Consider the following 55,353-nt stretch of genomic DNA (forward strand, 5'->3'; position numbering starts at 1 on the left):
TACCATTTTGCAGAGGAGCGGGACGTCGTCCACGGGGTGGGACCTTTGCGGTGCGAGACACGCGGAAGAGAAAAGAGCGGCCCCCGGAACCGATTGTTTCCGGGCGCCGCTCTGTGCGGTGCCGGTACGAAAAGCCGTTGCGCGCCGGTCCGGCGGCGCCCGACAGTGGCCGCATGGCCCTTTCCGTCCGCCCCGCCACGCTCGACGACGCCCCCGCGATACGCGATCTGCTCAATGCGATCGACGTCCTGGAGATCGGCGGGCCCGAGACCGATCTGCCCGCGGTGGAGGCCGATCTCGGCCGCCCCGGGGTGGACCTCGAAGCCGACTCCTGGCTGGCCCACGAGAACAGCGAGCTCGTCGCGTACGGGCTGCTGTGGGACGACTCCGGCGGCGAGCGCATCGACATGGACCACTACGTGCTGCCCGGCCGACCGGTCGCGGCGGTACGGCTGTTCGAGCTGATGGAGGCCCGCGCGGTGCGGCGGGCCGGGGCCAACGGCGCCGCGCGCGCCATCGTCCATATGCATCTCAACTCCGCGCCCACGCTGGACACCGCGCTCATCGACGGGCGCGGCTGGCAGCGGGTACGGCGCTATCAGGTGATGGTTCGTAAGGTGTCCGGGGAAAGCTGTCCCGTGCCCGTGCCGCCCCCGGGGGTGACCCTGCGGGACTGCGCCGCCGAGGCCGACCGCCGGCGGGCGCACGAGCTGTGGGAGCGGACCTTCGCCGAACACTTCGACCACCGGCCCCGTACGTACGAGCAGTGGCTCGACGACCTGGACGCCGGCCGGCTCGACTGGTCGCTGGTCCTGATCGCCGCCGTCGAGGGGCTGGGTCCTGTCCGGTCGATCTTCGTGGATCAGCCCGCGGCGTCCGGTGCGGTACATCGCAAGGCGGAGGATCGTCCTCGTACTGGACGTACTTGGACGACTCCGACAACGCGGCGAGGTGCCGTGCCGGGCGTCGCGGGCCCGCGAAGATCGACCGGACAGGGCCTAGGCGACGCGGCCGTGCTCGTCGCCCGTGACGACCGCGAGTCGATGGGCTGGATCCGCAATGTCGGCGTGGTCAAGGAGGCCCGCGGCCGCGGTCTCGGCGGGTATCTGCTGCGCCACGCCTTCAGCGCCTTCGCCGGGCGGGGCCGGGACACCGTCGGCCTCGGCGTCGACACGCGGAACGCGACCGGCGCGCTGAAGCTCTACGAGGCCAACGGCATGCGGCCGCACTTCGCGGTGGACACCTGGGAGGTCACGCTCCCGGTGTGACGCGCCGTACGTCACGGGGGACGACGGCAGCGGGTACGGGGGAGGAAGGCAGCGGGTACGGGGGAGGAAGGCCCGTGCCGACCACGGTCGGTACGGGCCTTCGCCGTCCCCGGGAACCGGTCTCATGGGATGGCTCGGGTCAATGGGCCGGGGACCGGTTCGGTCGGCAGGGCTGTGCTGACGGGGTGTTCAGGCCCCTGCCACGGGGTCTTCGGAGCCACTGCCCGCGGCGCGGGACACCACGGTCCCCGTCTCCTCCGGGTAGTGGCAGGCGGTCAGATGGCCGTCACGGCTGCCGTCTGCCCGTGCCAGCGGCGGAGTCTCGCTCGCGCACAGGTCCGTCGCCTTCCAGCAGCGGGTGCGGAAGCGGCAGCCGGAGGGCGGATGGACCGGCGAGGGCACATCGCCGACGAGACGGATCCGCTCTCGCGCCGGGACGTCCTCCGCGGTGGCCTCGGGCACGGCGGAGAGCAGTGCCCTGGTGTAGGGGTGGCGCGGGTTGCCGTACAGCTCGTCCCGGTCGGCGATCTCCACGATCCTGCCGAGGTACATGACCGCGACCCGCTGCGAGAAGTGGCGTACGACGGCGAGGTCGTGCGCGATGAAGACGAAGGCGATACCGAGGTCGCGCTGGAGCCGCTGGAGCAGGTTGACCACCTGCGCCTGGATGGAGACGTCCAGCGCCGAGACCGGCTCGTCCGCCACGATCAGCTTCGGCTCCAGGGCCAGCGCCCTGGCCACTCCGATGCGCTGGCGCTGACCGCCGGAGAACTCGTGCGGGAAGCGGTTGTAGTGCTCGGGGTTGAGACCCACGGTCTCCAGGAGCTCCCGTACCCGCTTCTCGCGGCCGCCCGGCGGGCTGACGTCGTTGATCTCCATCGGACCGGCGATGATCTTGCCGACCGTCTGCCGGGGGTTCAGCGAGGCGTACGGGTCCTGGAAGATCATCTGGATCTCGGAGCGTACCGGCGCCAGCTGTCTGCGCGAGGCGTGGGTGATGTCCTGCCCGCGGTAGGTGATCCGGCCGGCCGTCGGCTCCAGCAGCCGGGTGATGAGCCGGCCCGTCGTCGACTTGCCGCAGCCGGACTCGCCGACCAGGCCCAGGCTCTCGCCCTCGGTGACCGAGAAGTCCAGCCCGTCCACGGCCTGCACCGCGCCGATCTTCCGTCTGACCGGGAAGCCGCCCAGGATCGGGAAGTGCTTGGTGAGTCCGGAGACGTCCAGGAGGGGGGTCGTACTGCTCATGGTGGTGAAGTCCCGTCTCTTGTACGTCACTGGGGCCGGGAAGCGGCGAAGTCGGCGGCGAACTCGGCGCGCTGCCCGGCGGTGAGATGGCAGGCCGCTCCGCGCCCGTCGACCAGCTCCAGCGGCGGCCGCAGGGTCGGGCAGCGGGCGCCCTCCACCTGCTCGGTGAAGGCGCAGCGCGGATGGAAGCAGCAGCCCGTCGGCGGGTTGAGCAGGCTCGGCGGGGTGCCGGGAATGGGGGACAGCGGCACATCGACGGGGGAGCTGAGGCGGGGCATGGAGCCCAGCAGCCCCCAGGTGTACGGGTGCTGGGGCGCCCGCAGCACCTCCTTCTTGGTGCCGCGCTCCACGCACCGTCCGCCGTACATCACCAGCACGTCGTCCGCGATGTCGGCGATCACGCCCAGATCGTGGGTGATGAAGATGATCGAGGTCCCGGTCTCCTGCTGGAGGTCCTTGAGCAAGTCCATGATCTGGGCCTGCACGGTGACGTCCAGCGCGGTCGTCGGCTCGTCCGCGATCAGCAGCTCGGGGTCGCAGACGAGCGCCATCGCGATCATCGCCCGCTGCCGCATACCGCCGGAGAACTGGTGCGGATAGTCGTCGACCCGCAGATCCGGCTGGGGGATGCCGACCCGCTTCAGCATCTCGACCGCCCGCTCACGGGCGGCCTTCCTGGAGGCGCCGGTGTGCTTGCGGTACGTCTCCGAGATCTGCCGTCCGATGGTGTGGTACGGCGAGAGGGAGGCCAGCGCGTCCTGGAAGATCATGGACATCGTGTTGCCGCGCAGCCGCTCCAGCTCCCGTTCGCTCGCGGTGAGCAGATCGCGGCCTTCGAGGACGATCTCGCCGTCGATCGCGGTGTGTTCGCGGTCGTGCAGCCCCAGGATCGCCAGATTGGTGACGGACTTTCCGGAGCCGGACTCGCCGACGATGCCGAGCGTCCTGCCCTGCTCCACGTCGAAGGACAGCCCGTCGACGGCCTTGACGGTGCCATCCTCGGTGGAGAAGTGGACGCGCAGATCGCGTACGGAGAGGAAGGGGGTGCTCATGGGGTCTCTCCTAGGCGAGGCGCACGCGCGGGTCGATGAGGGCGTACACGGCGTCGACGACGATGTTGAAGACGACGATGGCGCCGGCCGCGACCAGCACCACACCGAGCAGCAGCGGCAGGTCGTTGTCCTGTACGGCCTTGACGGAGAGCGCGCCGATCCCGTGCAGATTGAAGGTCTTCTCGGTGATGATCGCGCCGCCGAGGAGATAGCCGACGTCGAGACCGAAGATCGTGACGATCGGGCCCATCGCGCCCCGCCAGGCGAACCGGAAGAAGACCGTTCTGCGGGACAGGCCCTTGGCGCGCGCGGTGCGCACGTAGTCCTCGTTGAGGGTCTCGACCAGCTGGGAGCGGGCCATCCGCGTGTAGTTGGCCGTGAAGATCAGCGCGAGGATGAACCACGGCAGCAGCAGTCCCTGGAACCAGGCCGCCGGGTCCTCGGTGATCGGGACGTCCTTGGGCCTGCTGAGGATGTGCCACTGGTCCGACAGGTAGTACATGGCGACCACGCCGACGATGTAGATCTGCAGCGAGGATCCGATCAGGGACGCGGAGGACGCCACCTTGTCCAGCGCCTTGCCCTGCTTGACCGCGGCGAGCATGCCGGCGCCCACCCCGAGGATCACGAACACGACGGCGCTGCCGATGGAGAGGGAGAGCGTGGTCGGGAAGCGGTCGAGGATGGTGCCGAGGACCGGCTCGCGGTTGTGGAACGAGTAGCCGAGGCACGGCGCGGGGCAGTGCCCGAACGAGCTGTAGTCGCGGCCGACGAACACCGCCTGGAGCCAGTGCCAGTACTGCACGGGCAGCGGGTCGGAGATCCCCAGGTTGTGCCGTACCAGCGCGAGTGTCTCGGGCGTGCAGACCTTGCCGCAGGCGACCCGTGCGGGATCGCGTGGCGCGACGTAGAAGAGGACGAAGGTGATGGCGCTGATGATCAGCAGGATCACCAGCGCGCCGAGGGTCCGGCGGACGAGGAAGCGGAGCATGGCGATGGGTTTCCCTGGCAGACGCCGATGAGGGGGGCGGGCGGGGCGCCGGGCCGGCGCCCCGCCCCGGACATGGGCGTCAGGCCTTGGCGTACAGCCGGTAGAGGACCACCGAGGAGAACAGCGGGTCGAAGAGCGCCCCGCCGACCTTCGAGCCGTACAGGTAGAAGCGGCGCTGGTACGTCTCGGGGATGATCGGCGCCTCCTCCGTCATGATCCGCTTGTCGAGCTCGGCCCAGGCCTTGCCGGCCGCCGCCGGGTCCGCGACCACGGCGTTCTTCTTGATCGCCTCGTCGACCCAGGAGACCTTCAGCTGGGAGATGTTGTTGGCGCCGTTGGCGACGGTGGCGCCGTCCAGGAGCGGCTGGATCAGGGTGTAGCCGGTCGGCCAGTCCGGGGACCAGCCGAACCACATCACGTCGAACTTGTTGTCGATCTGCTGGACCTGGTCGTAGTAGCTGGTGGAGTCGAGCTGCTTGATGACCGGGTCGAAGCCGGCCTTCTTCAGGGCGCTCTCGATGACGACCTTGGTCTTGTCGTACGTGTCGCTCTGCGGGAAGGCGTAGACGATCTTCTGGCCTACCTTGCCGGCCTCCGTCAGCAGCTTCTTCGCGGCCTCCGGGTCACCCTGGGGCTTCTTCAGCTTGTTGTAGATGTCGAACTTCTCGCGGCCCAGGATGTCGGGGCTGAGGATGGTGGTCGCGAAGTCGCCCGCCGAGGGCCCGCCGTAGATCTTGCGGATCTGCTCCAGCGGCCAGGCGTGGATGAGCGCCTGGCGCACCTTGAGGTCGGTGATGCGCCGGGTGTTGATCGCGTAGTAGTAGATGCCGCTCAGCAGCCCGTTGACGCTGCGCTTCTTCAGCTCGGGGTCGGTGAGCACCTGCTGGATGCGCTCGGCCGGCACACCGCTGTACGCCATGACGGCGTACTGGTCGTCGCCGGAGTCGGCGATCAGACGGTCCGAGGCGGCGAGCGACTCGGGGCCGAACTCGAAGACGAAGCTGTCCGGGTACGCCGTACGGATCGCGTCGGTCTTCTCGTCCCAGTGCGGGTTGCGCACCAGCGTCATCGACTTGTCGACGGCGTGCTGCTTGATCCGGTACGGGCCCGCGGAGACCGGGTCCTTGTCGTACTTCTCCTTGGTGTCGAGCTTGACCGGCACGGCGCCGTAGGAGCTCATCGCCAGCGTGAAGTTGAGGTCCGGGCGGGCCAGCTTCAGTGTGAAGGTGATGGTCTTCGCGGCGGTGTCGGTGACGACGGAGTCGAGGTGCTTGCCGCTGAACGGGCCCTTGTAGCCGGCCCGGAAGTCCTGGGAGCCGGTCAGGGCGGTCTGGGCGTAGCCCGCGCCTTCCGTGGTGAAGGACGCGAAGCCGCGCTCGATGCCGTGGCGCACGTCGTCCACGGTCAGCTCGCTGCCGTCCTCCCACTTCAGACCGTCCTTCAGGGTGAAGGTCCAGGTCTTGCCGCCGTCGGCCATGGTGCCCGCGTCGGTGGCGAGGTCGCCCACCAGCTTCATGGAGCCGTCCGCCGCGATCTTGTAACCGGTGAGGCAGCGGATGTACAGATTGCCGACGGCCGAGTTCCAGGTGAAGTAGATGCGCTGCGGGTCGAGGTGGGAGAAATCGTCCGGGGCGATGCCGCGGATCGTGCCGCCCTTGCGGGAGCCCTCGACCGCGGGGGCCGGCCCTGCCGAGTCCTCCTTGGTGCCGACGGTGACGGAGCCCGTGTACGTGTCCGCGCCCCCGTGCCCGCCTCCCTTGCTGCCGCCGCCGCCCGAGCCTCCGCTGCTGCACGCGGAGAGGGCCATGGAACCGCCGGCCGCGACCGACGTGGCGATGATGAAGTTTCTGCGGGAAAGGGACATGGCATCCTGCCCTGGTCGATGAGGAGAGATGGTCGCTCCGGCGGGCCCCGTCGCCCGGTCCGGAGAGGAACGTGGGGTTCAGCGCTTGGTCTTCGGGTCCAGCGCGTCGCGGACCGAGTCGCCGAGCAGGTTGAAAGCGATCACGAACACCACCATCGACAGGCCCGGGAAGAGCATGAAGGTGATGTCGTTCTGGTAGACGCTGGAGCCGCGCTGGATCATCACGCCCCAGTCCGGGGTCGGTGAGCTGAGCCCCACGCCGAGGAAGGCGAGACCCGCCTCGGCCGTGACGTACAGGGGGAGCGCGAGCGTCGCCTGGATGAGGATCGGCGTCCACAGGTTGGGCAGCAGCTCCTTGAAGATGATCCGCGCCGGGGAGGCGCCGGTCACCTTGGCCGCCTCCACGAACTCCCGCTCGCGCAGGGCGAGTACCTCGCCGCGCAGCAGCCGTGCGATGGGCGCCCAGCCGAAGGCGGTCATGACCGAGATGAGGCTGACGACGGTCAGCCAGACCGGGGTGTTCTCCTCCGGCGACACCAGGATCGAGATCATCACCGGCCAGAAGGCGATGAAGAACAGCGTCGAGGGAAACGCCAGCAGGATGTCGATGACCCGGCCGATGAGGTAGTCGGTCTTCCCGCCGAGGTAGCCGGCGGTCACGCCGATGACAATGCCGAGCACCGTCACCAGCAGGGTGGTCGCCGTGGCGATCAGCAGCGAATTCCGGATGCCGTAGAGCAGAAACGTGAAGACGTCCCGGCCCAGGCCAGGCTCGATGCCGAACCAGAAGTCGCCGCTGATACCGCCGTTGGGCGCGACGGGAAAGCCGAATTCATTGAGCAGGCTCGTGTCGTCCTGGCCGTAGGTGTCGTACGGATTCTTCCCGTACAGCGCGGCTATCAGCGGCGCGCAAATGGCCACCACGAAGAAGAAGACGACGACATAGCCCGATATGACGCCGGTCCTGTCGCGCTTGAAACGGCGCCGGGCGAGCTGCCCGGGAGAGCGGCCCGCGGCGCCCTTGGGCGTCGGGGACGCCGGGCTCTCGGCGCTGTTCTCGGCCACTACTTCGAGCGGGACGGTGGCCGGAGGAGTGGGGGAGGTCATGGTGCTCCTGGCCGGAAAGGTCGAAGGACGCCGCGGTCGTGCCCACGGGCTATGCGGACCTTGTCAACGCGATTGATGCAGGGTCAATGAATCGCAGGCGGCCTTGAAGCCCTCTTTTGTAGCTTGACCGGTGCATGACCAGTTCATGGGCCAAGCATGTTTTCCCTTTGGCTCAATCGAAAGGATGTTCACGACGTAGCCGGAAGATCTGGGCATTGAGTTCGATATGTGGCCACCGGTTCTTCGGAATGCGTACATCCGGGGGGTGCGCCGCTCGCACGGGCGGGGTAAATGAGCGTGTCGTGCGCTATCGATCAATATGTGATCTTACAAAGGACACGTACTCCGAGGAGGTACTTCCATGCGCGGAGCCACGCATGCCCGGTGGGCCGCATGCGCGGTGGCCGCCGCCCTCGCCGCGACGGCCTGCGGTGGGGGGACCGGCGCCGTCGGCGGCGTCAACGGCGTGGTGCGCTCCTCCTGGGGTGACCCGCAGAACCCGCTGGAACCCGCGAACACCAACGAGGTCCAGGGCGGCAAGGTCCTCGACATGATCTTCCGGGGGCTGAAGCGGTACGACCCGAGGACCGGCAAGGCAGAGAACGCCCTCGCGGAGAAGATCGACACCACGGACTCGACGCACTACACCGTCACCGTCAGGAACGGCTGGACCTTCAGCAACGGCGAGCCGGTCACGGCAAGGTCCTTCGTGGACGCCTGGAACTACGGCGCGAACCTCAGGAACAACCAGAAGAACGCGTACTTCTTCCAGTACATCGACGGGTACGACGCGGTCCACCCGGCCTCGGGGCAGCCCACCGCGCAGACCCTGTCCGGCCTGAAGGTCACCGGCGCCCGGACGTTCACCGTCACGCTGTCGCAGCGCTTCTCCACCTGGCCGGACACCCTGGGGTACGCCGCGTTCGCGCCGTTGCCCAGGACCTTCTTCGACCACCACGCGGGCTGGCTGTCCAAGCCCGTCGGCAACGGCCCGTACACGGTCCAGAATTACACCAGGGGCGCCCAGATGTCCCTGCGCACCAGGAAGGGCTACCCGGGCGATGACAAGGCGCTGAACGGTGGCGTGGACCTCGTGGTCTACACGGACAACAACACCGCCTACACCGACCTGGTCGCGGGCAATCTCGATCTCGTCGACGATGTCCCGGCCGCGCAGCTCAAGAATGTGAAGGCCGACCTGAGCGGCCGGTACATCAACACCCCGGCCGGCATCATCCAGACCCTCGCCTTCCCCTACTACGACCCGGCGTGGACCACCCCGGCCGCCGCCAAGGTCCGCACCGGCCTCTCCATGGCGATCAACCGCAAGCAGATCACCGAGACGATCTTCCGGAAGACCCGCACCCCGGCGACCGACTGGACCTCTCCGGTGCTCGGCGCGGACGGCGGCTACAAGGCCGGACTCTGCGGCGGTGCCTGCGACTTCGACGCGGCGACGGCGAAGAAGATGATCTCGGACGCCGGCGGCATCCCCGGCGGCGCGCTCACGATCACGTACAACGCCGACACCGGATCCCACAAGGAGTGGGTCGACGCGGTCTGTAACAGCATCAACAACGTGCTGGGCAACGACACGTCCTGTGCCGGCAAGCCCGTCGGCACCTTCGCTGACTTCCGCAACCAGATCGGGGGCAAGAAGCTGACCGGGCCGTTCCGGGCGGGCTGGCAGATGGACTACCCGCTGATCCAGAACTTCCTCCAGCCGCTCTACTACACCGACGCCTCGTCCAACGACGGCAAGTGGAGCAACGCCCAGTTCGACCAGCTGGTCGACGAGGCCAACGCCGAGACGGACCCGAAGACGGCGATCGGGACGTTCCAGCGGGCCGAACGGGTCGTACGGGACCAGATGGCCGCCATCCCGCTCTGGTACCAGAACGGCAGCGCCGGCTACTCGGACCGGGTCAACCAGGTCGCGCTGAACTCCTTCAGCGTGCCGGTCTACCACCGGATCAAGGTCAGCTGACCCCGGCCGGACCGTGCCTGTCCCGCATCCGACGAACACGACCCCCGGAGCGCCTCATGGGACGTTATGTGATCCGCCGTCTGCTGCAGATGATCCCCGTCTTCGTCGGCGCCACGCTGCTGATCTTCCTGATGGTCAATGTGATGGGCGACCCCGTCGCGGGGCTCTGCGGCGAACGGCAGTGCGATCCGGCGACCGAGGCCCGGCTGCGCCATGACTTCGGCCTCGATATGCCGCTCTGGCAGCAGTACCTCACGTACATGGGGCATGTCTTCACCGGCGATTTCGGCACCGCCTTCAACGGCCAGAAGGTCATCGACCTGATGGCCACGGCCTTCCCGGTCACTATCCGGCTGACGATCGTGGCCGTCGTCTTCGAGGTCATCATCGGCATCACCCTCGGCGTGATCACCGGGCTGCGCCGCGGCCGCCCGGTCGACACCTCCGTACTGCTGCTGACGCTGGTGGTCATCGCCGTCCCGACCTTCGTCACCGGACTGCTGGCGCAGCTGGTGCTCGGCGTGCGGTGGAAGATCATCGGTCCGTCGGTCTCCGCCGCCGCGCCGATCGGTGAGCTGATCGTGCCCGGACTGGTCCTCGCCTCGGTCTCCCTGGCGTACGTCACCCGGCTGACCCGCACCTCGATCGCCGAGAACCGCCGCTCCGACTACGTCCGCACCGCCGTCGCCAAGGGCCTGCCGGGACGGCGGGTCATCACCCGGCATCTGCTGCGCAACTCACTGATCCCGGTGGTCACCTTCATCGGTACGGACATCGGCGCCCTGATGGGCGGCGCCATCGTCACCGAGCGGATCTTCAATATCCACGGCGTCGGATTCCAGCTCTACCAGGGCATCCTGCGCCAGAACACCCAGACCGTCGTCGGCTTCGTGACCGTGCTCGTCATCGTCTTCCTGGTCGCCAATCTCCTGGTCGACCTGTTGTACGCCGTTCTCGACCCGAGGATCCGGTATGCCTGAGCCGCAGCTTTCCCGGCCCGACGACGGAGCCGTCGCGGCGACCGGAGCCGGTGGCGGGATGGACCTCGCCACCAGCGAGGGATTCACCCTGGAGCGGGGTCCAGCAGGGCCCGACGGCGGCGGGCCCACCGGCAGGCCGCGCAGCCTCTGGTCGGACGCCTGGCGCGATCTGCGCCGCGACCCCGTCTTCCTCGTCTCGGGGCTCGTCATCGTCTTCCTGGTGGTCATCTCCCTCTGGCCGTCACTGATCGCCACCGGGAATCCGCTGTCCTGCGATCTCGCCAAGGCCCAGGAGGGCTCCCGGCCCGGCCACCCCTTCGGCTTCAACGGGCAGGGCTGCGACGTCTACACCCGTACCGTGTACGGCGCCAGGACCTCGGTCGTCGTCGGGGTCTGCGCCTCGCTCGGTGTCGCCGTCACCGGCTCGGTGCTCGGCGGTCTCGCCGGCTTCTTCGGCGGCTCCTGGGACGCGGTCCTCTCCCGGATCACCGACATCTTCTTCGGGATCCCGGTGGTCCTCGGCGGCCTGGTACTGCTGTCCGTGGTGACCAGCTCCACCGTCTGGCCGGTGATCGGCTTCATGGTGCTGCTGGGCTGGCCGCAGATCTCCCGGATCGCCCGCGGCTCCGTCATCACCATCAAACAGAACGACTTCGTCCAGGCGGCGCGGGCGCTCGGCGCCTCCAACACGCGGATGATGCTGCGGCACATCCTGCCCAACGCCGTCGCGCCGGTGATCGTCGTCGCGACCATCGCGCTCGGTACGTTCATCGCGCTGGAGGCGACCCTCTCCTACCTCGGTGTGGGGCTCAAGCCGCCGACCGTGTCCTGGGGAATCGACATCTCGGACGCCTCCCCGTACATCCGCAACTCCCCGCACATGCTGCTCTGGCCGGCCGGCGCGCTGGCGGTCACCGTGCTCGCGTTCATCATGCTCGGCGACGCGGTGCGCGACGCCCTCGACCCCAAGCTGCGCTGAGGAGCCCCGTTCCATGCTGCTCGAAGTCCGCGATCTGCGGGTGGAGTTCCACACCCGCGACGGCATCGCCCACGCCGTCAACGGCGTCTCCTTCGCGGTGGAGGCGGGCGAGACGCTGGCCGTGCTGGGGGAGTCGGGCTCCGGCAAGTCCGTCACCGCACAGGCGGTCATGGGAATCCTGGACATGCCGCCCGGCCGGATCACCGGCGGTGAAGTGCTCTTCCAGGGCCGGGATCTGCTGAAACTCACGGAGCGCGAGCGGCGCAAGCTCCGCGGCGCCGAGATGGCGATGATCTTCCAGGACGCGCTGTCCTCGCTCAACCCCGTGCTCACCGTGGGCGACCAGCTCGGCGAGATGTTCATCGTGCACCGGGGAATGTCCCGCAGACAGGCACGGGCGAAGGCCGTCGAGCTGATGGACCGGGTCAGGATCCCGGCGGCGAAGGAGCGGGCCGGCGACTATCCGCACCAGTTCTCCGGCGGGATGCGTCAGCGCATCATGATCGCGATGGCCCTGGCGCTGGAACCCTCGCTGATCATCGCCGACGAGCCGACGACCGCCCTGGACGTGACCGTCCAGGCCCAGGTGATGGATCTGCTCGCGGAGCTCCGGCGCGAACTGGACATGGGGCTGATCCTGATCACCCATGACCTGGGGGTCGTCGCCGATGTCGCCGACCGGATCGCGGTGATGTACGCGGGCCGGATCGTGGAGACCGCGCCGGTGTACGAGATCTACAAGGCGCCGGCGCATCCCTACACCCGCGGTCTGCTGGACTCGATCCCGCGCCTGGACCAGAAGGGCCGGCAGCTCTACGCCATCAAGGGACTGCCGCCGAACCTCCTGGACATCCCGCCCGGCTGCGCCTTCAACCCCCGCTGCCCGAGGGCCAGGGACGTGTGCCGGACGGACGTGCCGCCGCTCTTCGAGGTGACCGGGGACCGGCGGAGCGCCTGCTACTTCTGGAAGGAGACGCTCGATGGCCACAACCACGGCGGCTGAACCGATTCTGGAGGTACGGGACCTCGTCAAGCACTATCCGCTGACCCGGGGCATCCTGTTCAAGAAGCAGATCGGGGCGGTGCGGGCGGTCGACGGGGTCTCCTTCGACCTGGCGCCCGGCGAGACCCTCGGCATCGTGGGGGAGTCGGGCTGCGGCAAGTCGACCGTGGCGAGGATGCTGGTGCATCTGGAGCGGCCGACGGCCGGCCGGATCCGGTACCGGGGCCAGGACATCACCCAGCTGTCCGGACGCGCGCTGAAGGCGGTCCGCAGGAACATCCAGATGGTGTTCCAGGACCCGTACACCTCACTGAACCCCCGGATGACCGTCGGCGACATCATCGGGGAGCCGTACGAGATCCACCCCGAGGTGGCGCCCAAGGGCGACCGGCGCCGCAAGGTCCAGGACCTGCTGGATGTGGTCGGGCTCAACCCGGAGTACGTCAACCGGTATCCGCACCAGTTCTCCGGCGGCCAGCGCCAGCGGATCGGCATCGCCCGCGGTCTCGCCCTCCGGCCGGAGATCATCGTCGCCGACGAGCCGGTCTCGGCGCTCGATGTCTCCGTACAGGCCCAGGTCATCAACCTGATGGAGAAGCTCCAGGACGAGTTCAACCTCTCCTACATCTTCATCGCGCACGACCTGTCGATCGTCCGGCACATCTCCGACCGGGTCGGGGTGATGTATCTGGGGCGGCTGGCCGAGATCGGCTCGGACGCGGAGATCTACGAGCACCCCACGCATCCGTACACCCAGGCGCTGCTCTCCGCCGTGCCGCCGCCCGACCCCACGGCGCGCGAGCGCCGCGACCGGATCATCCTGGTGGGTGATGTCCCGTCGCCGGCGAATCCCCCGTCCGGCTGCCGCTTCCGCACCCGCTGCTGGAAGGCGCGGGAGCGCTGCGCGCTGGAGGTGCCGGAGCTGGCGGTCCCGGCGGTCTTCCGGGATCTGCCGGGGCCTGCCGCGCACCCCTCGGCCTGTCACTTCGCCCAAGAGGACAAACCCACGTAAATAGCAATAATTTCGTTAACGCGCGCGCAACTTGGCGGACCCCGCACCGATATACGGACGCGTCAGGCTGTACAGCGTACGGCCGTGCGGGTGCCGTAGACCGGCCGGGACTCCAGAGTCCTGGCCGGTCGCCTGCTGTGCGCCCGCCCCGCCCGACCGCTCAGGACATCCCCAGCGACCGCTTGAGGAAGTCGACTTGGAGCAGCAGCAGGTTCTCCGCGATCTGCTCCTGCGGTGTCATATGGGTCACCCCGGTGAGCGGCAGCACCTCGTGCGGCCGGCCTGCCGAGAGCAGCGCCGAGGAGAGCCGTAGCGTGTGTGCCACCACCACATTGTCGTCGGCGAGCCCATGGATGATCATCAAGGGCCGCGCGGGATTCTCCGGCGCCGAGAGCCCGTCGTCCGTCACGAGTGAGTTGGCGGCATACACCTCGGGCGCCTCCTCCGGCGTGCCGAGGTAGCGCTCCATGTAGTGGGTGTCGTACAGCCGCAGATCGGTGACCGGGGCGCCCGCGACCGCGGCGTGGAAGACATCGGGGCGGCGCAGTACGGCGAGCGCGGCGAGATACCCGCCGTACGACCAGCCGCGGATGGCCACCCGCCCGGTGTCGAGCGGGAACCGCCCCGCGAGGTCCCGCAGCGCCTCGATCTGGTCGTCCAGGGTGAGCAGAAGATTCCCCTTGACCGACTTCTCCCAGGCGGGTGACCGGCCCGGGGTGCCCCGGCCGTCGGCGACGATCACCGCGAACCCCTGGTCGGCGAACCACTGGGAGGTGAGATGCGCGTTCTGGGCGGCCACCACGCGCTGGCCGTGCGGGCCGGCGTACGGATCCAGCAGAACAGGAAGCGGACCATCCGCCTCCTGATAGCCGGTGGGGAGCAGCACGGCGCACGGAATTCGCTGTGCGCCCCCCTCAGTGAGCCGGGCGTGCGCCGTGAGCACCGGCTGCTCGGCGTACGAGGCGATCGTGGCGATCTGCTTGCCGTCCTTGAACACCTGCACGGACGATCCGGCGACGGCCGGCCGGGCCGAGACCAGCACCGTCACCCCGCCCGCACGCACGGCGGAGTGCACCCCCGCGCCCGCCGAGAACCGCTCGATCCCCAGCTCGTTGACCCGGTACACATGGATCTCGCCGGTCTCGGGACCGGCGGCCTCCGTACCGGCCGACGCCGAGACCAGGACGTCGTGCTCAGCGATGTCCAGCACCGCCCGCAGATGCAACTGCGCCCCCGTCAGCGCCCGGTCGCCGACCACCAGAACCCGTGCGCCCCCCTCGTCGGCGATCCTGACGAGCCTGCCGTCGGGCGCCCAGGCGGGCACCGCGGGGAACAGCTCCAGCCAGGCCGGATCCTCGTCCCGGTGCACGGTCCGGGTCGCGCCGCTGTCCGTGTCCACCGCCAGATACAGCTGGCCGCGCTGATCGCGGGTCTGTACGAGCAGCAGGGGCGCGCCCGCCGCCGACCAGTGGACCCGGGCCAGATACGGATAGGCGGCCCGGTCCCAGGTCACCTCCGTACGCGATCCGTCCAGACCGACGAGGAAGAGCCGCACCTCGGCGTTGGGGGTGCCCGCCGCCGGGTAGGCGACCTGGGCCGGCTCCCGGTCCGGGTGCGCGGGATCGGAGATCCACCACCGCCGCACCGGCGTCGTGTCCACCCGCGCCACCAGCAGCCGGTCGGACTCGGGGGACCACCAGTAGCCGCGTGAGCGGCTCATCTCCTCGGCCGCGATGAACTCCGCGAGACCGTAGGTGACATCGGCGCTCCCGGCCTCCTCCGGCCCCGCCAGCTCGCGGTCGCCCTCCCCGTCCGCCCCGATCACGCGAAGCGCTCCCTGGGCCGCGTAGGCGACGTGACGGCCGTCCGGCGAGGGCCGCGGGTCGACCACCGGTCCCTGGGCGGGCAGTTCGCGCGCCGTCCCGGCCCGCAGCTCGGCCGCGTACAGCCGCCCCGACAGCGCGAACGCGGCCAGTTCGACCGCGCCGTCCACCGCGTAGCCGACGATGCCTCCGGACCCCTCACGGCTACGCTCGCGGCGTGCGCGCTCCTCGGCGGAGAGCCGCTCGGTGGCGCCGCCCAGCAGCACGTCCGGGTCCGCGGCGATCCGCTCACGCCCCTCGTCCGACGACGGGCCTTCGAGATCGAGCACCCAGAGCCGGTTCGCGCGGTCCGTCCCCGAGCCGGAACGCAGGAAGACCACCCGCGCGCCGTCGGGCGACACCGTGAACGCCCGTGGGGCGCCGAGCGTGAACCGCTGAGTCCTGGCGTGCTGGCGGGGGAAGGAGAGCTGCTGCCTCGAGGTCATGCGACCGAACTTTAAGGGGTGGGTCGCCCTTCCGGGCCGATCCACGAGCCGTCCGTCAGCGTCCGTGCGCCCCCATGTGCTGCCGTGCACCGATCGATGCGTACGTACGGATAGTTATGATCCGTAGCGTTAGGTGGGTATGAACCTGCCGGGCACATGCATGCCGCGTTTTCCCTACGGAATATCTATGGAGGTGAACCGCCGTGGCACTCTCGATTTCGGCGGTGGTGCTGCTGGCGATCGTCGTCTTCCTGCTGGTCCGGAAATCCGGGCTGAAAGCCGGACACGCGGTGGTCTGCATGCTGCTCGGGTTCTACATGGCCAGTTCCTCCATCGCCCCCACCATCAGTGAACTGACCACGAACGTGGCAGGGATGATCGGCGGGATCAAGTTCTAGGTCCACCGGCCGGTCACCGGCCGGGGAGGACCACACGCCGCCTCGTAGGCTGTCCTCATGACCGATCTAGCCGCCCGCCGTCTGCTGCTGGTGCACGCGCACCCCGACGACGAGTCGATCAATAATGGCGCCACCATGGCCAGGTACGCCGCCGAGGGCGCGCAGGTCACCCTGGTGACCTGCACCCTCGGTGAAGAGGGCGAGGTCATCCTGCCCGACCTCGCCCATCTGGCGGCCGGTCGGGATGACACCCTCGGCGCCCACCGGATCGGTGAACTCACGGCCGCCATGCGGGAGCTGGGGGTCACCGACCACCGCTTCCTCGGCGGTCCTGGGCGGTTCCGGGACTCCGGGATGATGGGCCTGGAGCAGAACCACCGCGAGAACGCCTTCTGGAACGCGGACGTCGACGCGGCCGCCGGGTACCTCGTCGAGGTGATCCGTGAGCTGCGCCCGCAGGTGCTGGTGACGTACGACCCGCACGGCGGCTACGGTCACCCCGACCACATCCAGGCCCACCGCGTCGCCATGCGCGCCGCCGATCTGGCCGCCGACGCCGCTGTCCGGCCGGAGCTGGGTCCGCCGCACACCATCGGGAAGATCTACTGGAACCGCGTGCCGCGCTCGGTCGCCGAGGAGGGCTTCGCCCGGCTGCGCGCGGCCGGTGCCGACTTCCCCGGCGTCGCCGCGATCGATGACATTCCGGGCGTGGTCGACGACGCGGAGATCACCGCGGCGATCGACGGCGGCCCGTACGCGACGCGGAAGGCGGCCGCGATGCGCGCGCACGCCACCCAAATCGCCGTGGACGGGCCTTTCTTCGCCCTCTCCAACGATCTGGGTCAGCCGATCTTCGCCGCCGAGTACTACCAGTTGGTGCGCGGCGCCTCCGGAGCGCCCGCCGGCGAACGTGAGAACGATCTCTTCGCGGGGGTGGGCGCGTGAGCGGTCAGCTCCGGCCCGGTGGCGGGCTTTCCGGCCCGCCCAGACCCGGACGTATCGCCGCATATCTCACTCTGCTCGTCCTCGGGGCCCTGGTCGGCATCGCGGGCTCCCTCGTCCAAGGCGGCTGGTTTCCCGGCGGTTTGGCGCTCGCGCTGCTCGCCACGGCCGGACTCTTCTTCGGCGGGCTGTATGTCACCGGCACCCAGTTGGGCGTCGGGGCGCCCGCGGCCGGCTGGCTGATCGCGGCCGTCCTGCTGAGCATCGGCCGCCCGGAGGGCGACGGGATCTTCGCCGCGGGCTTCGGGCCGCTCGTCTACCTGCTGGGCGGCATGGTGGTGGCTGTGATGTGTGCCACCATGACGCGGTTGCCGCAACCGGGCACGAAGTCCGGCCGACTTGAGAAGTGACGCGTCCGGCTGCTGCTGAATTGACCCTGTCCGTACGGCCCGCGGAGCGTCGCTTCCCCTGGCCGTCGGGTGTCTGTCGGCGGAGGCCAGTATGGTGGTGCGCGCTCCGGGCCTTCCCCTCGCCTCCGGCATGGGGAACCTGAACAGTTGCGTACCAGTAAGAACGGGCGGCGGAGCCAACCGGGAGAACTTGCTTTGAGTCGTGAAACTGACAGTTCGTCCTCCGGGCCCCAGGGGCGCGGCGGAGCCGCCTACCCCTCGGGGACACCGCCGTACGGATCCCGCCAGTATCCGTCGCTGCATCCCCAGCAGGACGCTCCGGAGGAGACGGACACCGCGCCGTCCCCGCAGCCGGACGAGCCCAGAACCGAGACCACGCTGACCACGCGCATCCGGATCAACATTCCGGGCTCGCGGCCGATCCCGCCTGTCGTGATGCGTACGCCCATGGGCGACAGCGACACCACCGACGGCCGGGGCATCCAGGCGGCCGAGCGCACGGGCGCCGTCCCCAGGCCCGACGCCGCCCAGGACACCGCCGACGCCCGGCGGGACCAGGCCGCCGAGGAGAATCCGGCCGGTCAGGCCGGGGACAAGTCCACCAGCGACTGGTTCGCGCCCCGCAAGTCGGGGCCGGCGGGCATGGGCGCGGGCGCGGCCGCCGTCTCGGGCGGTTCCACGCCGCCTCCGGGCGACCCGGGGACCGACCGGGGCCCCGGTCAGCCGTACTACTCCGAAGGACCGCGGCCGAACCCGCCGACCGGCGGCGGCTCGCTCAGCGAGCTCGCGGCCGGGGCCGGTCACACGGGATCCGGGGGCAACGGCTTCGTGCCGGGCGGCCCGACCACCCCGCCGCTCGGCATCCGTCCCCCCGGTTCCGGTGCCGGGCCCCACGGCCCGACCACCGGACCCGCCACCGGCAGCTCATCGCTGGGCACCCCGCCCTCGTCGCTCGGCAGCCCGCCGGGCGCGGGCCAGGGCGGTTCTCCGCGGATGTCCGACGACACCGCCGAGCTGACCCCGCAGCAGCACGTACCCGATCCCGGCCCCGGCGGCCATGTCTCCGGAGACACGCTGACCAGCGGAATCCCGGTGGTCCCACCGGAGCACCGCTCGCCCTTCCCCGGCGCGGGCCCGCAGGGCGGAGGGCCGCACCCGGACGGGAGCCCCCGGTTCGACGGACCCGGCTCGCACGGCCAGGACCAGGGCTTCTCGAAGCCGGACTTCCCCGGCCCGGTCGGCTCCGCCCACGGCACCGCGCCGTCGGCGCCGGCCCCCGCGCGCGCCACGGCTCCGTCGCGTCCCGCCAAGAAGGGCCGCTCCAAGCTGGTCCTCCTCTGCGTCGCCGCGTTCGTGGTGGCCGGCGGTCTCTACGGCGCCGGCCTGCTCATGAACCGCTCCGATGTGCCCAAGGGCACCACGGTCCTGGGCGTCGACATCGGCGGCACCCGTGACGAGGCGGTCATCAAGCTCGACGCCGTCCTCGGCAAGCGCGCCGCCGCGCCGCTGCTGCTCAGCGTCGGTGGCAAGACGGAGAAGCTGGCCCCGGACAAGGCGGGACTCAGCCTGGACAGCCAGGCGACCGTCCGCGCCGCGGCCGGCAGCGACTACAACCCCGTCTCGGTGATCGGCTCGCTCTTCGGCGGCGCCCGGATCGCCGAGCCGGTGATCCCCGTCGACGACGAGAAGCTGAGCTCCGCGCTGACCGATCTGGCGGGCGTCTCGGGCTCGGCCACCGAGGGCACGATCAGGTTCGAGCCGAACCAGGCCGTCGCCGTCCCGGGCAAGTCGGGCACGTCGCTGGACGTCAGTCACTCGATCATCTCGGTACGGGACGCCTACCGCGCCCAGGTCCAGACGGGGAAGACGAACAGCGTGGAGCTGCCCGTCGCCACCCGCGAGCCGACGATCAGCCAGACGGAACTGGACCGGGCGATGAACGACTTCGCCAAGCCCGCGATGTCCGGCCTGATCACGATCAAGGCGGGGGACAAGCAGATCCAGTTCGGCCCCGCGAAGTCGCTGCCGAAGATCCTCTCCATGAAGGCGGTCGACGGAAAGCTCATCGACGTCTACGACAGGAACGCCATCGACCAGCTGCTCGAAGGCGTCTTCGACGGCATCACGATCACCAAGGGCGACGGCAAGCAGTACCCGGTCTCCTCCGCCGACGTGGCGCAGGCGATGCGCACGGCGCTGCTCGGCAAGACCCCCGCCGAGCGCACCCAGGTGATCGAACTCAACCCCAGCTAAGAGACGCGTCTCGGAGCCCCCGCCCCCACCGGGCGGGGGCTCTGTCATGTCCCGGGGCATGTCCCGGGGCCGGCTGTGGGCCCGAGGGCCCGTGTGCGACGGGAGCCGCTCAGTTCAGCCTGGCCCGTGCCGCACGGGCCTTCCGGCGGATCGCCTCCGCCGTCGACGGTTCGACCGCCTCGACCACCCGTGCGTACTCCTCCATCTCCGCCGCCCCGTGCAGGAACTCCCCGCGCTGGACGAGCAGCTGGGCGCGGTCGTAGCGCAGCCTGGCCGGATGGGCGGGCAGCAGCAGGGACAGCTCGACCGCCCACAGCGCGACATCGGTGCGTTCCGGGCGGGCGGCGGCCCAGGCGCGGATGTTGTTCAGGACGCGCAGGACGATGTCGAGGGGGTCGGCCGGCGCGAACATGGCGGGCTCCGGCGGCCCGCCCGTCGCGCCGGTGACGAGCAGCTCCGCCTCCGGGGCCGTCAGCAGCCGGCCGCCGTCGAACGGGTCGGCGAGGATCCGTTCGGCTGGATCCCCGAAGCCGACCACGAAGTGGCCGGGCAGGGCCACCCCGTACACCGGCGCTCCCGCCCGCCGGGCGACCTCGATCCAGACCACCGAGAGCAGAATGGGCAGCCCGCGTCTGCGCCGCAGCACCTCGGGGAGCAGCGAGGACTCCAGCCGTTGGTAGTCGGCGGCGTGGCCGCGGAAGCCGTGGCGCGTCCCCAGCAGTTGGCCGAGCGCGGCCGCCCAGGCACGCGCTCCCATGATGCCGAAGGGCAGCAGCCCGGCCAGCCGGTCCAGCTCGGCCTGGGCGGCGTCGAGACCGGCCTCGCCCAGGGAGGGGTCGGCCTCCGCGCCGATGAGCAGACAGAGCGTCGCCAGGTCGGGCCGCTCCGCACGGGCTTCCTCGGCGAAGCGCCGGTGCCGGTCGCTGGATTCCGGGAACATACGCGCCTCGTACCCGCTCAGGAGGATCGGAAGTGGTGATAGCGGTGATGGACGGCGAAGCCCATGCCCTCGTACAGCGCGCGCGCCGCGTCGTTGTCCGACTCGACCTGGAGCCAGGCGGCGGACGCGCCCTCCTCCAGCGCGCGGCGGGCGAGGGCGGTCATCACGGCCGTGGCCAGGCCCTGGCGCCGGTGGGCGGGGTCGACCTCCACCGCCATGAACCCCGCCCAGCGTCCGTCGACCACACAGCGGCCGATCGCCGCCGGGACACCCGTCTCCCCGGGCACCGAGGCGAACCACACCGAAGGGCCGCTGCTCAGTACGTGGAGCACATGGGGCCCGGGCACACCGGACCGCTGGTAACGCTGGAGCCATGGGGGGTCACAGCTCCGGTCGAGCCGCACCCGGGAGACGGCGCTCTCGCCGGGGCCTTCCTGGTCCCCGAGCCGCGCGAGCGCGCCGACGCGCAGCTCCGCGGTCACCTCCGGCCACCAGTCGCGCTTCTCCAGCTCCGCGCACAGCTGCTCCTGGGTGCCCTCGGCCCCGGTCGCGGTCTGGATGTACGGGGGCAGGCCCCGCTCCCCGTACCACTGCCGCACCCGGGCCAGCGCCTCGTCGAGCGGCACTCCGGGATCGCCGAGGGGCAGGACGGAATTGGCCCGCCGGGTGAATCCGGACGAGGCCCTGAGCCGCCACTGCCCGAGCGGCTCGCTCTCCACCGGCTGCCAGGCGCGGGCGCAGACCCGCGTCAGCTCCTCGAATGTCGCCGCGGGGCCCCGCCGTCTGGCCGGCGCGGCCGGCACCACCTTGCCCGCGACCACCGCCGCCTCGGGGATGCGGACGCTCTCACCGGTGCGTCGTGTGATCAGCAGCACACCGTTGTCCCAGGATGTGAGAACACCCACCGTGTCGGTGAACTTCTCGACGTCGGGACCGCCCCCCGTCAACTGTCTGACTGATACACGTTTGCCCACGTCAGCCCGTGTCATTCGGATCTCGAACCGTCCGCCGGCAGTGAATTCCACAGCTCTGTACGCCCCTCCTGTTCGGATCGTGCCCAAGAACGGAGATACTAGGTGCGGGCATCGACGACGCCGCGCTCCCGCGCGCCCGTGGACGGAGCCGCAGATCGGCCCGCCGCGCCCTATCGAGGAGGAACGACAGCGTGACCTACGTCATCGCGCAGCCTTGTGTCGACGTCAAGGACAAGGCGTGCATCGAGGAGTGCCCGGTCGACTGCATCTACGAGGGCTCCCGGTCCTTGTACATCCACCCGGACGAATGCGTCGACTGTGGGGCTTGTGAGCCGGTATGCCCGGTTGAGGCCATCTTCTACGAGGACGACACCCCGGAGGAGTGGAAGGACTACTACAAGGCGAATGTCGAGTTCTTCGACGAGCTCGGTTCGCCCGGTGGTGCTTCCAAGCTCGGCCTGATCGAGCGTGACCATCCCTTCATCGCCGCGCTGCCGCCCCAGAACGGCTGACAGTGCGCCCCCGGTCCCGTACGGCTTCCCCGCCGTGCGGGACCGTGGTGTTTCATCCGCACGAGAAAGAGTGAGCACCGTGTCCGCAGTCTCTTCGCGCCTTCCCGACTTCCCCTGGGACAAGCTGGAGCCGTACAAGGCGACGGCCGCGGCCCATCCGGACGGGATCGTCGACCTGTCCGTGGGCACTCCGGTCGACCCGGTCCCCGCCCTGATCCAGCGAGCCCTGGTCGCGGCCGCGGACTCGCCCGGCTATCCGACGGTGTGGGGGACGGCCGCGCTGCGCGACGCGCTGACCGGCTGGACCGAGCGGCGGCTCGGCGCGCGTGGGGTGACGCACGCGAACGTGCTGCCGGTGGTCGGCTCGAAGGAGCTGGTGGCGTGGCTGCCGACGCAGCTCGGCCTCGGCGCCGGCGACCGGGTCGCGCATCCGCGGCTCGCGTACCCGACGTACGAGGTGGGCGCGCGGCTCTGCGGCGCCGAGCCGGTCCCGTACGACGACCCAACCGAGCTGGACCCCGCCGGTCTGAAGCTTCTCTGGCTCAATTCGCCCTCCAACCCCACCGGACAGGTGCTGGACCGGGACGAGCTGACGCGGATCGTCGCCTGGGCGCGTGAGCACGGCGTGCTGGTCTTCAGCGACGAGTGCTACCTGGAGCTGGGCTGGGAGGCCGAGCCCGTCTCCGTACTGCACCCGGACATCTGCGGGGGTACGTACGAGGGGATCGTCGCCGTCCACTCGCTCTCCAAGCGCTCCAACCTGGCCGGGTACCGCGCGGCCTTCCTGGCGGGTGACGCGGCCGTCCTGGAGGAGCTGCGGCACATCCGCAGGCACAGCGGGATGATGACGCCGGCACCGGTGCAGGCGGCGACGGTCGCGGCGCTCGGTGACGACGCGCACGTACAGGAGCAGCGGGAGCGGTACGCGGCCCGCCGCGCGGCGCTGCGGGGCGCGCTGGAGGCGCACGGCTTCCGCATCGAGCACAGCGAGGCGAGCCTGTATCTGTGGTCGACACGCGACGAGCCGTGCTGGGACACGGTGGCGCACCTCGCGGAGCTGGGCATTCTGGTCGCGCCGGGCGATGTCTACGGTCCGGCGGGCGAGCGGCATGTGCGGGTGGCGCTGACGGCCACCGATGAGCGGATCGGGGCGGCGGTCAAGCGGCTGCGCTGACGCCGGTTCCGTACGGCGCTTCACAGGAAGGGGCCCGGGGGCATGTGCGCCCCGGGCCCCTTCCGTGTGCGTCCTTCCGCGTGCTTCGTGGGTCGGCTGGTGGGTCAGCCGAGCGGCAGGCCCTTGCCCGGCAGCTGGCCGGTCGGCAGACCGCCACCGAGCGCGTCGGCCGGCGCGGCGGCCTTCTTGGCGCCCTTCGTCGCGGTCGAGGCCGTCTTGCTCAGCACCTCACCGGCGCTGCCCGCGGTGTCGCCGGCCATCTTCTGCGCGACGGGCGTCGTGGTCCTGCCGGCCGTGCCGACGGTGTCGCTCACGGCGGCGCCGTCGAGCGCGGTGACCGCGCTCAGGTCGGTGGCCTGCGGAAGCGCCGCCGCGTGCGCGAAGCCGGCCGCACCGACCACGGGGGCTGCGCCCGCCGCGACGATCAGCGCGGCACGGGCGATCCGACGGGTCAGGGGGAGGGACATGGTGCTCCTTTGACGGGAGAGAAACAGTGCTTGTCCGTCGATCGGACGCAGTGACAACCCCTCGAAGGGCGGTGAAGGATGCGGTGGGCCAGGGTAAAGACTTTGCAACGCGTCGCATTATCAACTACGGCTAAAAGCGGACAAACACTGCCGTTCGGGAAGTCCCGGTGAACCGTCACTTCGCCTGATGCGCAGGGGATTCGGCGCCTCGGACCGCCATGTCGAATCATCGGAAGAAATGCTGTTCCGGACGGGCGGAACTCCCCCGTCCGGGCGATGTGTCGTACTACTGCGCGGTGCGCATGCGGACTTCTCCCGCACCCTGTCCCGTGGTTCCGCCGCCGGCCTTCCGCCAGCCCCTGTGCGCTTCCTTCGCGCTCCACACCCGGCCCGCGTAGGAGACCTCGTCGATTCGCAGCGCGTCCGCCTGGGCCACCGCCCAGTGCGCCAGCTCCCAGCCGCGCCGCGCCCCCGGACCGCCGCCGTCCGCGCCCGTCATGGCCGCCACCGGTACGGACACCTCGGCGGCCGCGCGTGGCGCCCCCGCGCCGTCGGCCGCCGCGTCCGCGGGCAGCACCTCGGAGCCGAAGGCCCGTACCAGCGCGGCCCGTACCTTCGCCGGGTCACCCGGAACGCCGCCGCCGTTCGGCGCCGAACAGGTGAGTGAGGCGCCGGACCGGCCGGTGAGCGCCGCGGCCAGCAGCGTGGCGTCCGGCTCGTGCTTCGCGTACGCCTGCGGGAAACCGCTGCGCTGGACGCGCTGCGCCGCCACCGTGAGCGGCAGCCGTGAATAGCCGGGGACCTTGGCGAGATGGTCGTAGAACTGGCCCGCCGAGTAGACCGGGTCCTGGATCTGGGCCGCGGTGCCCCACCCCTTCGAGGGACGCTGCTGGAAGAGACCGAGCGAATCCCGGTCGCCATGGTCCAGATTGCGCAGCGTGGACTCCTGGAGGGCGGTCGCCAGCGCGATCGTGACCGCACGCTCGGGCAGCCCGCGGGTGGTGCCGACCGCGGAGATCGTCGCCGCGTTCGCGGCCTGCTCAGGGCTCATCTCGTACGTCGGGCTGTCGCCGCCCCGCCCGTCCGCGGCCTTGACCACACAGCGGGGAGCGCCTCGGCCGCCGGTCTCGTACTGCATGAGGACATACGCGCCCAGGGCCAGCAGCACGACGAAGGCGGCCGCGATACGCAGGAGGCGGCCGTGACGGGAGGGAGAGGCGGTCTCGGACACGAGGCCACCGTACTGGAGACGGACGGCACCGGCGCGAGAGTGCGGACGGCGCGACGCACCAGGACGGCGCCTAGAGTCGGATCATGTCTGAGACCCTGCTCGACCTCACCCTTGATGGCCCGGCGCTCACTGCCCGTCTGGTCGACTTCCCGTCGGTCAGCGGCGAGGAGAAGCCGCTCGCCGACGCGATCGAGCAGGCGCTGCGCACCCTGCCGCATCTCACCGTCGACCGGTACGGCAACAATGTCGTGGCCCGTACGCACCTGGGGCGCGGTGAGCGGATCATCCTGGCCGGGCATATCGACACCGTCCCGATCGCCGACAACGTGCCCTCCCGGCTGGACTCCGACGGGGTGCTGTGGGGCTGTGGCACGAGTGACATGAAGTCCGGGGTCGCCGTACAGCTGCGGATCGCCGCGACAGTCCCGGAGCCCAACCGCGACCTCACCTTCGTCTTCTACGACAACGAAGAAGTCGCCGCACATCTCAACGGACTGGGCCATCTGGCCGAAGCCCGTCCGGACTGGCTGGAGGGTGACTTCGCCGTCCTGCTGGAGCCGTCCGACGCCCAGGTCGAGGGCGGCTGTCAGGGCACCCTGCGGGTCTTCCTCCAGCTGGCGGGGGAGCGGGCACACTCCGCGCGCAGTTGGATGGGTTCCAACGCCATTCACGCCGCCGCGCCGATCCTGAACCGCCTCGCCGCGTACGAGCCGCGGCGGCCGGTCATCGACGGTCTGGAGTACCGGGAGGGCCTCAACGCCGTACGGATCGAGGGCGGCGTCGCCAACAACGTCATCCCCGACGCGTGCACGGTCGTCGTCAACTACCGCTACGCGCCGGACCGCAGCGAGGAGGAGGCCCTCGCCCATATCCACGAGGTCTTCGCCGACTGCGGGGTCGCGGAGTTCGTCGTGGACGACCACTCGGGGGCGGCCCTGCCGGGCCTCTCGCACCCCGCCGCGGCCGCGTTCATGGCCGCCGTGGGCGGTACGGCGCAGCCCAAGTTCGGCTGGACGGATGTCTCACGGTTCGGCGGGCTGGGGGTGCCCGCGGTCAATTACGGCCCCGGTGACGCGCTGCTCGCCCACAAGCGCGACGAGCACGTGGCCGTCGAGCGGATCACCCACTGCGAGAACCGGCTTCGCCAGTGGCTCACCAAGTGAGGGCCTGACGGACTGCCGCAATTTCGCCTTTTGTCACGTCCGTGGACCTACCCTTGCCGAGAATGAGGCACAGCAGCGGAGGGAGCAGGTCATGGGCATGCCTGACGGGGCGCAGAGGCCGGAGGAACAGAGGATCGGACCGGTGATCCGCCGCCGGGAGCAGGTGCAGCCCGGTACGACCGATCAGCGGCTGCTGGACACCGAGGGTGACTCGGAATGGGTGCACACCGACCCCTGGCGGGTGATGCGCATCCAGTCGGAGTTCGTGGAGGGCTTCGGCGCCCTCGCCGAACTTCCCAGCGCCATCAGCGTCTTCGGTTCCGCCCGTACGCCGGTCGGTTCCCCGGAGTACGAGGCCGCGACCCGTATCGGCGGGGCGCTCGTCGACGCGGGATTCGCGGTGATCACGGGCGGCGGTCCCGGCGCGATGGAGGCCGCGAACAAGGGGGCGCGGGAGGCGGAGGGCGTCTCCGTGGGCCTCGGGATCGAGCTGCCCTTCGAACAGGGGCTCAACCCGCATGTCGACATCGGCGTGAACTTCCGCTACTTCTTCGTCCGCAAGACGATGTTCGTGAAGTACGCGCAGGGCTTCGTGGTCCTGCCGGGCGGCCTCGGCACGCTCGACGAACTGTTCGAGGCGCTCACGCTGGTCCAGACCCGCAAGGTCACCCGCTTCCCGATCGTCCTGTTCGGCACGGCGTACTGGGGCGGCCTCGTCGACTGGCTGCGCGACACGGTCGTGGCGCAGGGCAAGGCGTCCGAGAAGGACCTGCTGCTCTTCCATGTCACGGACGATGTGGACGAGGCGGTCGCGCTGGTCACGAAGGAGACGGGCAAGTAGCGGCCGGGGCGGCCGCTCCGGCGACGGAGCGGCCGTCAGGCCAGGCCCCGGCGGGCCACCGCCGGGGGGCGGTGGCCCGCGAGGCTGGCGACCATGTCCAGCACCTGCTTCGTCTCCGCGACCTCATGGACGCGGTAGACCCGGGCCCCGAGCCACGCCGACACCGCGGTCGTCGCGAGCGTGCCGATCACCCGCTCCTTGACCGGCTTGTCGAGCGTCTCGCCGACGAAGTCCTTGTTGGACAGGGAGACCAGCACCGGCCAGCCGGTCTCCGCCATCTCGCCCAGCCTGCGGGTCGCCTCCAGCGAGTGCCGGGTGTTCTTCCCGAAGTCATGACCGGGGTCGATCATGATCCCGTCCCTGCGGACGCCCAGCTCAAGCGCGCGCTCGGCCAGTCCGAGCGTCACCCGCAGGATGTCCTCCATCACGTCGTCGTACGCGATCCGGTGCGGCCGCGTCCTCGGCTCGGCCCCGCCGGCGTGCGTACACACCAGTCCCGCGCCGTACCGCGCGGCGACCTCGGCGAGCCGGGGATCCACCCCGCCCCACGCGTCGTTGAGCAGATCGGCGCCCGCTGCGCAGACCGCCTCGCCCACGTCGTGCCGCCAGGTGTCCACGCTGATCACCACGTCCGCATGGCGACGGCGCACCTCGGCCACGAAGCCGACCGTACGGCGGGCCTCCTCCTCGGCCGTGACCTCGTCGCCGGGGCCCGCCTTCACCCCGCCGATGTCGATGATGGCGGCCCCCTCGGACACCGCGCGCTCGACGCGGTCGAGGGCCGGTTCGTCGTGGAAGGTCGCGCCCTGGTCGTAGAAGGAATCCGGAGTGCGGTTGACGATCGCCATGATCACCGGCTCGTGCGCGGCGAATTCCTGACGGCCCAGCCGCAACGTCCCGCTGCGCATCCCCTGTGTCCTCCTCGCGATGGCTCGCCTGCGACCTTAACCGTCTTCCCCAACCGTCTTCACCGCCGGCGAGCGTCCGCACGGCCGGCAGCTCATGGCACGATCGGCACCGGACGTTTTCCTGCCCGGGGAGAAGCTCGTGTTCTTGTTCTTGCTCATCGCGATGGTCGTGGTCGTCGCCGCGGTCACGCTCGCGGTCGTCGGCGGCGGCGACAACGCGGTCCTGCCGGAGACCGCTCCGGAACAGCTGGTGGACCCCCTGCCCGTGAACCGCCCGGTCGGCCGCGCCGATGTCGAGGCGCTCCGGCTGCCGGTCGGCGCGCGCGGCTACCGGATGGCGGATGTCGACGATGTGCTCGGCCGGCTCGGCGTGGAGCTGGCGGAGCGGGACGCGCGGATCGCGGAGCTGGAGGCGGCGCTGGCCGGCGCCCAGGCGACGGCGATGTCCTCCCGCGACCTCTTCAAGAAGCCGGGAGAGGAGACGGGCCGGTGACCGACGGGACCGCTGTGGCGGGTCCTGACGGGCGGCTGCGCTGCCCCTGGGGCCTGTCGACCGAGGACTATCTCGCCTACCACGACTCCGAATGGGGCCGCCCGGTCCGGGGCGACGACGCCCTCTTCGAACGGCTGTGCCTGGAGGCCTTCCAGTCCGGTCTGTCGTGGATCACGATCCTGCGCCGGCGGGAGGGCTTCCGCGCTGCCTTCGCCTCGTTCAAGATCGCGTCCGTGGCGGAGTTCACCGACACGGACCGGGAGCGGCTGCTCGCCGACCCGGGCATCATCCGCAACCGCGCCAAGATCGACGCCACGCTCGCCAACGCGCGCGTCCTCGCCGACTGGTCCGCCGGCGACCTGGACACCCTGATCTGGTCGTACGCCCCCGACGCGGCGAAGCGCCCGGCGCCCAGGACCACCAAGGACATCCCGGCGGTCACGGACGAGTCCACGGCGCTGTCCAAGGCCCTCAAAGCGCGTGGCATCCGCTTCGTGGGCCCCACCACGGCCTACGCCCTCATGCAGGCCTGCGGCCTGGTCAACGACCATCTGGCCGACTGCGCCTCGCGCGACGTCTGAGGACGGCCCACGGAGGCCGCGCCAGGGGGCAGGGGGCCGAACCCCCGGCCCCCTGCTCCTGGTGAAACCCTCAGCGGCCCACGTACCTCGGCTTCTCCTTCGCCAGGAACGCCCGCACCGCGATCGTGTGATCCTCCGACCCGCCGGCCCTGGACTGGAGTTCGTCCTCCTTCTCCAGCGTCTGCGCGAGCGAGTGCTCCGCGCCGTACGCCAGGGACTCCTTGAGCGCCGCGTACGCCAGCGTCGGGCCCTCGGCCAGGGACCGGGCCACGGCGAGGGCCTCGGCCGGCAGGTCGGCCGTGGGGACGAGGCGGTTCGCCAGCCCCAGTTCGTACGCCTCCGGCGCGGCCACCGAGCGCGGGAACAGCAGCAGATCCGTGGCGCGGCCGCGCCCGACCAGCCGGGGCAGCGTCCACGAGACCCCGGAGTCCGCGGTCAGCGCCACCCCCGCGAAGGACGTGTTGAACGCGGCCGTCTCCGCCACGATGCGGTAGTCCGCGGCGAGGGCGAAGCCGAATCCCGCGCCCGCCGCGACCCCGTTGACCCCCGCCACGACCGGCTTCGGCATCTGCGTGATCGCCCGGAGAATGGGGTTGTAGTGCTCGCGCACCGTGCTCATCGTGTCGCCGGCGCCCGACTCCCGGTCCGCTTCGAGCAGGGCCGTGTGCTCCTTGAGGTCCTGTCCCACGCAGAAGGCGCGGTCGCCCGCCGCGGTCAGCAGCACGGCCCGCACGGCGGAGTCGGCCGCCGCGTCCGTGAGCGCGTCCCGGAGCGCGACCTTGGCCTCGGTATTCATCGCGTTCATGGCCTCGGGCCGATTGATCGTGATCGTTGCGAGTCCGTCACTCACCTCGTACAGCACGGTGTCGGCCATGATCGGTCCCTTCGCGGCTCGGGCAGTCTGTCCGGCCCCAGCATGGCGGAGATCCCCGGCGCCGGGCATGTGACCTGCGTCTAAGAAAGTAGGGCCCTCGCGGAGCGTACGGCGGCGAAGTATCGCAGGCGGATCGCCGAATTGAGTGGTTTTGCGAGAGCGCGTTGCGCAAGCGATGCCGGCCGATGTTGGTCATCGGGTCCAGCCATGCGGGATAATGGGCTTGAAGCAACGTGTTCGATGCCGGTGACACAGCGCCTGTCATGGGGCCGCCGGCTGCGATGAGCTGGTTTCAGGAAGGGGAACGAGCATGGCGGCCATGAAGCCGCGGACGGGCGACGGCCCGCTCGAGGTGACCAAGGAGGGGCGGGGCATCGTCATGCGCGTTCCGCTCGAAGGCGGCGGTCGGCTTGTCGTCGAGTTGACTCCGGACGAGGCGGACGCACTCGGCGACGCGCTGAAGAAGGTCGTCGGCTGAGCGGAACGCTCACAGTCTTCGGGGTCGAGGGTCACCCCCGGATCGACACCGACGCTGCCCCGGTACGGACCAGTCCGTACCGGGGCAGCGTTCTGTTTTCAGGGGGGCCGGGGCCGGGTACGGCTCAGCCGCGCCGGACCGCGCAGAGCAGTCCGTCGCCCACCGGCAGCAGGGACGCCAGCAGCTCCTGGCTCTCCCGTACGGTCCGCAGCAGCTCCCGCAGCCGGAGGACCTCCGCGGGCTGGGCCGAGGAATCCACCGTCCTGCCGTCCGCGAACACGCCTTCGAAGCAGACGAGACCGCCGGGCCGGAGCAGACGCAACGATTCAGCGAGGTAGTCGAGGCACTCCAGCCGATCCCCGTCGCAGAAGACGAGGTCGTACCCGCCGTCCGCCAGCCGGGGCAGCACATCCAGGGCGCGGCCGGGGATGAAGCGCGCGCGGTTCCCGGTGAAGCCGGCGGCCCGGAAGGCCTGCCGGGCGAACTGCTGGCGCTCCGGTTCGGTGTCGACCGTGGTCAGGACGCCGTCCGTGCGCATGCCCTGCAGCAGATACGTCCCCGAGACGCCGGTGCCTGTTCCGATCTCCGCGACCGCTTTCGCACCCAGCGTGGCGGCGAGCAGACGCAGCGCGGCACCGGTGCCTGGTGACACCGGGCGAAGACCTGTCTCCCGGGCCCGGTCACGGGCCCAGCGCTGTGCTTCGTCCTCGGCGACAAAGGCGTCGGCGAACGCCCAGCTCGTCTGCCGGTTGGCGGTAATGACCCTCTCCTTGTCCCCGTTGGCGGCGCAACGGTGACTGTATCCGCTGCACCCGGGAACCCGCAGATGGGACCAGGCGTTATCCCGGCACGGGGAACACAGGGATCACGACCTGGGACCGGCCCCAAACTCGCGTAAAGATTCTTATCCGGAGCTAACGGGCGGAGTGGCTATGGTAAGGGCTCCACTGGACACCACCAGAGCCGATAGGGGAGGTGCGGCTGCGCCTGCGGACCGGGGAGGAGTGCTCAGGCGCTGTCTCAGGTCCTTTGGTGAGCCGAAATCCGTGACCAACACTGCTGACCGTTCTCGCTCCATCGACTCCGCAGTTACGGCGACCTTCGCATCGGATGCGGAATCGCAGGCGTGGACGCCTCCCACCTGGGAGGAGATCGTCAGCACGCACAGCGGACGTGTCTACCGCCTCGCCTACCGGCTGACGGGCAACCAGCACGACGCCGAGGACCTGACCCAAGAGGTCTTCGTCCGGGTCTTCCGCTCGCTGTCGACCTACACCCCCGGCACCTTCGAGGGCTGGCTGCACCGCATCACCACCAACCTCTTCCTCGACATGGTCCGGCGCAAGCAGCGGATCCGGTTCGACGCGCTCGGCGACGACGCGGCGGAGCGGCTGCCCAGCCGTGAGCCGTCGCCGCAGCAGGTCTTCCACGACACGCACTTCGACGCGGACGTCCAGCAGGCGCTGGACACCCTTGCCCCCGAGTTCCGGGCCGCCGTGGTGCTCTGCGACATCGAGGGACTCTCCTACGAGGAGATCGCGGCCACGCTCGGTGTCAAGCTCGGCACCGTACGCAGCCGGATCCACCGCGGCCGCTCTCATCTGCGCAAGGCCCTGCAGCACCGTTCGCCCGAGGCCCGGGCCGAGCAGCGCGCCTTCGTGAGCGTGGCCGGGGAGGGCGGACCGGCGTGAGTGGCTCAAGCCCGACCCCCGCCGAGCAGCATCTGGGGGACCGACTCGCCGCCTTGGTCGACGGGGAGCTGGACCATGACGCGCGCGAGCGTGTGCTGGCCCATCTGGCGACCTGCGCCAAGTGCAAGGCGGAGGCCGACGCCCAGCGCCGGCTGAAGAGCGTTTTCGCGAAATCCTGTCCGCCACCGCCCTCCGCGGGGCTCCTCGCCAGACTGCAGGGGCTGCCCGGGGGACCACCCGGCGACGACGACAACGGCCGAGGGCTGTTCGACGCGGGACACTTCGGTGACGGCGTCTTCGGAGTGCGCACGGACGGCTTCGGCTACGTGCCGGCCATCGCCCATGGCGGGGTGCTTCCCGGTGGTTCCGGCTTCCGGATCCATGAGGTCGGCCGCCAGGAGGCCGAGCGCTCGCCCTGGCGCGGCAAGCGGTTCGCCTTCGCGGCCGCCAGCGCGGTGTCGTTCGCCGCGATGGCCCTGGGCGGCACGATGCCGCTCGGTACGGCGGCCGATGCCCTGCCCCGCGGCGCGGGCAGCAATGTCACCCCCATGCGGGCCCCGGCCGGCACCTCGGCCCAGGCTTCCGCCGGTACGGAATCCACCCGCCGCCACGGCGGGGCGAGCGGAATCCTGCCGCAGTCCGTCGACCGCCCGGCCGCCGCCGCTCCTCCCGGCCTGCTCCAGGCGCAGACGCTCACCGAGTGCCCGTTCGCGCCCGGCGCGCTCAGCGGCTCGTCGCTGGCGCCGTTCATCCGGCCCACGGGCACGGCGCTCCAGATCGACGCGGTGTCCGGGACCGGTCCCACGGCCACCCCCGACCCCACTCAGCTCGCGGCTCCCACACTGCCCGCCGCGCCGCTTTCGTACCGTCGCTGACCAGGTCCCTGCGCGGACATTCGTAAACCTGGTTGAATCCCTTGCAGGGGTGCCCCCGGCGGGGCGCGGAACAGCAGTTGCGGGGAGAGCATGGACGACGGGAAGCCCAGCGGGTCCAAGGCGAAGTGGTGGAGCCGTCCCACGACGGGACGCGCGGTGCCGCAGGAGTCCGAGGTACCGCCGTCCCGCAGCGGCGAGGCGACGGCGGAGCTCTCCCCCGTCGTTGACGGCCCGTCAGGCTTCCCCGGTCCGCCTCCGCTGCCCGCTGATCCGGCGCCGCTGCCCGCCGACGAGGTTTCCGTACCGCAGGGGCGGCCGCGGCCGCTGCACGAGCCCGACGCCTACAGCACCCCGCCCTACGGCGGTCCTGGCCCCTGGGCGCCCGCGCCTCCCGTACAGCGCCCGACCCCGACCCCGGCGCACGGCACCCTCCTGCCGCCGCAGTACGCCGGGCCGCACGGGCCGAGCGGCGGCCATGTCCCGCCTCCCGGCTATCCAGCCCCGCCGCAGGCCCAGGCGGACCCCCAGCCCCTTCCGCAGCCCCTCGCCCAGCCCCCGCACCAGTCGCTGCCGCCGACGCCGCCCCAGCCCCTTCCGCAGCCCTCGCAGTGGCTCCAGTACGACCCGTGGAACGCCCCGGGCCGGCAGCCCCTGACCCAGTACGGGGAGCCGCGGCGCACGCGGCGGCGGGCCGGTCTCGCCGCGGCCGTGGTGCTGGCGCTCGCCACCGGCGTGCTGGGTGGCGCGGTCGGCGCGTACGTGGAACGCAACGGCGGCCTCACCACCGTGGAACTTCCGCAGGCCGGCCAGGACGCCGGCGGCCGCGCGCCCGACAGCGTCGCGGGCATCGCCGCCAGCGCCCTGCCCAGCGTGGTCACCCTGCATGTCAGCGGCGGTGGCGAGCAGGGCACCGGCACCGGGTTCGTCCTGGACCGCCAGGGCCACATCCTGACGAACAACCATGTCGTCCAGCCGGCGGGCTCCTCCGGCGAGATATCCGTCACGTTCAGCGGCGGCCAGACCGCCCGGGCGAAGCTCGTGGGCAAGGACAGCGGCTACGACCTGGCCGTCGTCAAGGTCACCGGAGTCTCCGGGCTCAAGCCGCTGCCGCTGGGAAACTCCGACAACGTCCGGGTCGGCGACCCCGTCGTGGCCATCGGCGCCCCCTTCGACCTGTCCAACACGGTGACCTCCGGGATCATCAGCGCCAAGGAGCGCCCCATCACCGCCGGCGGCGAGAAGGGCGACGGCAGCGATGTCAGCTACGTGGACGCGCTGCAGACCGACGCCCCCATCAACCCCGGCAATTCGGGCGGCCCGCTGGTGGACGCCAGGGCCCGGGTCATCGGCATCAACAGCGCGATCCGCGCCGCGGACAGCGGCGGCGGTGTCGACGGCGGACAGGCGGGGTCCATCGGGCTCGGCTTCGCGATCCCCATCAACCAGGGCAAGCGGGTCGCCGAGGAGCTGATCAACACCGGCAAGGCCACCCATCCCGTGATCGGGGTCAGCCTCGACATGGAGTACGCGGGCGACGGCGCCCGGGTCGGCGAGAAGGCGGCCGACGGCGGCCCCGCGGTGACCGCCGGCGGCCCCGGAGCCACGGCCGGTATAAAGCCGGGGGACGTGATCACCGAGGTGAACGGACAGCGGGTGCACGGCGGGGAGGAACTGATCGTCAAGATCCGTGCCCACCGGCCGGGCGACCGGCTGGAGCTGACCGTGGTCCGCTCGGGCAAAGAGCGGGCCATGACGGTGACGCTGGGCTCCGCGGACGGCACCTGACGTCCACCGGAAGGTACCCCCAGGACAGTTACGCCAGGTACCGTGGAGCGGCCCGGGCCTCGGCCCGTCTCGGGCCAGGATGACGTCGTCCGGTCCGCGGGCACGGAGAACGCAACCGGAGAACACAAGGAGCAGCAGGTGTTCAATGACATTGGCGCACTCGAGCTGGTCACGCTCGTGGTCCTCGCCATACTTGTCTTCGGCCCGGAAAAGCTGCCCAAGGTCATCCAGGATGTCTCCCGCTTCGTCCGGAAGATCCGCGAGTTCTCCGAGAGCGCCAAGGAAGACATCCGCTCCGAGCTGGGCCCTGAGTTCAAGGACTTCGAGTTCGAGGACCTCAACCCCAAGGCGTTCATCCGCAAGCAGTTGGCGGACAACGACGATCTGGGGCTGAAGGAGATCCGCAGCAGCTTCGATCTCCGCAAGGAGATGTCCGACGTCGCGGACGCGGTGAACGGCCATGAGAGTGGCTCCGCCGTGTCGGACACACCGGTGGCTCCCGTCAGTTCCGTGAAGGGCTCCTCCGGTACTCCCGACCTGCTCAAGAAGGGCGAGAAGCCCGATCAGGGTGCCCGCCCGCCCTTCGACGCAGACGCCACCTGAACACGATCAATCCCTACGAGTCGGGACTGGGTGGCTATCCTCCATCTGTCCGGCAGTGAGGCGCCCGTCGGGGGCGGGCCGCTCCGGACGCTCGAGATCGAGGAGGCGCCGGCCAGATGGAGACAACGAGTCCGGTAGGGACACGCAGCGCTGACAGCTCATCCGGCGACGAGGGTGCGCGGGTGGCCCGGCGCAGCGTCGAAGGCTATCTGCGGGCGCCGTTCCCCTGGTACGGACTGGATGAGGCGTTCACCGGGCCGCGCTGGCTGATGAAGGTCGGCGCCACGGCCGACGGCGCGGTGCAGCACGGCGCGACGGGCCACGGCGACGAGCCGTCGATAAGACCGGACGCGTCAGGCGCGGACAGAGAACGCTTCGCGGTGGTCGTGACCGTGGCCACCAGCCCCGTACGCCGCAGCGGTGACGGCACGGGGCACCTGGACGCCACCACGGCCTCCTCGGCGGCCTGGCTGGCCGGGTCGGGGCTGCTGACCTCCACCTGGCCCGCGCAGCTGGACCACACCCTGCGCGACGAATGGCTGGGCCAGCAGATCGAGACCGCGTTCGAGCTGGCCGACGATCTGCACGGGTCCGCCTGGTCGGCGCTCTCGCTCCCGGTCGACGGGGTGCCGACGCCCTTCCACTACCGCGAGTCCGAGTTCGGCTGGGTGCTGGCCGGCTCGCCGAAGGGCAGGGTGCACCTCGGGGCGTACGGCCGCGGGATGAGCGCCTACGGCCTCGGGTTCTCGGTGATCGACGACATCGCCTCGTACGCCTCGTAGCAGCGCGTACGCCGGCGCACGGCGCATCTCGCGCGGGTCAGGGGCGACCGCGGCAGCGGCCGCCCCTTCATGGACCTCGGATCCATGGACCTCGGAACGGACCTCAGAACTTGTTGCGCGGGGTGATCCCCAGCGACATGCCCGACAGACCGCGCTGCCGGCCGCCCAGCTTGCTCGCCACCTCGCGCAGCGCGATGGCCGCCGGCGAGTCCGGGTCGGACAGCACGATCGGCTTGCCCTCGTCGCCGCCCTCCCGCAGCCGTACGTCGATCGGGATCGAGCCCAGCACCGGCACCGTCGCGCCGGTCGTCTTCGTCAGCCCCTCGGCGACCAGCTTGCCGCCGCCCGTGCCGAAGACGTCGATCATCTCGTCGCAGTGCGGACACGGCAGGCCCGACATGTTCTCGACGACACCGACGATCTTCTGATGTGTCTGCACCGCGATCGAGCCGGCCCGCTCCGCGACCTCGGCCGCTGCCTGCTGCGGGGTGGTGACCACCAGGATCTCGGCGTTCGGCACGAGCTGCGCCACCGAGATCGCGATGTCGCCGGTGCCCGGCGGCAGGTCCAGCAGCAGGACGTCCAGATCGCCCCAGTAGACGTCCGCGAGGAACTGCTGGAGCGCGCGGTGCAGCATCGGCCCGCGCCACACCACCGGCGCGTTGCCCGGGGTGAACATGCCGATGGAGATCACCTTCACGCCGTTCGCCGACGGCGGCATGATCATGTTCTCGACCTGGGTGGGCCGGCCGTCCGCGCCGAGCATCCGCGGCACGCTGTGCCCGTAGATGTCCGCGTCGACGACACCGACCTTCAGCCCGTCGGCCGCCATCGCCGCCGCCAGGTTGACCGTCACCGAGGACTTGCCGACGCCGCCCTTGCCCGAGGCCACCGCGTACACCCGGGTCAGCGAGCCGGGCTTGGCGAACGGCACCTCACGCTCGGCGGTGCCACCGCGCAGCGAGGACGCCAGCTCGCGCCGCTGCTCGTCGCTCATCACATCCAGCGTCACGTCCACCCGGGTGACGCCCGCGACCCGCGCGACCGCCTCCGTCACGGTCCGCGTGATGGTGTCGCGCATCGGGCAGCCGGACACCGTGAGATACACCGTGACGGCCACCGCGCCGTCCGCCCCGATATCCACCGATTTGACCATGCCGAGTTCGGTGATCGGCCGGTGGATCTCAGGGTCGTTCACCGTCGCCAGCGCATCGCGCACCGCGTCTTCTGCGGGAACGGCGGTTCCGTACGTATCGGTAGCCATACCGAGATGGTACGGCGCTCCGTGCCGCCTCCGGAAAGCCCGTCAGTGGTCGGCTTCCTCGCGTCCGTGCCCGCTCTCCAGGGGAAGTACCAGGTGGTGGTCCGCCATGTCCCTCACCAGGTCCTGGAGCTCCGAGCGCAGCCAGTCGCGCGTGGCGACCTCGCCCAGGCCGATCCGCAGCGCCGCGATCTCCCGTGTCAGGTACTCGGTGTCCGCAATCGCGCGCTCGTTCTGCTTGCGCTCCTGCTCCTGCGTCACCCGGTCACGGTCGTCCTGGCGGTTCTGCGCCAGCAGGATGAGCGGCGCGGCGTACGAGGCCTGGAGGGACAGCACCAGCGTCAGGAAGATGAACGGGTACGGGTCGAAGCGCAGCTCGCTGGGGGCGGTGACGTTCCAGATGAGCCAGACGATGATGATCAGGGTCATCCAGACGATGAAGCGGCCCGTCCCCAGGAAACGCGCGATCCGCTCCGAGAGCACCCCGAAGGCCTCGGGGTCGTAGTCGGGCAGCAGCTTGCGGCGCGGGGCCAGCGGCTGGTCCAGCCTGGCGCGGCCGCCGCGGGCCAGCGCGGTCGACCCGGCCGGGAAGCCGGTCCGCTGACGCTCCCGACCGCCGTCCCTGTCCGGGCGGTCAGCTGCCACCGGCCGCCTCCTCCACGTCGTGGAACCCGGTCTCCCGCCAGTCGTCGGGCAGCATGTGGTCGAGCACGTCATCGACCGTCACCGCGCCGAGCAGTGAGCCCCGGTCGTCCACGACCGGCGCCGAGACCATGTTGTACGCCGCGAGATGGCCGGTGATCGCCGTCAGCGGGGTGTCCGGGGCGAGCGGCGGCAGATCGCTGTCGACGATCGAGCTGACCAGGGTGAACGGCGGATCCCGCAGCAGCCGCTGGAAGTGGACCGTGCCCAGGTACTTGCCGGTCGGCGTCTCGTCCGGCGGGCGGCACACATAGACCTGCGCCGCGAGCGCGGGGGAGAGGTCCTGCTGCCGTACCCGGGCCAGCGCGTCCGCCACCGTCGCGTCCGGGCGCAGCACGATCGGCTCGGTCGTCATCAGACCGCCGGCGGTCCGCTCCTCGTACGACATCAGCCGCCGTACGTCCGCCGCGTCGTCGGGCCGCATCAGCGTCAGCAGCCGCTCCTTGTCCGCCTCGGGCAGCTCGGAGAGCAGATCGGCCGCGTCGTCCGGGTCCATCGCCTCCAGCACGTCGGCCGCGCGCTCCTCCTTGAGCTTGCCGAGGATCTCCACCTGGTGGTCCTCGGGCAGCTCCTCCAGGACATCCGCGAGCCGGTCGTCGTCGAGGGCCGCGGCGACCTCCGCCCGCCGTTTCGGCGTCAGATGGTGCAGTGCGTTGGCGAGATCGACCGGGCGCAGCCGCTCGAACGTGGCGACGAGATTCTCCGCGCCCTGTCCCTCCTCCTCCAGGGAGAAGCCGGTGACCGCCGACCAGTCGACGGTCAGCGCCTCGCCCCGCCGGCGCAGCGCGCCGCCCTTCCTGCCGCGCCGTACGAAGACCTTGGCGATCTCCCAGTCGCGGCGGGCGGGCAGCTGCTGGATGGCGACATCGAGGACCGTCACCTCCTCGTCGCTCTCCACGAGCCGCACCCGGCGGTCGAGCAGCTCGCCGAGCACGAGGCGTTCGGTCGGCCGCTGTTCGAAGCGCCGTACGTTGACCACACCCGTGGTGATGACCTGACCGGACTCGATGCCGGTGACCCGCGTCATGGGCAGGAAGATCCGGCGCCTGCTGAGCACTTCGACGACCAGGCCGAGCAGCCGCGGCGGGCGGCTGCCGACACGCAGCATCGCGACCAGGTCGCGGACCCGCCCGACCTGGTCGCCGACGGGATCGAAGACCGGCGCACCGGCCAGATGCGAGACAAAGACCCGTGGGGCGCCTGCTGCCATGCCGAGCGCCTCCTTGCCCTTGATTGTCCATTTATCCGGCGGGATAACGGGTTCAGGCTAGCCCGTACCGCTGCGGTACGCCCTGGCGGATCCGTCCGTCCGGCTCTCTGTCGAGCGGTGCCTCCGGCCCGGGTACGCTGCGGTCTGCCACCCCCCATCCTCGTATGAGAGGCAGTGCGTCTGTGACCCTTTTCCTGTCGTCCGACCGTGCCCGCCGGGCCGCTCTTCCTGTCGCGATCTGCGCCGGACTGGCCACGGTACTCACGGCGTGCGGCGAGGATCCGGACGAGGGGACGAACATGGTGGGCAAGCTCTCCGCCACCGAGATCGAGAGAAAGGCGCAGACGGCCGCGGGCAGCGCGGACGCGGTACGCCTCTCCGGCTCACTGGTCAGCAAGGGACAGACGTACAAGCTCAATATGCGGCTCAAGGAGAACGGCGGCATAGGGTCCGTCACCTCCAAGAACACCACCTTCCAGCTGTTGCGCATCGAGGACGCGCTCTTCCTGAAGGCCGACGCCGACTTCTGGAGCCACGCGAGCGAGGACGGCAAGGAGAGCGCCGAGCCGAGCAAGGCGGACGCCGAGGTCGCGGACAAGCTCCAGGACAAGTACGTGAAGGTGCCGGAGGACGACCCGTCGTACAAGCAACTGAACAGCTTCACGGACATGAAGGTGCTGCTCGACGGGCTGCTGACGCTGCACGGCAAGCTGAGCAAGGGCAGCCGGGACACCATCGGCGGCGTACGGACCATCAAGATCAGTGGCGGCGAGGGCGACGGCGGGACGCTGGACGTCTCGCTCGAAGGCACGGCGTACCCGCTGCAACTGGTCCGCGCGGGCGGCGCGGGGACGCTCACCCTCGCCGACTGGGGCCAGGACTTCCCCCTGGAGGCCCCGGCCAAGGGCCAGACGGTCGACTACGGCAGCCGGCTCCCGGGCGCCGGAGACTGAACCCGGTCCGCCGGCTAACGCTTCGTACGGCGCAGCAGCAGGCGTCCCAGCGAGGCCGGGGCGGGCTGACGGGTCGTCGCCCCGGTCGCCAGCGGCGCGGCCGCCAGAGAGCCCTGTGGCAGCTCGGTGATCACATCCTGGGGCGCCAGCCGCAGCACCCGGCACTCACGCGCCCAACGCTCCGTCATCACCTCGGCGTCCGGCGCGTTGAGCCGCTTGCCCTTGAGTTCGGCGACGGCCGCCTCCCAGGCCTCGGAGTGCGGCGCGAGCTCGCTGACGGCCGCCGTCCAGCCGACCAGTCGGCCGCCCTTGTCCTTGCTCCGTACGGTCACCTCGGCGGTGGAGCCGTCGGCGAGCTCCGGCAGCGGCTGCTCCCCGGGGCCGTCCCCGACCAGATACGCGGCGCCGTCGTGCCAGATGTGCCACAGCGCGCGGGCGGGTCCTGGACCCCGCACCCAGATGAGGCCGGACTTCTTGGTGGCCTCCTCGACAAGCAACTGGCCGAGCTGCGGTTCTGTCATGCCCGCAGCTTAGCCAGCGCTCGGAGAGGGACTCCCTAGAGCCACCCGTTGCGCTTCAGGGTGCGATGGATCGTCAGACAGATGACGCCGATCGCGACGAGCACCATCGGATAGCCGTACTTCCACTGCAGCTCCGGCATGTGATCGAAGTTCATGCCGTAGATCCCGCAGACGGCCGTCGGTACGGCGATGATCGCCGCCCAGGAGGTGATCTTGCGCATGTCCTCGTTCTGCGCGACGGTCGCCTGCGCCAGATTCGCCTGGAGGATCGAGTTCAGCAGTTCGTCGAAGCCGATGACCTGCTCGTGCACCCGGGCCAGATGGTCCGCGACATCGCGGAAGTACTTCTGGATGTCGGGGTCGATCAGCCGCATCGGCCGCTCGCTCAGCAGCTGCATCGGCCGCAGCAGCGGGGAGACGGCCCGCTTGAACTCCAGCACCTCACGCTTGAGCTGATAGATCCGCCCGGCGTCCGAGCCGCGCGGGCTGCCCTTCGCCGGGGCGGAGAACACATCGATCTCGACCTCGTCGATGTCGTCCTGCACGGACGCCGCCACCGCGATGTACCCGTCGACGACATGGTCGGCGATGGAGTGCAGTACGGCCGAAGGCCCTTTGGCGAGCAGCTCGGTGTCGTCCTCCAGGCGGTGGCGCAGGTTGCGCAGCGAGCCCTTGCCGCCGTGCCGGACGGTGATGACGAAGTCCCGGCCGGTGAAGCACATGACCTCGCCGGTGTCGACGACCTCGCTGGTCGCGGTCAGTTCGGTGTGCTCCACGTAGTGGATGGTCTTGAAGACGGTGAACAGGGTGTCGTCGTACCGCTCCAGCTTCGGCCGCTGGTGCGCGTGCACCGCGTCCTCCACCGCCAGCGGGTGCAGCCCGAACTCGGCCGCGATACCGGCGAACTCCTCCTCGGTCGGCTCATGGAGGCCGATCCAGGCGAATCCGCCGCCCTCGCGCACCCGCAGCATCGCTTCGTGCGGGGTGACACAAGGGCCTTTCACCACCCGCCGGCCTTCGCGGTAGACCGCGCAGTCGACCACCGCGCTCGACGCGGACGGGTCGCGGGTGGCGTCGTACGTCTCGTACTTGTTGTAGGCGGCGCTGCTCTTGCGCAGGGACGGGCGGACCGCTGCGCGCAGGTCACGGATCATCGACATGACGGGCTCCTTCACGGAGAGGCCGTCGGCGAGGCGTGGCACAGCCCGGAATGGGGACGTGATGCGTACGTCCGCAAAGCGGGCGGCACCGCGGAGTCGCGGTGACGGCGTTCGCTTCAGACAGGCAAAGACACAGGCAAAGAAAAGAAGTGCTCTTCCGTCGTGCGACATGCCGCGGGGCTGGGCGGAAAGGGCCTCAGACCACAGAGAAAAGGCGTCGTGCGGAAGAGCGGCTGGTACTGGCCGGGTGACTTCGATCCACCGCAGCCCCACCTCCTCCGGCCGGTCCCCCGTAGGGGATGACGTGTCGTCGGGACTCGAGAGCGACGCTTCAGCGTGCTGCCCCGACCAGCGGCCAAGACTATCAGCTGACAGCAGGCCAATCCTTTCCCTTGCCCCATTCACGCGCGATCTATGCTCCCGGCATGGGAGAAATTCTTGCTCTGGTCGAGGCCCGGCTCTGTACGGCGCTGGGTGAACCGGACGCGCGCGCGGCGGTGACCTTCCTGGGGACGGACCGCATCGAGGTGCTGCGCTTCACCGACTCCCGCGGCGGCTCGGACGTGGTGCGCTACGCCACCCTCGGGATGTCGGCGCAGCCGATGGCCGATCCGGCGGCGCTGCTCGCCGACCCGGTGAAGGGCCCGCGGGCCGAGCTGGTCCTGACCGTACGGTCCGGGCCGGCCGCGACCGACCAGGTACTGCGTCCGCTGGCCGTGCTGGCCGCGTCCCCGCAGGTCGAGGGGGTGGTCGTCGCTCCGGGCAATTCGCTCGACCTGGGGGAGCCGCTGTGGCCCCAGGCGCCGTTCAGCTCCGTACTCGTCGGGGAGTCCGGCGGCCTGGCCGAGGACCTGGAGCTGGACGCGCCGCTGGAGCCGGTGCGGTTTCTGCCGCTTCTGCCGATGACGCCCAACGAGGCGGCGTGGAAGCGGGTCAGGGGCGCGCGGGAGCTGCACGAGCGATGGCTGGCGCACGGCACGGATCTGCGCGATCCGCTGCGCCGCTCCGTCCCGCTGGACTGAGCCGGCCGGGCCCGTCTGCCCCGGCTCGCGCGTGCGCCTCGCCCCGGCCGGCCGGCCGCCGCGGCCCGCGCCGGACGGCCGACCGTCCTTGACGCGGCGACGGCCGGGGAGGACCGTGGGGGACTATGAGGGGCCAACCCAGTTGCCCGAAGTGCGGTGGCCGGGTCAGGGCGCCCGGCCTCTTCGCCGATTCCTGGCAGTGCGACCTACACGGCACGGTGTATCCGCTCCAGCCGGTGATACCGCCCAGTTCCGAAGCCCTCGACGTCGTGGTGCACCGCGCCGTTGTTCCGGTGTGGATGCCCTGGCCGCTGCCCGTCGGCTGGCTCTTCACCGGGGTCGCGTACGCGGGCGACGACCGCAGCGGTGGCCGTGCGACCGCCGTGGCCTGCTCGGGTCCTGGACCGCTCGGCGGCACCGGTGAGCTGCTGCTCGTCTCCGAGGAGCTGGGGGTCGGGCTTGGCGCGCGCTACGCGGGCATCGACGGCCCCGACCCGGGGCCCGCCATCTGTGTCGACAAGCCACCGCAGACCAAGCTGCTTGCCGCGGGGCGGCCCACCCCCCTCTGGCATGTCCCCGAGGCCCCGAAGGACCGCGCGGTCTTCGCGGGCGAGGCGCTCGGACTGTGGCTGTGGGCGATCGTCTGGCCGGAGCAGTCGGGGCTGCTGCTCTACGACGAGCTGGTGCTGACCGATCTGCGGGACGGCGGCGCCGATGTGGAACTGGTGCCCTGCGGTCCGCTGTCACCACGGCTGCTGTCCTGACGGAGGCGCCCGGACGGCCGGGACGGGGTGTTCGAATCTCCCGTTATCCTGAAGCGTCCCCTGTCCGCCCCGAGCCCCGGAGTACGCGTCGTGCGCATCGACCTGCACACCCACTCCACGGCCTCGGACGGTACGGACACCCCGGCCGAGCTGGTCCGTAACGCGGCCGCCGCCGGGCTCGACGTCGTCGCGCTGACCGACCACGACTCCACCCGGGGCCACGCCGAGGCGATCACCGCGCTCGCGGACCTCGACCGGGACCTCACGCTTGTCACGGGCGCCGAGCTCTCCTGCCGTCTCGACGGCGTCGGGCTGCACATGCTCGCGTACCTCTTCGACCCGTACGAGCCGGAGCTGCTGCGCGAGCGCGAGCTGGTACGGGACGACCGCGTCCCGCGGGCGCGGACGATGGTGCGCAAGCTCCAGGAGCTGGGCGTCCCGATCACCTGGGAGCAGGTGGCGCGCATCGCGGGCGACGCCTCCCTCGGCCGGCCGCACATCGCCACCGCGCTCGTGGAACTGGGCGTCGTCGGCACCGTCTCCGACGCCTTCACACCCGAGTGGCTCGCGGACGGCGGACGCGCGTACGCCGAGAAGCACGAACTCGATCCCTTCGAGGCGATCCGCCTGGTGAAGGCCGCCGGCGGCGTCACCGTCTTCGCGCACCCCGGGGCCGTCAAGCGCGGCGAGGTCGTGCCCGAGGCCGCCGTCGAACGCCTTGCCGCCGCCGGCCTCGACGGCATCGAGGTCGACCACATGGACCACGACGAGCCGACGCGCGCCAGGCTGCGCGGGCTGGCCGCCGGACTCGGGCTGCTGACCACCGGGTCGAGCGACTATCACGGCAGCAGGAAGTCCGTGGAGCTCGGGGCGTCCACCACGGACCCGGAGATCTACGGCGAGATCACCCGGCGCGCTTCCGGCGCGTTCCCGGTGCCGGGCGTGGGCGGACGCGCCTAAGTCCGGCCGTACCGCCGTATCCGTACTGCCTTTCGCCGTATCCGTACCGCTCGTTCTTCCGCTCTCTTCTTCTCTTCTCGCAAGGCCCTCACTGTGTTCGACTTTGCCGTTTTCGGATCACTCTTTCTCACCCTTTTTGTGATCATGGACCCTCCCGGGATCACACCGATCTTCCTCGCCCTCACCTCCGGCCGCCCCGCCAAGGTCCAGCGCGCCATGGCCTGGCAGGCGGTGGCCGTGGCCTTCGGTGTGATCACCGTCTTCGGCATCCTCGGCCAGCAGATCCTGGACTATCTCCATGTCTCCGTGCCGGCGCTGATGATCGCCGGCGGTCTGCTTCTGCTGCTCATCGCGCTCGATCTGCTGACCGGTAAGAACGATGAGCCCCAGCAGACCAAGGACGTCAATGTGGCGCTCGTACCCCTGGGCATGCCGCTGCTCGCGGGGCCCGGTGCGATCGTGTCCGTCATCCTCGCCGTGCAGCACGCCGACGGCGCGTCGGCGCAGGTCTCGGTCTGGGCCGCGATCGTCGCGATGCATGCCGTGCTCTGGCTGACGATGCGCTATTCGCTGCTGATCATCCGGCTGATCAGGGACGGCGGGGTGGTGCTGGTGACCCGGCTGGCCGGGATGATGCTGTCGGCCATCGCCGTCCAGCAGATCATCAACGGCGTCACCCAGGTCGTCCAGGGCGGCTGACACGGCAGCGCCCCCGTACGGGTGATCCGTACAGGGGCGCTTCGTCGGTCGCGTCAGGTGCGATAAGGGTTACGAGGCCGAGGTGTCGGCCGGACGGATATAGATGCGCTGGCCCATCGCGGCGGCCTGCTGCACGATCCGATTGACGGAGGCGGCGTCCACAACGGTGCTGTCCACGGCGGAACCGTCGACATCGTCGAGTCGCATGATTTCGAAGCGCAAGGCTTCTCCCTTCGTCTGATCCTCCTGCTGGAGAACTATGGGTGACGGGCACGTCCGTCGTCGTTACATGTCAGTACAACGGCTTGCCCTCTGCAAACATTCCCTACGCTAAGGAAAATTTGTGGGTGGCTAACTACTGGCGGGTACAATGTCGTCCACGGAGAATGAACGGCGTATGAACGAGGCAGAGATCAACCCAGAGGCCAGCGATATCGGCGCCCGTCTGGAGCACACCAACGAGCTGCTCCAGCGCATGCTCGCCGAGGTCGCCAAGACCCCGTCCACACATGCCATCTTCGTTGACGCCGGTTACGTCTATGCTGCGGCCGGGTTGCTTGTAGCGGGCACGGAAGACCGGCGCTCCTTCGATCTCGACGCCGAGGGGCTCATCGAGGCCTTCATCGACAAGGCGCGGATCATCTTCGCGGACAGCAGACTGCTCCGCGTCTACTGGTACGACGGGGCCAGACGCCGGATCCACACCTCTGAGCAGCAGTCCATCGCCGAGCTGCCCGACGTCAAGGTCAGGCTCGGCAACCTCAACGCCAACAACCAGCAGAAGGGCGTCGACTCCCTGATCCGTACGGATCTCGAATCGCTCGCCCGGCACCGCGCCATCAGCGACGCGGCGCTGGTCGGCGGCGACGAGGACCTGGTGTCCGCCGTCGAGGCGGCCCAGGGGTACGGCGCACGGGTCCACCTGTGGGGCATCGAGGCCGGCGAAGGGCGCAACCAGGCCGAGCCGCTGCTGTGGGAGGTCGACAGCCAGCGGACCTTCGACCTCGACTTCTGCAAGCCGTATGTCACCCGGCGCCCGGTCACCACGTACGAAAACGAGGGTGAGCCCCCGCCCTCCCGTGACCAGGTGCGGTTCATCGGCGCGCAGATCGCCGCGACCTGGCTGGCCGAGCGGGGCCGGGACGCGATGGCAGAGCTTCTGCCGGGCCATCCGTATCTGCCGGGCCCGGTGGACCAGGACCTGCTGATCGAGGCGGAGAAGCTGCTCCAGCGCTCACTGAGAGGCCATGCGATGCTGCGGCGGTCCCTCCGGGACGGCTTCTGGCACCACCTCCAGTCCCAGTACTAGACGAGTTATTCCGAAGTAGCGTCGTCCGCCCGGAGGGCGGGCCCGGCGGTGTCCGGTGCGTGTGATCGCAAGGCGCCGAGGTGCCCTCGTAGCGGAGCTACCAGGGCATTTCGGCAACGCCGCGAGCGTGCGTGCTGGGCGCCGCCGGGCAGACGGGACTTCGGAATGACTCGTCCAGGCCCTGTCCCGATCAGTGGCTGCCGTCCCAGAAGTCCGTCAGCGCGGCGGCGGTCTCCTGCGGCCGGTCGGTGTTGGGTGAGTGCTGTGCGCCCCCGACGACCGTCCTGCGGGCCCCGAGCCGCTCCGCCATCGCGTCGAGCAGCGGCACCGGCCAGGTGTCGTCCTGCTCGCCGGACACCACATGCTTGGGCAGCGGCTGTACGGCGGCCAGCTCGGCCACCCGGTCGGGCTCCACGGTCAGCTGGCGGCCGGTGGCGATCAGCTGGGCGGCACTGGTCCGCAGCCAGCGCCTTTGCAGGTCGGCCCCGTCGACGGGGGTCTCCTCGGGCGGGTCCATCGCCCGCATGGCCTGCCAGACCTGCTCCATCGTCATGGTCACGAGCGCGTCGCTGAGCAGCTTCACCCGCTCCCGCTGGACCGGGCTGACCTGCGCGGGCCCCGAGGACATCAGCGTCAGTGAGACGAACGGGCTCCGGTCGAGCAGGACGGCGGCGCGGGCGATCTGCCCGCCCAGCGAGTGCCCGAGCAGGTGCACGGGCGGGCCGATGGCCTCGGCCTGCGCCAGTACGTCCGAGGCCAACTCGCTTTGCGCGTAAGCCTCTTGGGTGTCCGGACCCTCGGTCTCGAACTGTCCACGACCGTCCACGGCGACGGCGCGGTAGCCGGCCTCGGTGAACGGCTCCAGCAACGCGATGAAGTCCTCCTTGCTGCCGGTGAAACCGGGCAGCAGGAGCACGGTCCCCTGCGGCTCCCCGGCCGGCCGCGCGTCGAGCACGGCGAAGCGCCCGCGGCGGGTCGACAGGAAGCGGGCGCGGGCGCAGGAGGGCGGGATGAAGGTGGGCGGCCGACTCATGCGACGAGGCTAGCGGTCCGGCCGGCCGGGGCACGCCGATGGCCCTCGTACGCCGATGGGGCCCGGGCATGCCGATGGCCCGGCACCCCCCTGAGGGGGCACCGGGCCATCGGTCCGCGCGTCAGCTCTCGGTCGGGGCCGTGGTCGTACGGGCGCGGCGGCGGCGCGGCTTGGGTACGGCCTCGCCCTCCGGTGCGTCCGCGGCCGTCTCGGCCGTCTCCACCGCTTCGGCGACGGGCTTGGCGACGCGGGTGCGGCGGCGCGGCTTGGCCTCCGCGATGGGGGCCTCGGCAGTGGCCTCGACGGCCACAGCCTGCTCCGCCGTGTCCGCCACCTCGGCGACGGGCTTGGCGACCCGGGTGCGGCGGCGCGGCTTGGACTCGGCGACCGGGGCCTCGGGAGCGTCGACGGCCACGGCCGTCTCGGCCGGCACGACGTCTTCGGCCGCGGGCTTCGCGGCCCGCGTGCGACGACGGCGCTTGGGCGCGGCGTCGGCCTCCGGCTCCGTCACCACGGACTCCGTCAGCACCTCCGTGCCAGGGGTCTCCAGGGCCGGTGCCTCGACGGCAGCGGCGTCACCGGCACTGGCGCGGGTACGCCGACGCCGGCGCGGGGTGCGCGGTCCGGCCGGCCGCTCCGCGGTGTCCGGCGGTACGGCCGTCTGGAACTGCGGCTCGACCGCCGTCTGGAACTGCGGCTCGACCGCCGTCTGGAACTGGGGCTCGACCGCCTTCCTGGGCTGCGGCTCGACCGCCGTCCCGGACTGCGGCTCCGCGCCGTCCAGCGAGGTCCCGCCGCGGGTACGGCGGCGCTGGCGCGGGGCGCGCGTACGGGCCGGGCGCTCTTCCCGTACCGCGGTGGCGGTGGCGGTGGGGCCGGAGGCGGAGGCGGACTTGCGGCCACGGCCGCCCGTCTCGCCGAGGTCCTCGACCTGCTCCGCCGAGAGACCGGCACGCGTCCGGTCCGCACGCGGAAGGACGCCCTTGGTCCCGGCGGGGATGTTCAGCTCCTCGAACAGGTGCGGGGACGTGGAGTACGTCTCCGGCGGGTCCGGGAAGCCGAGGTCCAGCGCCTTGTTGATCAGCTGCCAGCGCGGGATGTCGTCCCAGTCGACCAGCGTGACGGCGGTACCGGACGCGCCGGCCCGGCCGGTGCGGCCGATGCGGTGGAGGTAGGTCTTCTCCTCCTCCGGCGACTGGTAGTTGATGACGTGGGTCACGCCTTCGACGTCGATACCGCGGGCGGCGACGTCGGTGCAGACCAGCACGTCCACCTTGCCGTTGCGGAAGGCGCGCAGCGCCTGTTCGCGGGCGCCCTGGCCCAGGTCGCCGTGGACCGCGCCGGAGGCGAAGCCGCGCTGGGCGAGCTGGTCGGCGATGTCGGCGGCCGTGCGCTTCGTACGGCAGAAGATCATCGCGAGCCCGCGGCCCTCGGCCTGCAGGATGCGCGCGACCAGCTCCGGCTTGTCCATGGAGTGGGCGCGGTAGATACGCTGCGTGGTGTTGGCGACGGTCGCGCCCGCGTCGTCCGGCGAGGTGGCGCTGATGTGGGTGGGCTGCGACATGTAGCGGCGGGCGAGGCCGATGACCGCGCCCGGCATGGTCGCGGAGAACAGCATCGTCTGGCGCTTGGGCGGCAGCAGCTGGATGATCTTCTCGACGTCGGGCAGGAAGCCCAGGTCGAGCATCTCGTCGGCCTCGTCCAGGACGAGCCCGCGCACATGGGAGAGATCGAGCTTCTTCTGGCCCGCCAGGTCGAGCAGCCGGCCCGGGGTGCCGACAATCACATCGACGCCCTTCTTGAGGGCCTCGACCTGCGGCTCGTAGGCACGGCCGCCGTAGATCGCCAGCACGCGGACGTTACGCACCTTGCCGGCCGTCAGCAGGTCATTGGTGACCTGCGTGCACAGCTCGCGGGTGGGAACGACCACCAGGGCCTGCGGGGCGTTGGTCAGCTGCTCGGGCACGGCCCGGCCCGCCTCGACGTCCGCGGGGACGGTCACGCGCTCCAGCAGGGGCAGGCCGAAGCCGAGCGTCTTGCCGGTGCCGGTCTTGGCCTGTCCGATGACGTCCTTGCCGGAAAGCGCGACCGGGAGGGTCATCTCTTGGATGGGGAACGGAGACATGATGCCGACGGCTTCAAGCGCCTCGGCCGTCTCGGGAAGGATTCCGAGCTCTCGGAAAGTCGTAGTCAGGGTGCTGCCTCTTCTGTGAGACGCGGCGCGAGGCGAACGCTGGGGGTCGTACCGCACCTGGGTACTCGGCCGGCCGTGGATTGGCCGGATGGCGCGGGACCACTGCCGTCGCTCGAGCGCTCGTGCCGCTGAGGGGGCCCCTCACTGCAGGTCGTACGCAGCTGTGCGTACGGTCCGCGCGGAGGGCGGTCGGGGGCGGAGCCGATCGGGCCACCGACCGGGCATCCTCATAAGGGCCTGTCCGAGGGAACGCCCCTCGGTCAAACACTGCGATGCCCGCCGAATAGTCGGCAGGCGCATTACCACTGTACCCCGGAATCGCGCATGTGTGTCGGGCGAATTCGTCGGAACGGTGTGGCGGCACTGTCTGACCAGGCCCTTCCGCGGTGCGCGGAGCGGGCTATTGTGCCGTCCATGGAGACGCCCGACACCGCCACCACGTCCGCATCCGCAGCCGAGGAACCCACTGGAATCGCCGCCCAGGACTGGGCCACGGCCGCCGCTGAGCCGCAGTACCGCGCCGCGGTCGTGGATCTGCTGGGGGCGCTCGCCTACGGCGAGCTGGCGGCCTTCGAACGGCTCGCCGAGGACGCCAAGCTGGCGCCGACCCTGGCCGACAAGGCCGCGCTGGCGAAAATGGCCGCCGCGGAGTTCCACCACTTCGAGCAGCTGAACGACCGGCTGCGGGCGATCGACGCCGAGCCGACCGGCGCGATGGAGCCGTTCGCCAAGGCGCTGGACGACTTCCACCGGCTGACCGCGCCCTCGGACTGGCTGGAAGGCCTGGTCAAGGCGTACGTCGGTGACTCGATCGCCAGCGACTTCTATCGTGAGGTGGCCGCGCGGCTGGACACCGACACCCGCGCGCTGGTGCTGGCCGTGCTGGACGACACGGGACACGGCAACTTCGCCGTGGAGAAGGTCCGCGCCGCGATCGAGGCGGAGCCGCGGGTCGGCGGACGGCTCGCGCTCTGGGCGCGGCGGCTGATGGGCGAGGCGCTCTCACAGGCCCAGCGTGTGGTGGCCGACCGGGACGCGCTCTCGACGATGCTGGTGGGCGGGGTGGCCGGCGGCTTCGATCTCGCGGAGGTCGGCCGGATGTTCTCCCGGATCACCGAGGCGCACACCAAGCGGATGGCCGCGCTCGGACTGGCCGCCTGACCGCACCCGGGGAGCCCGGGCCACGCGTCCGCGCCGACCGGCCGGACACGCCCTACGGCATGGCCCGGTGCAGCCTGCGGCCCGCGGGACGGAGCAGCAGGGACAGCACCACCGCTCCCACCAGCAGGGCGCCGACGAGCGTCGCCATGACATGGCCCGCGCCAAGCGCCATATGCGTCAGATAGGCACCGAAGAGGGCGCCGAGCGGACCTGTCGTGAACACCGTCCGGCGCGCGGGGAGCCGGTGGGACAGCCCATGGGCCGCAGCCCACGAGAGACCGAGTCCGAGCAGGACCGATCCGAGAGCTTCGAAGATCACTGCTGATCACCTCATCGCCGGGGGTGGGTACGTCGGTACGGGCGCTGTCCGGCCCAGCACGTCACTACCCGGAGTGCACAGAACGCAACCCTCCCCCGGCGCAGCCGGGGCGGCGGCTCCGCGCACAGCGGAATGGCCCGGCGGGAATCCCGCCGGGCCATTCCCGGTGTCGGTGGACGGCTGTGACTACAGCGCGCCGAATCCGACCCGTCGTGTCGTGGGCTCACCGATCTCCACATACGCGACCCGCTCGGCCGGTACGAGGACCTTGCGCCCCTTGTCGTCCGTGAGGCTGAGCAGCTGTGCCTTGCCGGCCAGCGCGTCGGCCACGGCGCGCTCGACCTCCTCGGCGGACTGCCCGCTCTCCAGAACGATCTCCCGGGGCGCGTGCTGCACGCCGATCTTGACCTCCACGGCTATGTCCCTCCGAACGGTCTGTGCGTTGCGCGGTCAGCCGCGCGGTACGCAGCACACATTAGCCCGGAGAGACCACGCGGAAGACGCGGCGGTGAACGCCCGCAGCGAACACGCGCCGCTCAGAGGTCACCCCGACAGGCCCTCAGTGCTGTTCGGTGCCGTGCAGCGGGAAGCCGGCGATACCGCGCCAGGCCAGTGAGGTGAGGAGCTGGACCGCCTGCTCGCGGGGGATGACGGACTCGCTGGAGAGCCAGTAGCGGGCGACCACCTGGGAGACGCCGCCGAGGCCGACGGCCAGCAGCATGGACTCGTCCTTGGACAGCCCGGTGTCCTCGGCGATCACGTCGGAGATCGCCTCCGCGCACTGCAGCGCGACCCGGTCGACGCGCTCACGCACCGCCGGCTCGTTCGTCAGGTCCGACTCGAAGACCAGGCGGAAGGCGCCGCCCTCGTCCTCCACGTAGGCGAAGTACGCGTCCATGGTGGCCTCGACGCGCAGCTTGTTGTCCGTCGTCGACGCCAGCGCCGTACGGACGGCCAGCAGCAACGCCTCGCAGTGCTGGTCCAACAGCGCGAGATACAGCTCCAGCTTCCCGGGGAAGTGCTGGTAGAGGACCGGCTTGCTGACGCCGGCCCGCTCCGCGATGTCGTCCATCGCGGCGGAGTGATAGCCCTGCGCGACGAATACTTCCTGTGCCGCGCCCAGCAGCTGATTGCGTCGGGCGCGGCGAGGCAGGCGCGTGCCTCGTGGGCGTGCTGCCTCGGTCTGCTCTATGGCTGTCACGCCGCCTCCCAAAAATCGTTCCGTGCGCGCGGTGCGCCGCTCCGCCATCGTACTTTTGGGTAACCCGGCGGTGCGTGGTGCGGACGCAGAATTTCACGGACCGGACGGCCGCGGTAGCCGCTGCCCCCCGGCGGCTCAGCGGTAGTCGTCCTCGTCCTCGTCCAGAGGGACGGCCCGAGCCTGTTCCGCGGCGTCCGCCTCATTGGCCTTGTCGGGGTCGACGCGCGTCTGCGGTTCGGCGCCGCGCCGCCGCACGTCGGCCTTCTGCTCCGCGGCGTCGGCCTCGGGGGTCTCCTCGTCCAGCTCGGCATCCTCGTCGTTCGCTTCGAAGGTGTCCGGGTCCGTCGGGTCTACCGACATACAGTGCCCTTTCTCCTCGCGACGGAAGAGGGGCCGGGGCGAGCGCCCCTCCCTCCGAGCGTAGGAGCCCCCGATGCGTCACGCCATATGGCCTGTGATGGCGAACACACGAACAGGGGGCGTGATCGTCTCGTAACATTGCCGCATGTCTTCGACCGAGCTGCCGGAAAACCTTGCCGCCACCGTGGCTCCGAAGGTGAGTCCCGTACGGGTCGCGGAGGGGGAGACGCTGCGTTCCGTGGAGCTGCCCGGGCTCACGCTGGCCGTACGGTCACGGCCCGCGGCCCGTACCGGAGCGGCCCCCGCGCTCTATGTGCACGGGCTCGGCGGATCCTCGCAGAACTGGTCGGCGCTGATGCCGCTCCTGGAGGACAGGGTCGACGGCGAGGCCGTCGATCTGCCCGGCTTCGGGGACTCGCCGCCGCCGGACGACGGCAACTACTCGGTCACCGGTCACGCCCGCGCGGTGATCCGGCTGCTGGACGCGGGCGGGCGCGGGCCCGTCCATCTCTTCGGCAACTCCCTCGGTGGCGCGGTCGTCACCCGGGTCGCGGCCGCCCGCCCCGATCTGGTGCGCACCCTGACCCTGGTCTCACCGGCGCTGCCCGAGATCCGGGTGCAGCGCACGGCGGTGCCCACCGCGCTGATGGCGGTGCCCGGTGTCACCGCGCTGTTCGGCCGGCTGACCCGGGACTGGACCCCGGAGCAGCGCACCCGCGGGGTGATGGCGCTCTGTTACGGCGATCCGACGCTGGTCACCGAGGAGGATGTGCGCCACGCGGTGCACGAGATGGAGCGGCGGCTTCAACTGCCGTATTTCTGGGACGCGATGACCTGTTCGGCGCGCGGGATCGTCAACGCGTACACCCTGGGCGGCCAGCACGGACTGTGGCGGCAGGCCGAGCGGGTGCTCGCGCCGACGCTGCTCATCTACGGCGGGCGGGATCAGCTCGTTTCGTACCGTATGGCGCGAAAAGCGTCGGCCGCTTTCCGTGATTCACGCCTCCTGACGCTCCCCGACGCGGGGCATGTTGCCATGATGGAGTACCCGCGGCAGGTCGCCCAGGCCTGCCGGGACCTCATCGATGACTACGGCAGGAGCTGATCCGGCGCGTGGGACGACACAGCCGCAAAGGCCCCGCTTCCCAGGGCTCGCGGAGCACGGCCGGGCCCGTGCCCGGCGAGCCCGTCCCGGAAGCGCGGGGTGCGGGCAACGGGCGGCGCCGGCGTTCCGCGGCCGGCCAGGGCCCCGAGCAGCACGCGGGCCCGGACGGCACCCCCGCGCGCGGCGTGCCCCAGGTGCGCGGCGGCCACCCCGAGCAGCGTGAGTCCGGGGGCGGCTGGGGTTTCCCGCAGAGTCAGGGTGACGGGCGGACCGGCCCCCGTGCCGCGGTCCCGCCGCGCCAGACACGGGCGCCGGGCGGCGGAACGCCACTGATCCCGGGGCCGCGGCGCGAGTTCGTGGACGCGTTCGACGCGTTCGACGCGTTCGAGCCCCCGCCCTCCCGGGCCGTCTCGCGGGAGACCGCGTCCGGTCCCGCTCCCGCCGTCGGCGACGATGACGGGATGTCGGGTGGCGCCGGGGCCGGGCCGGACGCCGAACAGCCCGCCAGGGGCGGCAAGGGACGCGCGCTCACCGGGATCGCCGCGGCGGCGGTGACCACGGTTCTCGCGGTCATCGTGGCCGGACAGGTCGCCGACGGTGGTACGGAATCGGCCGACGCGAAGGCGGCCGGCGGTCTCGACCGCACCGGTGAAGGCGAGGTCGCCTCCCGCTCGGACGGCAGGGCCACGCCCGCCCAGAAGCCGGTCGCGGTGCCCCCGCCCGCCACCTACGCGCAGTTGATGGCCCGTCAGTTCCCGCTCGACCCCGAGCTGAAGGCCTCGGGCGACTTCACGGCTGTGCCCGGTCTGGACAAGGCGCCGGGCAAGGGGCAGAAGTACCGCTACCGCGTGGACATCGAGAACGGGCTCGGCCTGGACGGCACGCTGTTCGCGGACGCCGTCCACAAGACCCTGAACGACGACCGGAGCTGGGCGCACAAGGGCGCCATGACCTTCGAACGCGTCTCCAGCGGCAGGCCCGACTTCGTGATCACCCTGGCGAGCCCCGGGACGACCGGCGAGTGGTGCGCCAAGTCCGGTCTGGACACGACCGTCGACAATGTGTCCTGCGACTCGGCCTCGACCGACCGCGTGATGATAAACGCCTACCGCTGGGCGCTGGGGGCGAAGACCTTCGGCGACAAGGCGATGCTCGCCTACCGGCAGATGCTGATCAACCATGAGGTCGGACACCGGCTCGGACACAACCATGTGAGCTGCCGCACGCCCGGCGCGCTCGCCCCGGTGA

The 55,353-nt window shown here is 70.7% G+C and carries 55 protein-coding genes and 1 pseudogene (1 of these 56 cut by a window edge); 31 read left to right on the plus strand and 25 right to left on the minus strand.

Translation table 11 applies throughout. The features are described 5' to 3' along the window. The first annotated feature begins 173 nt into the window (after positions 1-173). Entirely contained in the window at positions 174-1,268 is a 1,095-nt protein-coding gene (locus ACZ6MZ_RS04325) for a GNAT family N-acetyltransferase (RefSeq protein ID WP_469349737.1), read from the plus strand. A gap of 189 nt (positions 1,269-1,457) precedes the next feature. Here ACZ6MZ_RS04325 and ACZ6MZ_RS04330 read toward each other — a convergent pair whose 3' ends face one another. The 5 genes from ACZ6MZ_RS04330 to ACZ6MZ_RS04350 all read right to left on the minus strand — a co-directional run bounded on the left by ACZ6MZ_RS04330 (position 1,458) and on the right by ACZ6MZ_RS04350 (position 7,527). Further along, positions 1,458-2,513 carry an ABC transporter ATP-binding protein gene (locus ACZ6MZ_RS04330; RefSeq protein WP_389792278.1) on the minus strand — a complete coding sequence of 352 codons (1,056 nt, stop codon included), beginning with the start codon at positions 2,511-2,513 and terminating at the stop codon, positions 1,458-1,460. Positions 2,514-2,539: 26 nt separating this feature from the next. Further along, complete coding sequence (locus ACZ6MZ_RS04335) at positions 2,540-3,565, minus strand: ABC transporter ATP-binding protein (protein WP_469349739.1); 1,026 nt, start codon at positions 3,563-3,565, stop codon at positions 2,540-2,542. A gap of 10 nt (positions 3,566-3,575) precedes the next feature. Continuing rightward, entirely contained in the window at positions 3,576-4,556 is a 981-nt protein-coding gene (locus ACZ6MZ_RS04340; RefSeq protein WP_469349741.1) for an ABC transporter permease, read from the minus strand. Positions 4,557-4,635: 79 nt separating this feature from the next. Further along, the gene (locus tag ACZ6MZ_RS04345; RefSeq protein ID WP_469349743.1) at positions 4,636-6,420 is read right to left on the minus strand and encodes an ABC transporter substrate-binding protein; all 1,785 of its coding nucleotides are present in this window, start codon (positions 6,418-6,420) and stop codon (positions 4,636-4,638) included. A 78-nt stretch (positions 6,421-6,498) separates the two neighbouring features. Beyond that, positions 6,499-7,527 (minus strand): ABC transporter permease, encoded by a 1,029-nt coding sequence (locus ACZ6MZ_RS04350; protein WP_469349745.1) that lies wholly within the window; start codon positions 7,525-7,527, stop codon positions 6,499-6,501. Between the two features lie 361 nt (positions 7,528-7,888). Between ACZ6MZ_RS04350 and ACZ6MZ_RS04355 the strand changes: the two genes are divergently transcribed. The 5 genes from ACZ6MZ_RS04355 to ACZ6MZ_RS04375 are packed head-to-tail and all read left to right on the plus strand — an operon-like array spanning position 7,889 to position 13,488. Further along, positions 7,889-9,514, plus strand: coding sequence for a peptide ABC transporter substrate-binding protein (locus ACZ6MZ_RS04355; RefSeq protein ID WP_469349747.1), 1,626 nt, complete (start codon positions 7,889-7,891; stop codon positions 9,512-9,514). 56 nt (positions 9,515-9,570) lie between these two features. Further along, a complete protein-coding gene (locus tag ACZ6MZ_RS04360; RefSeq protein WP_384189946.1) occupies positions 9,571-10,494 on the plus strand; it encodes an ABC transporter permease in 924 nt (307 codons plus the stop codon). Further along, a complete protein-coding gene (locus ACZ6MZ_RS04365; protein ID WP_384189944.1) occupies positions 10,487-11,473 on the plus strand; it encodes an ABC transporter permease in 987 nt (328 codons plus the stop codon). The genes ACZ6MZ_RS04360 and ACZ6MZ_RS04365 overlap by 8 nt, the downstream gene beginning before the upstream one ends. A 13-nt stretch (positions 11,474-11,486) precedes the next feature. After that, on the plus strand, positions 11,487-12,476 hold the full coding sequence (locus ACZ6MZ_RS04370; RefSeq protein ID WP_469349749.1) for an ABC transporter ATP-binding protein: 990 nt from the start codon (positions 11,487-11,489) through the stop codon (positions 12,474-12,476). Then, the gene (locus ACZ6MZ_RS04375) at positions 12,454-13,488 is read left to right on the plus strand and encodes an ABC transporter ATP-binding protein (protein ID WP_384189939.1); all 1,035 of its coding nucleotides are present in this window, start codon (positions 12,454-12,456) and stop codon (positions 13,486-13,488) included. The genes ACZ6MZ_RS04370 and ACZ6MZ_RS04375 overlap by 23 nt, the downstream gene beginning before the upstream one ends. A 160-nt stretch (positions 13,489-13,648) precedes the next feature. On the opposite strand, the gene ACZ6MZ_RS04380 is transcribed toward ACZ6MZ_RS04375, so the two are convergent. Beyond that, positions 13,649-15,796, minus strand: coding sequence for a S9 family peptidase (locus ACZ6MZ_RS04380; RefSeq protein ID WP_469349751.1), 2,148 nt, complete (start codon positions 15,794-15,796; stop codon positions 13,649-13,651). 203 nt (positions 15,797-15,999) lie between these two features. Between ACZ6MZ_RS04380 and ACZ6MZ_RS04385 the strand changes: the two genes are divergently transcribed. From ACZ6MZ_RS04385 to ACZ6MZ_RS04400, 4 genes are all read left to right on the plus strand, one after another. Continuing rightward, positions 16,000-16,194 carry a DUF2304 family protein gene (locus tag ACZ6MZ_RS04385; protein ID WP_114622452.1) on the plus strand — a complete coding sequence of 65 codons (195 nt, stop codon included), beginning with the start codon at positions 16,000-16,002 and terminating at the stop codon, positions 16,192-16,194. Positions 16,195-16,251: 57 nt separating this feature from the next. After that, positions 16,252-17,139: an N-acetyl-1-D-myo-inositol-2-amino-2-deoxy-alpha-D-glucopyranoside deacetylase gene (gene mshB, locus ACZ6MZ_RS04390; RefSeq protein ID WP_469349753.1), complete on the plus strand. Its 888-nt coding sequence runs from the start codon at positions 16,252-16,254 to the stop codon at positions 17,137-17,139. After that, complete coding sequence (locus ACZ6MZ_RS04395) at positions 17,136-17,546, plus strand: DUF6113 family protein (RefSeq protein WP_469349755.1); 411 nt, start codon at positions 17,136-17,138, stop codon at positions 17,544-17,546. Before mshB ends, ACZ6MZ_RS04395 begins: the two co-directional genes overlap by 4 nt. A gap of 195 nt (positions 17,547-17,741) precedes the next feature. Continuing rightward, positions 17,742-19,799 (plus strand): peptidoglycan binding domain-containing protein, encoded by a 2,058-nt coding sequence (locus tag ACZ6MZ_RS04400; RefSeq protein ID WP_469349756.1) that lies wholly within the window; start codon positions 17,742-17,744, stop codon positions 19,797-19,799. Positions 19,800-19,908: 109 nt separating this feature from the next. Here the strand turns inward: ACZ6MZ_RS04400 and ACZ6MZ_RS04405 are convergent, their stop codons facing one another. Together ACZ6MZ_RS04405 and ACZ6MZ_RS04410 are read right to left on the minus strand one after the other, a co-directional pair. Continuing rightward, complete coding sequence (locus ACZ6MZ_RS04405) at positions 19,909-20,739, minus strand: transglutaminase family protein (protein WP_469349758.1); 831 nt, start codon at positions 20,737-20,739, stop codon at positions 19,909-19,911. A gap of 17 nt (positions 20,740-20,756) precedes the next feature. Further along, positions 20,757-21,764 carry a GNAT family N-acetyltransferase gene (locus tag ACZ6MZ_RS04410; RefSeq protein WP_469349760.1) on the minus strand — a complete coding sequence of 336 codons (1,008 nt, stop codon included), beginning with the start codon at positions 21,762-21,764 and terminating at the stop codon, positions 20,757-20,759. A 140-nt stretch (positions 21,765-21,904) separates the two neighbouring features. Here ACZ6MZ_RS04410 and fdxA point away from each other — a divergent pair, with 140 nt between their 5' ends. Next, on the plus strand, positions 21,905-22,225 hold the full coding sequence (gene fdxA, locus ACZ6MZ_RS04415) for a ferredoxin (protein WP_003985062.1): 321 nt from the start codon (positions 21,905-21,907) through the stop codon (positions 22,223-22,225). A 79-nt stretch (positions 22,226-22,304) separates the two neighbouring features. Next, positions 22,305-23,399: a bifunctional succinyldiaminopimelate transaminase/glutamate-prephenate aminotransferase gene (locus tag ACZ6MZ_RS04420; RefSeq protein ID WP_469349761.1), complete on the plus strand. Its 1,095-nt coding sequence runs from the start codon at positions 22,305-22,307 to the stop codon at positions 23,397-23,399. Positions 23,400-23,503: 104 nt separating this feature from the next. On the opposite strand, the gene ACZ6MZ_RS04425 is transcribed toward ACZ6MZ_RS04420, so the two are convergent. Together ACZ6MZ_RS04425 and ACZ6MZ_RS04430 are read right to left on the minus strand one after the other, a co-directional pair. Then, positions 23,504-23,866, minus strand: coding sequence for an ATP-binding protein (locus ACZ6MZ_RS04425; RefSeq protein ID WP_384189919.1), 363 nt, complete (start codon positions 23,864-23,866; stop codon positions 23,504-23,506). A 286-nt stretch (positions 23,867-24,152) separates the two neighbouring features. Next, the gene (locus tag ACZ6MZ_RS04430; protein WP_469349763.1) at positions 24,153-25,097 is read right to left on the minus strand and encodes a VldE C-terminal domain-containing protein; all 945 of its coding nucleotides are present in this window, start codon (positions 25,095-25,097) and stop codon (positions 24,153-24,155) included. An 83-nt stretch (positions 25,098-25,180) separates the two neighbouring features. Here ACZ6MZ_RS04430 and dapE point away from each other — a divergent pair, with 83 nt between their 5' ends. Then, positions 25,181-26,260: a succinyl-diaminopimelate desuccinylase gene (dapE, locus tag ACZ6MZ_RS04435; protein WP_469349764.1), complete on the plus strand. Its 1,080-nt coding sequence runs from the start codon at positions 25,181-25,183 to the stop codon at positions 26,258-26,260. Between the two features lie 91 nt (positions 26,261-26,351). Beyond that, entirely contained in the window at positions 26,352-27,101 is a 750-nt protein-coding gene (locus ACZ6MZ_RS04440; protein ID WP_384189910.1) for an LOG family protein, read from the plus strand. A 35-nt stretch (positions 27,102-27,136) separates the two neighbouring features. Here ACZ6MZ_RS04440 and folP read toward each other — a convergent pair whose 3' ends face one another. Beyond that, positions 27,137-28,009, minus strand: coding sequence for a dihydropteroate synthase (gene folP, locus ACZ6MZ_RS04445; protein WP_469349766.1), 873 nt, complete (start codon positions 28,007-28,009; stop codon positions 27,137-27,139). A 139-nt stretch (positions 28,010-28,148) separates the two neighbouring features. On the opposite strand from folP, the gene ACZ6MZ_RS04450 reads away from it, so the two are divergent. Together ACZ6MZ_RS04450 and ACZ6MZ_RS04455 are read left to right on the plus strand one after the other, a co-directional pair. After that, the gene (locus tag ACZ6MZ_RS04450) at positions 28,149-28,502 is read left to right on the plus strand and encodes a hypothetical protein (RefSeq protein WP_384189904.1); all 354 of its coding nucleotides are present in this window, start codon (positions 28,149-28,151) and stop codon (positions 28,500-28,502) included. Further along, entirely contained in the window at positions 28,499-29,083 is a 585-nt protein-coding gene (locus ACZ6MZ_RS04455; RefSeq protein ID WP_469349769.1) for a DNA-3-methyladenine glycosylase I, read from the plus strand. Before ACZ6MZ_RS04450 ends, ACZ6MZ_RS04455 begins: the two co-directional genes overlap by 4 nt. A 70-nt stretch (positions 29,084-29,153) precedes the next feature. Here ACZ6MZ_RS04455 and chcB read toward each other — a convergent pair whose 3' ends face one another. Next, entirely contained in the window at positions 29,154-29,957 is an 804-nt protein-coding gene (chcB, locus tag ACZ6MZ_RS04460) for a 2-cyclohexenylcarbonyl CoA isomerase (RefSeq protein ID WP_389792315.1), read from the minus strand. 310 nt (positions 29,958-30,267) lie between these two features. On the opposite strand from chcB, the gene ACZ6MZ_RS04465 reads away from it, so the two are divergent. Further along, positions 30,268-30,435, plus strand: a complete 168-nt coding sequence (locus ACZ6MZ_RS04465) for a DUF3117 domain-containing protein (protein ID WP_003966491.1) — start codon at positions 30,268-30,270, stop codon at positions 30,433-30,435. A 124-nt stretch (positions 30,436-30,559) separates the two neighbouring features. Here ACZ6MZ_RS04465 and ACZ6MZ_RS04470 read toward each other — a convergent pair. After that, positions 30,560-31,226: pseudogene (locus tag ACZ6MZ_RS04470) on the minus strand (O-methyltransferase). 141 nt (positions 31,227-31,367) lie between these two features. On the opposite strand from ACZ6MZ_RS04470, the gene sigE reads away from it, so the two are divergent. The 5 genes from sigE (at position 31,368) to ACZ6MZ_RS04495 (ending at position 36,171) form a co-directional block, all read left to right on the plus strand. Beyond that, complete coding sequence (sigE, locus tag ACZ6MZ_RS04475; protein ID WP_384189896.1) at positions 31,368-32,126, plus strand: RNA polymerase sigma factor SigE; 759 nt, start codon at positions 31,368-31,370, stop codon at positions 32,124-32,126. Beyond that, on the plus strand, positions 32,123-33,001 hold the full coding sequence (locus tag ACZ6MZ_RS04480; RefSeq protein WP_384189893.1) for a zf-HC2 domain-containing protein: 879 nt from the start codon (positions 32,123-32,125) through the stop codon (positions 32,999-33,001). The genes sigE and ACZ6MZ_RS04480 overlap by 4 nt, the downstream gene beginning before the upstream one ends. A 90-nt stretch (positions 33,002-33,091) precedes the next feature. Then, a complete protein-coding gene (locus ACZ6MZ_RS04485; protein ID WP_469349771.1) occupies positions 33,092-34,786 on the plus strand; it encodes a S1C family serine protease in 1,695 nt (564 codons plus the stop codon). Positions 34,787-34,924: 138 nt separating this feature from the next. Continuing rightward, positions 34,925-35,389 (plus strand): sec-independent translocase, encoded by a 465-nt coding sequence (locus ACZ6MZ_RS04490; RefSeq protein WP_469349773.1) that lies wholly within the window; start codon positions 34,925-34,927, stop codon positions 35,387-35,389. Positions 35,390-35,505: 116 nt separating this feature from the next. Next, positions 35,506-36,171, plus strand: coding sequence for a hypothetical protein (locus tag ACZ6MZ_RS04495; RefSeq protein ID WP_389792323.1), 666 nt, complete (start codon positions 35,506-35,508; stop codon positions 36,169-36,171). 103 nt (positions 36,172-36,274) lie between these two features. Here the strand turns inward: ACZ6MZ_RS04495 and ACZ6MZ_RS04500 are convergent, their stop codons facing one another. Genes ACZ6MZ_RS04500 through ACZ6MZ_RS04510 form a run of 3 tightly spaced genes read right to left on the minus strand, consistent with a single transcriptional unit; the run spans position 36,275 to position 39,344 of the window. Next, entirely contained in the window at positions 36,275-37,435 is a 1,161-nt protein-coding gene (locus tag ACZ6MZ_RS04500) for an Mrp/NBP35 family ATP-binding protein (RefSeq protein ID WP_384189882.1), read from the minus strand. Between the two features lie 42 nt (positions 37,436-37,477). Beyond that, complete coding sequence (locus tag ACZ6MZ_RS04505; RefSeq protein WP_384189880.1) at positions 37,478-38,077, minus strand: DUF1003 domain-containing protein; 600 nt, start codon at positions 38,075-38,077, stop codon at positions 37,478-37,480. Then, entirely contained in the window at positions 38,067-39,344 is a 1,278-nt protein-coding gene (locus ACZ6MZ_RS04510; RefSeq protein ID WP_384189877.1) for a magnesium transporter MgtE N-terminal domain-containing protein, read from the minus strand. The genes ACZ6MZ_RS04505 and ACZ6MZ_RS04510 overlap by 11 nt, the downstream gene beginning before the upstream one ends. Positions 39,345-39,508: 164 nt before the next feature. Here ACZ6MZ_RS04510 and ACZ6MZ_RS04515 point away from each other — a divergent pair, with 164 nt between their 5' ends. Beyond that, on the plus strand, positions 39,509-40,297 hold the full coding sequence (locus ACZ6MZ_RS04515) for a hypothetical protein (RefSeq protein ID WP_389792327.1): 789 nt from the start codon (positions 39,509-39,511) through the stop codon (positions 40,295-40,297). 14 nt (positions 40,298-40,311) lie between these two features. Here the strand turns inward: ACZ6MZ_RS04515 and ACZ6MZ_RS04520 are convergent, their stop codons facing one another. Both ACZ6MZ_RS04520 and ACZ6MZ_RS04525 read right to left on the minus strand, forming a co-directional pair. Continuing rightward, entirely contained in the window at positions 40,312-40,818 is a 507-nt protein-coding gene (locus ACZ6MZ_RS04520; protein ID WP_469349776.1) for a hypothetical protein, read from the minus strand. Between the two features lie 35 nt (positions 40,819-40,853). Continuing rightward, positions 40,854-41,978 (minus strand): magnesium and cobalt transport protein CorA, encoded by a 1,125-nt coding sequence (locus ACZ6MZ_RS04525; RefSeq protein WP_389792330.1) that lies wholly within the window; start codon positions 41,976-41,978, stop codon positions 40,854-40,856. Between the two features lie 425 nt (positions 41,979-42,403). On the opposite strand from ACZ6MZ_RS04525, the gene ACZ6MZ_RS04530 reads away from it, so the two are divergent. From ACZ6MZ_RS04530 to ACZ6MZ_RS04545, 4 genes are all read left to right on the plus strand, one after another. Further along, positions 42,404-43,000 carry a suppressor of fused domain protein gene (locus ACZ6MZ_RS04530; protein ID WP_469349778.1) on the plus strand — a complete coding sequence of 199 codons (597 nt, stop codon included), beginning with the start codon at positions 42,404-42,406 and terminating at the stop codon, positions 42,998-43,000. 125 nt (positions 43,001-43,125) lie between these two features. After that, complete coding sequence (locus tag ACZ6MZ_RS04535) at positions 43,126-43,764, plus strand: DUF6758 family protein (RefSeq protein WP_389792335.1); 639 nt, start codon at positions 43,126-43,128, stop codon at positions 43,762-43,764. Between the two features lie 90 nt (positions 43,765-43,854). After that, the gene (locus ACZ6MZ_RS04540) at positions 43,855-44,724 is read left to right on the plus strand and encodes a PHP domain-containing protein (protein ID WP_469349780.1); all 870 of its coding nucleotides are present in this window, start codon (positions 43,855-43,857) and stop codon (positions 44,722-44,724) included. Between the two features lie 93 nt (positions 44,725-44,817). Continuing rightward, complete coding sequence (locus tag ACZ6MZ_RS04545; RefSeq protein WP_384189857.1) at positions 44,818-45,423, plus strand: MarC family protein; 606 nt, start codon at positions 44,818-44,820, stop codon at positions 45,421-45,423. Between the two features lie 69 nt (positions 45,424-45,492). Here the strand turns inward: ACZ6MZ_RS04545 and ACZ6MZ_RS04550 are convergent, their stop codons facing one another. Further along, positions 45,493-45,645, minus strand: a complete 153-nt coding sequence (locus ACZ6MZ_RS04550) for a hypothetical protein (RefSeq protein WP_389792341.1) — start codon at positions 45,643-45,645, stop codon at positions 45,493-45,495. A gap of 175 nt (positions 45,646-45,820) precedes the next feature. Here ACZ6MZ_RS04550 and ACZ6MZ_RS04555 point away from each other — a divergent pair, with 175 nt between their 5' ends. Continuing rightward, on the plus strand, positions 45,821-46,732 hold the full coding sequence (locus tag ACZ6MZ_RS04555; protein ID WP_384189853.1) for an NYN domain-containing protein: 912 nt from the start codon (positions 45,821-45,823) through the stop codon (positions 46,730-46,732). A gap of 190 nt (positions 46,733-46,922) precedes the next feature. Here the strand turns inward: ACZ6MZ_RS04555 and ACZ6MZ_RS04560 are convergent, their stop codons facing one another. Continuing rightward, on the minus strand, positions 46,923-47,765 hold the full coding sequence (locus ACZ6MZ_RS04560) for an alpha/beta fold hydrolase (protein WP_469349783.1): 843 nt from the start codon (positions 47,763-47,765) through the stop codon (positions 46,923-46,925). A gap of 121 nt (positions 47,766-47,886) precedes the next feature. Further along, entirely contained in the window at positions 47,887-49,866 is a 1,980-nt protein-coding gene (locus ACZ6MZ_RS04565; RefSeq protein ID WP_469349785.1) for a DEAD/DEAH box helicase, read from the minus strand. Between the two features lie 507 nt (positions 49,867-50,373). On the opposite strand from ACZ6MZ_RS04565, the gene ACZ6MZ_RS04570 reads away from it, so the two are divergent. Continuing rightward, a complete protein-coding gene (locus tag ACZ6MZ_RS04570; RefSeq protein WP_469349787.1) occupies positions 50,374-51,120 on the plus strand; it encodes a ferritin-like fold-containing protein in 747 nt (248 codons plus the stop codon). Positions 51,121-51,172: 52 nt separating this feature from the next. On the opposite strand, the gene ACZ6MZ_RS04575 is transcribed toward ACZ6MZ_RS04570, so the two are convergent. From ACZ6MZ_RS04575 to ACZ6MZ_RS04590, 4 genes are all read right to left on the minus strand, one after another. Continuing rightward, the gene (locus tag ACZ6MZ_RS04575) at positions 51,173-51,439 is read right to left on the minus strand and encodes a hypothetical protein (protein ID WP_384189842.1); all 267 of its coding nucleotides are present in this window, start codon (positions 51,437-51,439) and stop codon (positions 51,173-51,175) included. A 186-nt stretch (positions 51,440-51,625) separates the two neighbouring features. After that, complete coding sequence (locus ACZ6MZ_RS04580) at positions 51,626-51,853, minus strand: DUF3107 domain-containing protein (RefSeq protein WP_046500385.1); 228 nt, start codon at positions 51,851-51,853, stop codon at positions 51,626-51,628. Between the two features lie 145 nt (positions 51,854-51,998). Beyond that, complete coding sequence (locus ACZ6MZ_RS04585) at positions 51,999-52,640, minus strand: TetR/AcrR family transcriptional regulator (RefSeq protein WP_384189838.1); 642 nt, start codon at positions 52,638-52,640, stop codon at positions 51,999-52,001. Positions 52,641-52,775: 135 nt separating this feature from the next. Continuing rightward, entirely contained in the window at positions 52,776-53,000 is a 225-nt protein-coding gene (locus ACZ6MZ_RS04590; protein ID WP_384189835.1) for a hypothetical protein, read from the minus strand. Between the two features lie 145 nt (positions 53,001-53,145). Here ACZ6MZ_RS04590 and ACZ6MZ_RS04595 point away from each other — a divergent pair, with 145 nt between their 5' ends. Both ACZ6MZ_RS04595 and ACZ6MZ_RS04600 read left to right on the plus strand, forming a co-directional pair. After that, positions 53,146-54,105 (plus strand): alpha/beta fold hydrolase, encoded by a 960-nt coding sequence (locus ACZ6MZ_RS04595; RefSeq protein WP_384189832.1) that lies wholly within the window; start codon positions 53,146-53,148, stop codon positions 54,103-54,105. An 8-nt stretch (positions 54,106-54,113) separates the two neighbouring features. Next, a protein-coding gene (locus tag ACZ6MZ_RS04600; protein WP_469349790.1) for a DUF3152 domain-containing protein crosses the window boundary here: on the plus strand, positions 54,114-55,353 show its 5' portion. It continues 77 nt past the right edge of the window; the window shows 1,240 of its 1,317 coding nt (coding positions 1-1,240); it begins with the start codon at positions 54,114-54,116; its stop codon lies beyond the right edge, outside the window.

This window comes from Streptomyces sp. NPDC042201 (assembly GCF_055582185.1).

What these genes read in the sequence shown, in the direction of transcription:
- ACZ6MZ_RS04325 (WP_469349737.1), top strand. Translation starts at nt 174, where the DNA reads ATGGCCCTTTCCGTCCGCCCCGCCACGCTCGACGACGCCCCCGCGATA.
- ACZ6MZ_RS04330 (WP_389792278.1), bottom strand. Translation starts at nt 2,513, where the DNA reads ATGAGCAGTACGACCCCCCTCCTGGACGTCTCCGGACTCACCAAGCAC.
- ACZ6MZ_RS04335 (WP_469349739.1), bottom strand. Translation starts at nt 3,565, where the DNA reads ATGAGCACCCCCTTCCTCTCCGTACGCGATCTGCGCGTCCACTTCTCC.
- ACZ6MZ_RS04340 (WP_469349741.1), bottom strand. Translation starts at nt 4,556, where the DNA reads ATGCTCCGCTTCCTCGTCCGCCGGACCCTCGGCGCGCTGGTGATCCTG.
- ACZ6MZ_RS04345 (WP_469349743.1), bottom strand. Translation starts at nt 6,420, where the DNA reads ATGTCCCTTTCCCGCAGAAACTTCATCATCGCCACGTCGGTCGCGGCC.
- ACZ6MZ_RS04350 (WP_469349745.1), bottom strand. Translation starts at nt 7,527, where the DNA reads ATGACCTCCCCCACTCCTCCGGCCACCGTCCCGCTCGAAGTAGTGGCC.
- ACZ6MZ_RS04355 (WP_469349747.1), top strand. Translation starts at nt 7,889, where the DNA reads ATGCGCGGAGCCACGCATGCCCGGTGGGCCGCATGCGCGGTGGCCGCC.
- ACZ6MZ_RS04360 (WP_384189946.1), top strand. Translation starts at nt 9,571, where the DNA reads ATGGGACGTTATGTGATCCGCCGTCTGCTGCAGATGATCCCCGTCTTC.
- ACZ6MZ_RS04365 (WP_384189944.1), top strand. Translation starts at nt 10,487, where the DNA reads ATGCCTGAGCCGCAGCTTTCCCGGCCCGACGACGGAGCCGTCGCGGCG.
- ACZ6MZ_RS04370 (WP_469349749.1), top strand. Translation starts at nt 11,487, where the DNA reads ATGCTGCTCGAAGTCCGCGATCTGCGGGTGGAGTTCCACACCCGCGAC.
- ACZ6MZ_RS04375 (WP_384189939.1), top strand. Translation starts at nt 12,454, where the DNA reads ATGGCCACAACCACGGCGGCTGAACCGATTCTGGAGGTACGGGACCTC.
- ACZ6MZ_RS04380 (WP_469349751.1), bottom strand. Translation starts at nt 15,796, where the DNA reads ATGACCTCGAGGCAGCAGCTCTCCTTCCCCCGCCAGCACGCCAGGACT.
- mshB (WP_469349753.1), top strand. Translation starts at nt 16,252, where the DNA reads ATGACCGATCTAGCCGCCCGCCGTCTGCTGCTGGTGCACGCGCACCCC.
- ACZ6MZ_RS04405 (WP_469349758.1), bottom strand. Translation starts at nt 20,739, where the DNA reads ATGTTCCCGGAATCCAGCGACCGGCACCGGCGCTTCGCCGAGGAAGCC.
- ACZ6MZ_RS04425 (WP_384189919.1), bottom strand. Translation starts at nt 23,866, where the DNA reads ATGTCCCTCCCCCTGACCCGTCGGATCGCCCGTGCCGCGCTGATCGTC.
- dapE (WP_469349764.1), top strand. Translation starts at nt 25,181, where the DNA reads ATGTCTGAGACCCTGCTCGACCTCACCCTTGATGGCCCGGCGCTCACT.
- ACZ6MZ_RS04440 (WP_384189910.1), top strand. Translation starts at nt 26,352, where the DNA reads ATGGGCATGCCTGACGGGGCGCAGAGGCCGGAGGAACAGAGGATCGGA.
- folP (WP_469349766.1), bottom strand. Translation starts at nt 28,009, where the DNA reads ATGCGCAGCGGGACGTTGCGGCTGGGCCGTCAGGAATTCGCCGCGCAC.
- chcB (WP_389792315.1), bottom strand. Translation starts at nt 29,957, where the DNA reads ATGGCCGACACCGTGCTGTACGAGGTGAGTGACGGACTCGCAACGATC.
- ACZ6MZ_RS04465 (WP_003966491.1), top strand. Translation starts at nt 30,268, where the DNA reads ATGGCGGCCATGAAGCCGCGGACGGGCGACGGCCCGCTCGAGGTGACC.
- sigE (WP_384189896.1), top strand. Translation starts at nt 31,368, where the DNA reads ATGGTAAGGGCTCCACTGGACACCACCAGAGCCGATAGGGGAGGTGCG.
- ACZ6MZ_RS04485 (WP_469349771.1), top strand. Translation starts at nt 33,092, where the DNA reads ATGGACGACGGGAAGCCCAGCGGGTCCAAGGCGAAGTGGTGGAGCCGT.
- ACZ6MZ_RS04495 (WP_389792323.1), top strand. Translation starts at nt 35,506, where the DNA reads ATGGAGACAACGAGTCCGGTAGGGACACGCAGCGCTGACAGCTCATCC.
- ACZ6MZ_RS04500 (WP_384189882.1), bottom strand. Translation starts at nt 37,435, where the DNA reads ATGGCTACCGATACGTACGGAACCGCCGTTCCCGCAGAAGACGCGGTG.
- ACZ6MZ_RS04510 (WP_384189877.1), bottom strand. Translation starts at nt 39,344, where the DNA reads ATGGCAGCAGGCGCCCCACGGGTCTTTGTCTCGCATCTGGCCGGTGCG.
- ACZ6MZ_RS04515 (WP_389792327.1), top strand. Translation starts at nt 39,509, where the DNA reads ATGAGAGGCAGTGCGTCTGTGACCCTTTTCCTGTCGTCCGACCGTGCC.
- ACZ6MZ_RS04520 (WP_469349776.1), bottom strand. Translation starts at nt 40,818, where the DNA reads ATGACAGAACCGCAGCTCGGCCAGTTGCTTGTCGAGGAGGCCACCAAG.
- ACZ6MZ_RS04525 (WP_389792330.1), bottom strand. Translation starts at nt 41,978, where the DNA reads ATGTCGATGATCCGTGACCTGCGCGCAGCGGTCCGCCCGTCCCTGCGC.
- ACZ6MZ_RS04530 (WP_469349778.1), top strand. Translation starts at nt 42,404, where the DNA reads ATGGGAGAAATTCTTGCTCTGGTCGAGGCCCGGCTCTGTACGGCGCTG.
- ACZ6MZ_RS04535 (WP_389792335.1), top strand. Translation starts at nt 43,126, where the DNA reads ATGAGGGGCCAACCCAGTTGCCCGAAGTGCGGTGGCCGGGTCAGGGCG.
- ACZ6MZ_RS04555 (WP_384189853.1), top strand. Translation starts at nt 45,821, where the DNA reads ATGAACGAGGCAGAGATCAACCCAGAGGCCAGCGATATCGGCGCCCGT.
- ACZ6MZ_RS04560 (WP_469349783.1), bottom strand. Translation starts at nt 47,765, where the DNA reads ATGAGTCGGCCGCCCACCTTCATCCCGCCCTCCTGCGCCCGCGCCCGC.
- ACZ6MZ_RS04565 (WP_469349785.1), bottom strand. Translation starts at nt 49,866, where the DNA reads ATGACCCTCCCGGTCGCGCTTTCCGGCAAGGACGTCATCGGACAGGCC.
- ACZ6MZ_RS04570 (WP_469349787.1), top strand. Translation starts at nt 50,374, where the DNA reads ATGGAGACGCCCGACACCGCCACCACGTCCGCATCCGCAGCCGAGGAA.
- ACZ6MZ_RS04590 (WP_384189835.1), bottom strand. Translation starts at nt 53,000, where the DNA reads ATGTCGGTAGACCCGACGGACCCGGACACCTTCGAAGCGAACGACGAG.
- ACZ6MZ_RS04595 (WP_384189832.1), top strand. Translation starts at nt 53,146, where the DNA reads ATGTCTTCGACCGAGCTGCCGGAAAACCTTGCCGCCACCGTGGCTCCG.